The 48,480-nt window shown below is 72.3% G+C and carries 46 protein-coding genes and 3 pseudogenes; 20 read left to right on the top strand and 29 right to left on the bottom strand.

The window, feature by feature from the left end; genetic code table 11:
* The 3 genes from KUM39_RS23455 to KUM39_RS23445 form a co-directional block, all read left to right on the top strand.
* On the top strand, positions 1–644 hold a 644-nt coding region (locus KUM39_RS23455; RefSeq protein WP_217787743.1), incomplete at its 5' end, for an ABC transporter permease.
* Positions 641–1,312, top strand: coding sequence for an ABC transporter permease (locus tag KUM39_RS23450; protein WP_217787742.1), 672 nt, complete (start codon positions 641–643; stop codon positions 1,310–1,312). The genes KUM39_RS23455 and KUM39_RS23450, both read left to right, overlap by 4 nt.
* Positions 1,309–2,265 (top strand): ABC transporter substrate-binding protein, encoded by a 957-nt coding sequence (locus tag KUM39_RS23445; RefSeq protein WP_217787741.1) that lies wholly within the window; start codon positions 1,309–1,311, stop codon positions 2,263–2,265. The genes KUM39_RS23450 and KUM39_RS23445 overlap by 4 nt, the downstream gene beginning before the upstream one ends.
* Before the next feature lie 63 nt (positions 2,266–2,328).
* Here KUM39_RS23445 and KUM39_RS23440 read toward each other — a convergent pair whose 3' ends face one another.
* From KUM39_RS23440 to KUM39_RS23425, 4 genes are all read right to left on the bottom strand, one after another.
* Positions 2,329–3,483 (bottom strand): betaine/proline/choline family ABC transporter ATP-binding protein, encoded by a 1,155-nt coding sequence (locus KUM39_RS23440; RefSeq protein WP_217787740.1) that lies wholly within the window; start codon positions 3,481–3,483, stop codon positions 2,329–2,331.
* A gap of 73 nt (positions 3,484–3,556) precedes the next feature.
* Positions 3,557–4,207 (bottom strand): LutC/YkgG family protein, encoded by a 651-nt coding sequence (locus KUM39_RS23435; protein ID WP_217787749.1) that lies wholly within the window; start codon positions 4,205–4,207, stop codon positions 3,557–3,559.
* An 8-nt stretch (positions 4,208–4,215) separates the two neighbouring features.
* Positions 4,216–5,688, bottom strand: coding sequence for a LutB/LldF family L-lactate oxidation iron-sulfur protein (locus KUM39_RS23430; protein WP_217787748.1), 1,473 nt, complete (start codon positions 5,686–5,688; stop codon positions 4,216–4,218).
* Positions 5,689–5,729: 41 nt separating this feature from the next.
* Positions 5,730–6,482 (bottom strand): (Fe-S)-binding protein, encoded by a 753-nt coding sequence (locus KUM39_RS23425; RefSeq protein ID WP_217787739.1) that lies wholly within the window; start codon positions 6,480–6,482, stop codon positions 5,730–5,732.
* 324 nt (positions 6,483–6,806) lie between these two features.
* Between KUM39_RS23425 and KUM39_RS23420 the strand changes: the two genes are divergently transcribed.
* From KUM39_RS23420 to KUM39_RS23410, 3 genes are all read left to right on the top strand, one after another.
* Positions 6,807–8,108 (top strand): alpha/beta fold hydrolase, encoded by a 1,302-nt coding sequence (locus tag KUM39_RS23420; protein ID WP_217787738.1) that lies wholly within the window; start codon positions 6,807–6,809, stop codon positions 8,106–8,108.
* 890 nt (positions 8,109–8,998) lie between these two features.
* Positions 8,999–9,169, top strand: coding sequence for a hydrophobic protein (locus KUM39_RS23415; protein ID WP_217787737.1), 171 nt, complete (start codon positions 8,999–9,001; stop codon positions 9,167–9,169).
* A 335-nt stretch (positions 9,170–9,504) separates the two neighbouring features.
* Positions 9,505–9,858: a PRC-barrel domain-containing protein gene (locus KUM39_RS23410; RefSeq protein ID WP_217787736.1), complete on the top strand. Its 354-nt coding sequence runs from the start codon at positions 9,505–9,507 to the stop codon at positions 9,856–9,858.
* A gap of 1,067 nt (positions 9,859–10,925) precedes the next feature.
* Here the strand turns inward: KUM39_RS23410 and KUM39_RS23405 are convergent.
* The 3 genes and pseudogenes from KUM39_RS23405 to KUM39_RS23395 form a co-directional block, all read right to left on the bottom strand.
* Positions 10,926–11,165: pseudogene (locus KUM39_RS23405) on the bottom strand (hypothetical protein); the annotation flags it as partial.
* A pseudogene (locus tag KUM39_RS28350) lies at positions 11,166–11,417 on the bottom strand (IS481 family transposase); the annotation flags it as partial.
* A 241-nt stretch (positions 11,418–11,658) separates the two neighbouring features.
* Positions 11,659–13,185: a cytochrome P450 gene (locus KUM39_RS23395; protein WP_217787735.1), complete on the bottom strand. Its 1,527-nt coding sequence runs from the start codon at positions 13,183–13,185 to the stop codon at positions 11,659–11,661.
* A gap of 108 nt (positions 13,186–13,293) precedes the next feature.
* On the opposite strand from KUM39_RS23395, the gene KUM39_RS23390 reads away from it, so the two are divergent.
* Both KUM39_RS23390 and KUM39_RS23385 read left to right on the top strand, forming a co-directional pair.
* Entirely contained in the window at positions 13,294–13,899 is a 606-nt protein-coding gene (locus KUM39_RS23390; protein ID WP_217787734.1) for a TetR/AcrR family transcriptional regulator, read from the top strand.
* A gap of 341 nt (positions 13,900–14,240) precedes the next feature.
* Complete coding sequence (locus KUM39_RS23385) at positions 14,241–14,669, top strand: YunG family protein (protein WP_217787733.1); 429 nt, start codon at positions 14,241–14,243, stop codon at positions 14,667–14,669.
* Here KUM39_RS23385 and istB read toward each other — a convergent pair.
* Both istB and istA read right to left on the bottom strand, forming a co-directional pair.
* The gene (gene istB / locus KUM39_RS23380) at positions 14,657–15,451 is read right to left on the bottom strand and encodes an IS21-like element helper ATPase IstB (RefSeq protein ID WP_217787732.1); all 795 of its coding nucleotides are present in this window, start codon (positions 15,449–15,451) and stop codon (positions 14,657–14,659) included. The genes KUM39_RS23385 and istB overlap by 13 nt on opposite strands.
* On the bottom strand, positions 15,448–17,103 hold the full coding sequence (gene istA, locus KUM39_RS23375; protein ID WP_217787731.1) for an IS21 family transposase: 1,656 nt from the start codon (positions 17,101–17,103) through the stop codon (positions 15,448–15,450). The genes istB and istA overlap by 4 nt, the downstream gene beginning before the upstream one ends.
* 293 nt (positions 17,104–17,396) lie before the next feature.
* Between istA and KUM39_RS23370 the strand changes: the two genes are divergently transcribed.
* Positions 17,397–18,134 carry a DUF2470 domain-containing protein gene (locus tag KUM39_RS23370; protein WP_217787730.1) on the top strand — a complete coding sequence of 246 codons (738 nt, stop codon included), beginning with the start codon at positions 17,397–17,399 and terminating at the stop codon, positions 18,132–18,134.
* Here the strand turns inward: KUM39_RS23370 and KUM39_RS23365 are convergent.
* The 4 genes from KUM39_RS23365 to KUM39_RS23350 form a co-directional block, all read right to left on the bottom strand.
* Positions 18,102–19,253, bottom strand: coding sequence for a lactonase family protein (locus KUM39_RS23365; protein ID WP_217787747.1), 1,152 nt, complete (start codon positions 19,251–19,253; stop codon positions 18,102–18,104). The genes KUM39_RS23370 and KUM39_RS23365 overlap by 33 nt on opposite strands.
* Positions 19,254–19,568: 315 nt before the next feature.
* The gene (locus tag KUM39_RS23360; RefSeq protein WP_217787729.1) at positions 19,569–20,678 is read right to left on the bottom strand and encodes a hypothetical protein; all 1,110 of its coding nucleotides are present in this window, start codon (positions 20,676–20,678) and stop codon (positions 19,569–19,571) included.
* A gap of 52 nt (positions 20,679–20,730) precedes the next feature.
* Positions 20,731–21,981 (bottom strand): aromatic acid exporter family protein, encoded by a 1,251-nt coding sequence (locus KUM39_RS23355; protein WP_217787728.1) that lies wholly within the window; start codon positions 21,979–21,981, stop codon positions 20,731–20,733.
* Between the two features lie 151 nt (positions 21,982–22,132).
* Complete coding sequence (locus KUM39_RS23350) at positions 22,133–22,627, bottom strand: FBP domain-containing protein (protein WP_217787727.1); 495 nt, start codon at positions 22,625–22,627, stop codon at positions 22,133–22,135.
* 100 nt (positions 22,628–22,727) lie between these two features.
* On the opposite strand from KUM39_RS23350, the gene KUM39_RS23345 reads away from it, so the two are divergent.
* Entirely contained in the window at positions 22,728–23,609 is an 882-nt protein-coding gene (locus tag KUM39_RS23345; RefSeq protein WP_217787726.1) for a DUF3626 domain-containing protein, read from the top strand.
* Between the two features lie 7 nt (positions 23,610–23,616).
* On the opposite strand, the gene KUM39_RS23340 is transcribed toward KUM39_RS23345, so the two are convergent.
* Complete coding sequence (locus KUM39_RS23340) at positions 23,617–24,255, bottom strand: PAS domain S-box protein (protein WP_217787725.1); 639 nt, start codon at positions 24,253–24,255, stop codon at positions 23,617–23,619.
* A gap of 237 nt (positions 24,256–24,492) precedes the next feature.
* Between KUM39_RS23340 and KUM39_RS23335 the strand changes: the two genes are divergently transcribed.
* Positions 24,493–27,714, top strand: coding sequence for a bifunctional cytochrome P450/NADPH--P450 reductase (locus KUM39_RS23335; protein WP_217787724.1), 3,222 nt, complete (start codon positions 24,493–24,495; stop codon positions 27,712–27,714).
* 258 nt (positions 27,715–27,972) lie between these two features.
* Positions 27,973–29,262 carry an ROK family protein gene (locus KUM39_RS23330; protein WP_217787723.1) on the top strand — a complete coding sequence of 430 codons (1,290 nt, stop codon included), beginning with the start codon at positions 27,973–27,975 and terminating at the stop codon, positions 29,260–29,262.
* Positions 29,263–29,308: 46 nt separating this feature from the next.
* Here KUM39_RS23330 and KUM39_RS23325 read toward each other — a convergent pair whose 3' ends face one another.
* The 3 genes from KUM39_RS23325 to KUM39_RS23315 all read right to left on the bottom strand — a co-directional run bounded on the left by KUM39_RS23325 (position 29,309) and on the right by KUM39_RS23315 (position 32,079).
* Positions 29,309–29,578 carry a hypothetical protein gene (locus tag KUM39_RS23325; protein ID WP_217787722.1) on the bottom strand — a complete coding sequence of 90 codons (270 nt, stop codon included), beginning with the start codon at positions 29,576–29,578 and terminating at the stop codon, positions 29,309–29,311.
* A gap of 60 nt (positions 29,579–29,638) precedes the next feature.
* Positions 29,639–30,670, bottom strand: a complete 1,032-nt coding sequence (locus KUM39_RS23320; RefSeq protein ID WP_217787721.1) for an NAD-dependent epimerase/dehydratase family protein — start codon at positions 30,668–30,670, stop codon at positions 29,639–29,641.
* Between the two features lie 368 nt (positions 30,671–31,038).
* On the bottom strand, positions 31,039–32,079 hold the full coding sequence (locus KUM39_RS23315) for a PHP domain-containing protein (protein ID WP_217787720.1): 1,041 nt from the start codon (positions 32,077–32,079) through the stop codon (positions 31,039–31,041).
* Between the two features lie 172 nt (positions 32,080–32,251).
* Between KUM39_RS23315 and KUM39_RS23310 the strand changes: the two genes are divergently transcribed.
* The gene (locus KUM39_RS23310) at positions 32,252–32,497 is read left to right on the top strand and encodes a hypothetical protein (protein WP_217787719.1); all 246 of its coding nucleotides are present in this window, start codon (positions 32,252–32,254) and stop codon (positions 32,495–32,497) included.
* Positions 32,498–32,555: 58 nt separating this feature from the next.
* Here KUM39_RS23310 and KUM39_RS23305 read toward each other — a convergent pair.
* The 3 genes and pseudogenes from KUM39_RS23305 to KUM39_RS23295 all read right to left on the bottom strand — a co-directional run.
* A pseudogene (locus KUM39_RS23305) lies at positions 32,556–33,419 on the bottom strand (glycoside hydrolase family 16 protein); the annotation flags it as partial.
* Between the two features lie 125 nt (positions 33,420–33,544).
* A complete protein-coding gene (locus tag KUM39_RS23300; RefSeq protein ID WP_217787717.1) occupies positions 33,545–34,264 on the bottom strand; it encodes a VanZ family protein in 720 nt (239 codons plus the stop codon).
* 74 nt (positions 34,265–34,338) lie between these two features.
* Positions 34,339–35,001, bottom strand: a complete 663-nt coding sequence (locus tag KUM39_RS23295) for a DUF4230 domain-containing protein (protein WP_217787716.1) — start codon at positions 34,999–35,001, stop codon at positions 34,339–34,341.
* Positions 35,002–35,123: 122 nt separating this feature from the next.
* On the opposite strand from KUM39_RS23295, the gene KUM39_RS23290 reads away from it, so the two are divergent.
* Entirely contained in the window at positions 35,124–36,068 is a 945-nt protein-coding gene (locus tag KUM39_RS23290) for a ribose-phosphate diphosphokinase (RefSeq protein WP_217787715.1), read from the top strand.
* A 60-nt stretch (positions 36,069–36,128) separates the two neighbouring features.
* On the opposite strand, the gene KUM39_RS23285 is transcribed toward KUM39_RS23290, so the two are convergent.
* The 3 genes from KUM39_RS23285 to KUM39_RS23275 form a co-directional block, all read right to left on the bottom strand.
* The gene (locus tag KUM39_RS23285) at positions 36,129–36,503 is read right to left on the bottom strand and encodes an anti-sigma factor antagonist (RefSeq protein ID WP_217787714.1); all 375 of its coding nucleotides are present in this window, start codon (positions 36,501–36,503) and stop codon (positions 36,129–36,131) included.
* 190 nt (positions 36,504–36,693) lie between these two features.
* Positions 36,694–37,185 (bottom strand): TetR/AcrR family transcriptional regulator, encoded by a 492-nt coding sequence (locus tag KUM39_RS23280; RefSeq protein WP_217787746.1) that lies wholly within the window; start codon positions 37,183–37,185, stop codon positions 36,694–36,696.
* 68 nt (positions 37,186–37,253) lie between these two features.
* Entirely contained in the window at positions 37,254–37,616 is a 363-nt protein-coding gene (locus tag KUM39_RS23275) for a DUF1304 domain-containing protein (protein ID WP_217787713.1), read from the bottom strand.
* A gap of 149 nt (positions 37,617–37,765) precedes the next feature.
* On the opposite strand from KUM39_RS23275, the gene KUM39_RS23270 reads away from it, so the two are divergent.
* Positions 37,766–38,158, top strand: a complete 393-nt coding sequence (locus tag KUM39_RS23270) for a VOC family protein (protein WP_217787712.1) — start codon at positions 37,766–37,768, stop codon at positions 38,156–38,158.
* A gap of 54 nt (positions 38,159–38,212) precedes the next feature.
* Here KUM39_RS23270 and KUM39_RS23265 read toward each other — a convergent pair whose 3' ends face one another.
* The gene (locus KUM39_RS23265) at positions 38,213–38,518 is read right to left on the bottom strand and encodes a DUF4235 domain-containing protein (RefSeq protein ID WP_217787711.1); all 306 of its coding nucleotides are present in this window, start codon (positions 38,516–38,518) and stop codon (positions 38,213–38,215) included.
* A gap of 28 nt (positions 38,519–38,546) precedes the next feature.
* Positions 38,547–39,587, bottom strand: a complete 1,041-nt coding sequence (locus tag KUM39_RS23260; RefSeq protein WP_217787710.1) for a glutathione S-transferase family protein — start codon at positions 39,585–39,587, stop codon at positions 38,547–38,549.
* A 105-nt stretch (positions 39,588–39,692) separates the two neighbouring features.
* Between KUM39_RS23260 and KUM39_RS23255 the strand changes: the two genes are divergently transcribed.
* Positions 39,693–40,844 (top strand): cation diffusion facilitator family transporter, encoded by a 1,152-nt coding sequence (locus KUM39_RS23255; RefSeq protein WP_217787709.1) that lies wholly within the window; start codon positions 39,693–39,695, stop codon positions 40,842–40,844.
* Positions 40,845–40,936: 92 nt separating this feature from the next.
* Here KUM39_RS23255 and KUM39_RS23250 read toward each other — a convergent pair whose 3' ends face one another.
* Together KUM39_RS23250 and KUM39_RS23245 are read right to left on the bottom strand one after the other, a co-directional pair.
* Positions 40,937–41,383, bottom strand: a complete 447-nt coding sequence (locus KUM39_RS23250) for a nitroreductase family deazaflavin-dependent oxidoreductase (RefSeq protein ID WP_217787708.1) — start codon at positions 41,381–41,383, stop codon at positions 40,937–40,939.
* 90 nt (positions 41,384–41,473) lie between these two features.
* On the bottom strand, positions 41,474–42,103 hold the full coding sequence (locus tag KUM39_RS23245) for a LysE family transporter (RefSeq protein WP_308288215.1): 630 nt from the start codon (positions 42,101–42,103) through the stop codon (positions 41,474–41,476).
* A 295-nt stretch (positions 42,104–42,398) separates the two neighbouring features.
* On the opposite strand from KUM39_RS23245, the gene KUM39_RS23240 reads away from it, so the two are divergent.
* Complete coding sequence (locus KUM39_RS23240) at positions 42,399–43,649, top strand: cytochrome P450 (RefSeq protein WP_217787707.1); 1,251 nt, start codon at positions 42,399–42,401, stop codon at positions 43,647–43,649.
* Between the two features lie 12 nt (positions 43,650–43,661).
* On the top strand, positions 43,662–43,862 hold the full coding sequence (locus KUM39_RS23235) for a ferredoxin (RefSeq protein ID WP_217787706.1): 201 nt from the start codon (positions 43,662–43,664) through the stop codon (positions 43,860–43,862).
* A 106-nt stretch (positions 43,863–43,968) separates the two neighbouring features.
* Here the strand turns inward: KUM39_RS23235 and KUM39_RS23230 are convergent, their stop codons facing one another.
* A complete protein-coding gene (locus tag KUM39_RS23230) occupies positions 43,969–44,820 on the bottom strand; it encodes an endo alpha-1,4 polygalactosaminidase (RefSeq protein WP_217787705.1) in 852 nt (283 codons plus the stop codon).
* A 245-nt stretch (positions 44,821–45,065) separates the two neighbouring features.
* On the opposite strand from KUM39_RS23230, the gene KUM39_RS23225 reads away from it, so the two are divergent.
* On the top strand, positions 45,066–46,034 hold the full coding sequence (locus KUM39_RS23225; RefSeq protein ID WP_217787744.1) for an aldo/keto reductase: 969 nt from the start codon (positions 45,066–45,068) through the stop codon (positions 46,032–46,034).
* Positions 46,035–46,356: 322 nt separating this feature from the next.
* Entirely contained in the window at positions 46,357–47,901 is a 1,545-nt protein-coding gene (locus KUM39_RS23220) for an RICIN domain-containing protein (protein ID WP_217787704.1), read from the top strand.
* Positions 47,902–47,909: 8 nt separating this feature from the next.
* On the opposite strand, the gene KUM39_RS23215 is transcribed toward KUM39_RS23220, so the two are convergent.
* Positions 47,910–48,374: a universal stress protein gene (locus KUM39_RS23215; protein WP_246620614.1), complete on the bottom strand. Its 465-nt coding sequence runs from the start codon at positions 48,372–48,374 to the stop codon at positions 47,910–47,912.
* Between the last annotated feature and the right edge of the window lie 106 nt (positions 48,375–48,480).

Raw genomic sequence — 48,480 nt, 5'->3', positions numbered from 1 at the left:
AATGGATCTGCGGCGCCTACGTCTCCACCCGGAGCCAGATCCTCCTGGACGCCGTGGTGCAGCACCTCCAGCTCACCGTGGTGTCGGTCCTCATCGGCCTCGCCGTCGCCCTGCCGCTCGCGGTGCTGGCCCGCCGGTGGCGCTGGGCCGCGGGACCGGTGCTCGCGGTGACGACGATCCTGTACACGATCCCGTCGCTGGCGATGTTCTCGCTGCTCCTGCCGGTGTACGGCCTCTCGGCCACCCTGGTCGTCGCCGGGCTCGTCCTCTACTCGCTGACCCTGCTGGTGCGGAACATCCTGGCCGGGCTGCGGGCCGTACCCGAGGAGACCCGGCAGGCCGCGCGCGGTCTCGGCTACGGACCCGTACGCCTGCTGCTCGCCGTCGAGCTGCCGCTCGCGCTGCCCGCCGCGATGGCCGGGCTGCGCATCGCCACCGTCTCGGCGGTCTCCCTCGTCACCGTGGGAGCCATCGTCGGCTTCGGCGGCCTCGGGAACCTGATCTACGCGGGCATGAACACGTACTTCAAGGCACAGGTGCTCACCGCGTCCGTGCTGTGCGTGGTGATCGCCGTCGCCGCCGATCTGCTGCTGCTCGGCGTACAGCGGCTGCTGACGCCCTGGTCGCGGGCGGCCCGCCGATGAGCGTCCTCACCGCCACCTGGGACTGGCTGGCCGACCCCGCGCACTGGTCCGGCGACAACGGGGTCTGGCACCGGCTGCTCCAGCACTTCGTGCTCACCGTCGTCTGCCTGGTGATCAGCTGCCTGATCGCGCTGCCCGTGGCACTGGTCCTCGGACACCTCGGCCGGGGCGGCGCCCTCGCCGTGAACATCTCCAACGTCGGCCGGGCCGTGCCCACCTTCGCGGTGCTGGTCCTGCTCCTGCTCACCCCCGTGGGGAACTGGGGCGAGGGGCCCACCGTCGTCGCCCTGGTGCTGTTCGCCGTGCCGCCACTGCTCACCAACGCCTACGTCGGGATGCGCGAGGTGGACCGGGACGCCGTACGGGCCGCGCGCGGGATGGGCATGACCGGGCGGCAGATGCTGTTCCGGGTGGAGGTGCCGCTCGCGCTGCCGCTCATCCTCAACGGGGTGCGGATCGCCGCCGTGCAACTCGTCGCCACCGCGACCATCGCCGCGCTCGCGGGCGGCGGCGGGCTCGGCCGGATCATCACTGCGGGCTTCAACCTGGCCAGCACCCCGCAGGTCGTCGCGGGCGCGATCCTCGTCGCCGCCTTCGCGCTGCTCGTGGAAGCCGTGTTCGAGGCCGTGGAACGGTTCGCGCCCGCACGCGCCGGGAGCGCACGATGAGAGCACGTCCGACGCGCCCCGCCGCCACCGCGGCCGTACTCGCCGCCCTCCTCACCGCCTGCTCCACCGGCCCGTCCCTGGAGAACCGCGACGCCGTCACCGTCGCCCCCGGCGACAGCCACCACCTCACCATCGGCTCGGCCGGGTTCACCGAGAGCGACCTGCTCGCCCAGATGTACGCCCTGCTGCTGGACCAGGCCGGGTACCAGACCTCCCTCATCACCGTCGCCAACCGCGAACTGTACGAACCCGCCCTGGAATCGGGACAGATCGACGTCGTACCGGAGTACGCGGCCACCCTCGCCGACTGGCTCGAAGCCAAGGAGCACGGCGCCGACGCGAAGTCCGTCGGCTCGCCCGATCTCACCGTCACCCTGCGCGAACTGCGCGCGCTGGCCGCACCGCGCGGGCTCACCGTGCTGCCGCCCGGCCGTGCCGTGGACCAGAACGCCTTCGCCGTCAGCGCCTCCTATGCCCGGAAACACCACCTCAGGACCCTCAGCCAGCTCGGCGCGTCCAAGCTCCCGGTGCGGCTCGCGGCCGGCGACGAGTGCGTGCAGCGGCCGTACTGCGAGCCCGGTCTCAAGAAGGTCTACGGCATCGACATCACGGCCGTCGATCCCCTCGGCGTCGGTACCACGCAGGCCAAGCGGGCGGTCCAGGAGGGCAAGGACCAGATGGTGCTGACCACCACCACGGACGCCACCCTCGACCAGTTCGGCCTGGTCCTCCTCGCCGACGACAAGCACCTCCAGAACGCCGACTACATCGTGCCCGTCGTCAACCGCGCCCACGCGGGCGGGCCGAAGGTCGCCAAGGCGCTGGACAAGCTCAACGACGTGCTGACCACCGCCGACCTGACCGACCTCAACCGGCAGGTGGACAGCTGGCGTCGGCTCCCGGCCGACGTGGCGCGGACGTATCTGGAGGACAAGGGCCTGCTGAAGAAGTGACCCGGAAGTCCGGCGGGTATCCCGGGCGGTCCGGTCGCCAAATCCCCTTCCCCATAGGCCCGTTCAGGCGTCCGACACCGAGTCGAACGGCACTTGACCCCGAGCCACCCCGCGCGCCTCCGCGTCCACCGACCGGCGCAGCGCCTCGTGCAGCTTGGCCGGGGTCAGCACGCCCAGGAAGCGCGCCCCGTCCAGCACCGCGACCCATCCGGCGTCGTGCTGGAGCATCACGCCGAACGCCTGCTTCAGCGGGGCACCCACCGGCACCCAGGCGGTCATCCGGTGCGCCAGGTCGCGCAGGGCGCCGCCGCGCGTCAGCTCCTCGATGCCGACCCAGCCGTGCAGATCGCCGCCCTCGTCCAGCACCACCGCCCACCGGGCGCCCTCGGCACGCAGCCGTTCGGCCGCCGTCTCCGCCGCCTCACCGAGCCGGGCCACCGGCGGCTGCTCCAGGTCGTCCGGCTCGATCTCGGTCACCGACAGCCGCTTCAGCCCCCGGTCGGCGCCCACGAACCCGGCGACGTACGAGGTGGCGGGCGACCCGAGCACCGCGCCGGGGGTGTCGAACTGCTCGATGCGGCCCTGCCCGTAGACCGCGATCCGGTCCCCGAGCCGTACGGCCTCCTCGATGTCGTGCGTGACCAGCAGCACCGTCTTGCGCACCGCGGCCTGCATGCGCAGGAACTCGTCCTGCAACTGCTCGCGCACCACCGGGTCCACCGCGCCGAACGGCTCGTCCATCAGCAGCACCGGGGGATCGGCGGCCAGCGCCCGTGCCACGCCGACCCGCTGGCGCTGGCCGCCGGAGAGCTGCTCCGGGTAGCGGGCGCCGTACGTCTTCGGGTCCAGGCCGACCAGATCGAGGAGTTCGGCGGCGCGTTCACGTGCCTTCGCGCGCTTCCAGCCGAGCAGCGCGGGCACGGTCGCGGTGTTGTCGAGGACCGTGCGGTGCGGGAAGAGGCCGACCTGCTGGATGACGTAGCCGATACGACGGCGCAGCCGGACCGGGTCGGTGCGGGCGATGTCCTCGCCGTCCACCAGGATGCGGCCGGAGGTCGGCTCGATGAGCCGGTTCACCATCATCATGGTCGTCGTCTTGCCGCAGCCCGAGGGGCCGACCAGGGTGACCAGCTCGCCCTCGTCCACCTCGAACGACAGGTCGTCCACCGCCGTCGTACCGTCCGGATAGCGCTTGGTGACCTGCTCGAACCGGATCATTCCCCCACGCTAGCCGCGCGGTTCACGCGCTGCCCGGTGGCGGGGGCGGGCAGGTGACCCGGACGGTGCGCGGTCAGCCGAGCAGGACGACCTCCAGGGTGCGCGGGCCGTGCACGCCCTCCACCCGGTCCAGCTCGATGTCGCTGGTCGCGGACGGCCCCGAGATCCAGGTCAGCGGGCGGCCGGGGGAGAGCCGGTCGAGCGCCCGCGGCACCGAGGAGACGACCTGTTCCGGGACGCGTACGACGCAGATGTGGTGGTCGGGTACGAGTGTGATCCGGCGTCTGCCCTGGTCGGGGCCGCCGTCCAGCACCAGGGTGCCGGTCTCCGCGACGGCCACCGCGCAGCCGGTGAGGACGCTGTCCACCCGGTCCAGGTCGTACGGCGTGCTCTCCGCCCGGTCCTCTACGCGCTCCACGTCGGTCTCCGCCAGCCAGCCCGGCTCCAGCCCCGGCGGCACCAGCAGCGAGGCCGAGCCGTGCTCCCGCAGCAGCCGGGCCAGCAGGGACGGCAGGTCGTCCTCGGTGCAGCGGTGGACCCGGGCGCGGTAGTCCGCGAGGTTCGCGGCGAGGAGGTCCACGGTCTCGGCGGGGGTGCGGTCGCCGTGCTCGCGGAGGTAGGCGCGGGGGACGGCGTCGGCGTACGGCAGCTCGCCCCCGGGCTCCTCGCGCACGTCGGCCAGGGCGCGCCGTACCCGGCCGAGAATCCGGTCCCTGCTGTTCACCGGGCCGCTCATCGGGCGCCGTCCTTTCCGCCGTTCGTCCGCTGCCACCAGTCACGGAAGGGCTCCGGGGGCAGCGGGGGGAGATCCCGGGTCGCGGTCCACGCCCGGCCCGGTCCGGGGAGGGTGCGCGGGTGGAAACGCCGGGTGCGGGAGGCGAGGCGCTGTCCGGCGCGCAGCGCGCCGGGGTGGGTGAGGGCGAGCCGGGCCGCGCGCATCGCGGCACGCTCCGCCGCGTGTCCCTTCGCGGGCCGCAGGACCACCTTGCCGCCCGCCCGTACCGCCTCGCCGCCCTGCACCACCCGCTCCCGCAGGTGCACCAGCACCTCGGGGATGTCGATGGCGACCGGGCACACGTCGTAGCAGGCCCCGCAGAGACTCGACGCGTACGGCAGGGAGGCGTCGATCTCACTTGCCGTACCGCGGAGTTGGGGACTGAGGATGGCGCCGATCGGGCCGGGGTAGACCGAGCCGTAGGCATGGCCCCCGGCCCGCTCGTAGACCGGGCACACGTTCAGGCAGGCCGAGCAGCGGATGCAGCGCAGCGCCTGGCGGCCGACGCGGTCCGCGAGGGTGTCGGTGCGGCCGTTGTCCAGCAGCACCAGGTGGAAGACGCGCGGCCCGTCGCCGTCCGTGGTGCCGGTCCACATGCTGGTGTACGGGTTCATCCGCTCGGCCGTGGAGGAGCGGGGCAGGGTCTGGAGGAAGACTTCGAGGTCCCGCCAGGTGGGGACGATCTTCTCGATGCCGACGACCGAGATCAGTGTCTCCGGCAGGGTCAGACACATCCGCCCGTTGCCCTCGGACTCCACGACCACCAGCGTGCCGGTCTCCGCGACCATGAAGTTGGCGCCCGAGACGCCCACTTTGGCGCGCAGGAACTTCTCCCGCAGGTGCAGCCGCGCCGCCTCGGCCAGTTCGGCGGGGCGGTCGGTCAGGTCCTCCGGTGCGGGACGGCCCCAACTCGCCATCCGTGTACGGAAGATGTCACGGATCTCGCCCCGGTTGCGGTGGATGGCGGGGACCAGGATGTGCGAGGGACGGTCGTCGCCCAACTGAACGATCAGCTCGGCGAGATCGGTCTCGTAGGCGTGGATGCCCTCCGCCTCCAGGGCCTCGTTGAGCCCGATCTCCTGGGTGGCCATCGACTTGACCTTGACGACCTCGCTCTCACCGGTCGCCTTCACGAGGTCCGCGACGATCCGGTTGGCCTCGTCGGCGTCCGCCGCCCAGTGCACGATGCCCCCGGCGGCGGTGACCGACTCCTCCAACCGCACCAGATACGTGTCGAGATGGCGCAGCGTGTGGTCCTTGATGAGGCGGCCCGCCTCACGCAGTTCCGCCCAGTCCGCCAACTCAGCCACGGCGGCGGCCCGTTTGGCGCGGATGGTGTGTGTGGCGTGCCGCAGGTTGCCGCGCAGCACCGGGTCGGCCACCGCGGTCCGCGCCGCCTCGGGGAACGCGGGAGTCGGGACGGCGGGCATGCCGACGAACGTCGGACCCGCGTTCCCGCCCGTACCGATCGTCATGCCGTCTCCCTCTCCGTGCTCGCCAGGATCTCCGCGATGTGCACCGGGCGCACCCCGACGCGCAGCCGGCTCATGGTGCCCCCGATGTGCATCAGGCAGGAGTTGTCGGCCGCGCACAGCACCTCGGCACCCGTCGATACCGCGTTGCGGACCTTGTCCTCGCCCATCGCCGCCGACACGTCCGGGTTCTTCACCGAGAAGGTCCCGCCGAAGCCGCAGCACTCCTCCGCACCCGGCAACTCCAGCAGTTCCAGCCCACCGACCGCCTCCAGCAGGCGGCGCGGCCGGTCCCCGAGGCCCAGTGAGCGCAGCCCGTGACAGGTGGGGTGGTAGGTCACCCGGTGCGGATAGTGCGCGCCCACGTCCGTCACGCCCAGCACGTCCACGAGGAACTCCGTCAGCTCGTAGGTCTTCGGTACGACAGGGGCCAGCGCGGCGGCGAGCTCCCCGCCCCGCCCCTCGGCCCGGGCCCGCTCGCCCATGCGCGGATACAGCTCGCGCACCATCGCCCCGCACGAGCCGGACGGAGTGACGATCGCGTCGAACTCACCGAAAACATCGGAGAAATGACGTGCCAGGGGCTCTGCCTCATGACGGTAGCCGGTGTTGTAGTGCGCCTGCCCGCAGCACGTCTGCGCCGCCGGGAAATCGACCTCGACACCCAGCCTGGTCAGCAGTTTCAGTACCTGTTTCCCGGTGTCCGGATACAGCGTGTCGTTGACGCAGGTCAAGAACAGTGCGACACGCATCGCCGCTCCTGGAAGTCGGGGACATCGGATGAATGCAGAGTAGCGGGCCCACGAGCCCCACGGCAGTACATGATCTGGCGCCCGTTCGCGCGGACCCGTTCGCGCAGACTCGTTCGCGCGGACCGTAGGCGCGGCCCCGTCGCGTGGACCGCCGCGCGGCGCGGATCACGCGGTCACGGCGATCGGCCGTTCCCCGTCGGCCGGGGGCGGGGGCACCCGTCCCTCCGGACGCGTTGCCCGCGGTCCATGATCCCCGGCCCGCCCGGACGGCTCCGGGGTGTGCTGAACTGGGACCCGTCCGACCGTTCCGTTCCTGGAGACCCGTTGAGCCTCAGCTACCGTCAGCCCGGAGTCGTCCTCACCGACCGCTTCTTCACCGTGCCCCTGGACCACGGCGAACCGGAGGGCGAGACCATCGATCTGTACGCCCGGGAAGCCGTGGCGAGCGACAGAGCGGGTCAGGACCTGCCCTGGCTGCTGTTCCTCCAGGGAGGTCCGGGCTTCGGGGCGGACCGCTTCGTCGGGCGCCACGCCTGGCTCGACCGGGCGCTGCGCGAGTTCCGCGTCCTGCTGCTGGACCAGCGCGGCACGGGCCGCTCCACGCCCGCCACCCGGCAGACGCTCCCGCTGCGCGGCGGCCCCGCCGAACAGGCCGATCATCTGGCCCTGTTCCGCGCCGACTCCATCGTCCGCGACTGCGAGGCCGTCCGCCGCGAGGTCACCGGCGGCGCCCCCTGGACCGTGCTCGGACAGAGCTTCGGCGGCTTCTGCACGGTGGCCTACCTGTCGATGGCCCCCGAGGGGCTCAGCACCGCCCTGATCACCGGCGGCCTGCCCGCGCTGGACGCCCACGCCGACGACGTGTACCGCGCCGCCTACCCCCGTATCGAGCGCAAGGTCGCGGCACACTACGCGCGTTACCCGCAGGACGTGGACTGTGCCCGGCGCGTCGCCGACCACCTGCTGACCCACGACGTGGTCCTGCCGAACGGCTACCGGTTCACCGTCGAGGCGTTCCAGTCGCTCGGCATCATGCTCGGCGCGGGCGACGGCAGCCACCGTCTCCACCACCTTCTGGAGGCCCCCTTCGTCCGCACCTCCGCCGGGACCGAACTCTCCGACGCCTTCCAGGAACAGGCGCAGAACCTGCTCTCCTTCGCCGGGCACCCGCTGTACGCCCTCGTCCACGAGTCCATCTACGGCCAGGACGCGCGCCCCACCGACTGGTCCGCCGAGCGGGTCCGCGCCGAGTTCCCGCAGTTCGACGCGGCCAAGGCGGTCGCCGGTGACGCACCGGTCCTCTTCACCGGCGAAACGATTCACCCGTGGATGTTCGAGACCGACCCGGCCCTGCGCCCGCTGCGCGAGACCGCCGGCCTGCTCGCCGCCCGCACCGACTGGCAGCCCCTCTACGACCCCGCCCGTCTCGCCGCCAACGAGGTCCCGGTCGCCGCCGCCGTCTATCACGACGACATGTACGTGGACCCCGGCCACTCCCTTCGTACCGCCCGGGCTGTACGGGGACTGCGGACCTGGGTCACCGACGAGTTCGAGCACGACGGGCTGCGAGCGGGCGGCCCCCGCGTCCTGGACCGGCTGCTGGCCCTGGCACGCGGGGAGGCGTGAGGGACCGGGACTCCGGCGCGCGGGCGCCTCAGTAGCGGACGGCGCTCTTCAGGGGCGGCGGGTGCAGGGTGGATGACACGCCGTCCACTGTTGTTCCGGCGTACTTGAACATGGGCGCCGCCCGGGGGGTCGGGTCGTACGGGAAGTTCAGGACTGGGTGGGACACCTCGTCCAGGTGGGCGGGCGGACGGTCCGCTCTGCTCCGACGTGAGGGTGATGTCCGGGTGGTCGCGGCGGTGCGGGGCCGATCAGGGTGGAGCGGCGCCGGGCTGCGCCCGCGCCCGCACTCGCGTGAGCGCGACGGCCGCCGAGTCGCCCCGCTCTTCTCTGCGGCCTCTGTCAACGCCTCGATCACCCTCAACGGCTCCTCGCTCGGCTGCTCCAGCACCGCCGCACATAGCCCGCTGCCCGCTGCCCGCCGCACATCGCACGGCGCCTCCGCGCATGTCGGTTCCGGTCCGGCGGGCAGGCACTGGCGCGCGGGCTCCACGGCAGCACGGCCAGCCACGCGTTCAGCGCCAGCGGGATCAGCTCGCGGACCTGGAAATGCATCACCGCTGACGGGCCCGCTGTGAGGACCGCATCCGGGGTGCCCGCGCCACTGGTCTGCGCAATCTGCCCCTGCGTGACACGGCACGGCGCGGACCGGATCTGTCTGGAGACCCCCTCCGACGCGAGAGCCCGGACCCTCGGACTGCCCCAACCCCGAACGACCGCACCACGCAAACGCACAGTCCTCGTCAGCGAACTGACGGTGATTCATCAACGATCGAAGCTGGTGACCGCGAACGAGCCGCCCAAACCTGGGGTCTGCTCCGGAAGATTCAGCAGGGATCAGTAGGAATGGAGATCGTCGTGCTGGGCACTCGTGTGGTCGGAGGTTGATAATCATGGTTCCTATTCTTCTTGTTCTTCTGCTCGCCCTGATCCTTTTCGGTGCCGGTTTCGCACTGAAGGCGCTGTGGTGGATTGCCGTCATCGTGCTGATCGTGTGGGTTCTGGGCTTCGTTATCCGCCCCGCAGGGAGCGGCGGCAAGCGTGGTCGTTGGTACCGCTGGTAAGGCAGGCTGAAGAGCTTTTTCACACGGGTGGGACCCCATGCGATCGCATGGGGTCCCACCCGTTTCTCATGCCTGCACCCCATATCGGGAGAAGCGGATGATTCCCCAAATACGGGGTACTCGGGGATCACGGCCGGAGGTGGCCGTGACGCCAGGAACCAGGTCCTCCACACGGCACCTCCGGCCGTTTTCGGTCACATGGAAAAAGCGTGTGTGAGCCGACGCGACAGGGGCACTCGGCTTATCGAGGACGCGCCACACAGTTTTTAGCGCGAGGTGGCCGAACCAAGTTCTGCTGTGAAATCAGCAATGCATCTCGATGAGGGAGCCGTTTTATGAGTGACAGCATGTGGGGCTACCAGCCGACCACCGGCCACACCGCGGGCACCGACCTGACCGGATTCAAGGTCGAGGCCACTGACGGCAGCATCGGCAAGGTTGACAAGCACTCGGACGACGTTGACTCCTCCTACATCGTCGTTGACACCGGTGTATGGATCTTCGGCAAGCACGTACTGCTGCCGGCCGGAACCGTCAAGACGGTGGACCAGGCCGAGGAGAAGATCTACGTGAACCTCACCAAGGACCAGATCAAGAACTCCCCGGAGTTCGACAAGGACAAGCACGTCGGTGACACCGGCTACCACGAGCAGCTCGGGACCTACTACCAGTCCCACCGCAACATCTGACATCACAGCGCCAGCCGCGTGTGGGGTCGGACAGAGAATTCTCTGTCCGACCCCACACGTGTTTCTCGGCGCCCCCATTTTCTGGGGGACCGCCTTCGTTGCGGCCCACTCGGTGTCTTACTCCGGCCGTACTTCGGGGGCCACCCGCACCGCGCGACGGCGCAACTCAAGCGAGTGCGGGGCGTGAAGGGAACGCTTTGATTTTCTGATCAAATGAAATGCTTCTATCGGCGAGGTTGAGGTTTCCTGATGCTTCCCACGAACATATGTGCCGCACCGGCCATGCACACTGTCAGTGCGAGCAGAACCCAACCGCCGCTGTTTCCCATGACGATCAGAAGGATCGACAGAATAAGCCCTGCGACAGCGAACAGGTTGACGAGTATCATCCATCGCTTTACTGCGGCGCGCTGACCGATCGACCAACCGACCTTGGGCATTTCATCCCCAATCTCTCAGTGCGAGGGCTGAGCGCGTCACGCGCCCGGCCCCCAAGTGAAATGGCGTAGTAACCGACGGTCGCTCCGAAAAATCCGCCGAGGATAGGTGAGGAAAGCTGCGCCCGCCACGAATATTCGACCATCATGAATGGTGCCGAGCATTTTTGCCATTACGTCTCCGGGTAGGGAGAGTGAAACCGCCTCACGGTGGCCGCTCGGTCGTTCTGCGTCATGATCACTTACGCAGGGTGAAATAGGCCGCGATGATGACGATTAGTGCCACAATGAAAGCAAAGATGATCACGCCTGCTGGCGCATCCTGCGAAGGGACGATGAGGGCGGACTCCATCACGGATTTCCCCTCCCTTCTCCCATGCGTTCCTTCCCTCTCCTGGCCACCCGCATCGATGTAATGACCAGCGATTGGCGTAACTACCTCAGTTCCCGCGACAGCGGCTTCTGAAAGTTCCGCAGGATATGCGGTGCATCCAGTAATGCCCGTACCGATTGATGCGCCAAGACTGGGCGCGGCTCCTGCGGCAGCTGCGGAGCCGCCAGCTGCGTAGCGGTCGGGGTTCTGTTCCTGGCCGGAGGGTCGGGTTGGGGGAAGCAGTCGATGTGGTCGTCTTCGTCGGCGAGGCCAATGACCGAGCCGATGGTGTCGGTGAGGTAGAAGTAGGTTTCGCCCCCGGTCCTCATGGAGTTCAGGGTGCCCCCGGGCTCCCGGTTGATGCCCATGTCCACGCCCGCCGTCGTCTTCGCGGACAGGCCGAGGGGCCTGTTGTGGGGCACCGTGTCCCCGAGTCGAAGGCGCTCGCTCTGGTCCGTCGATCCGTAACTTCCCGTATACGTCTTGTTGTTGACTGTGGTGGGGGGTGTCAACCGCGGGAAGTGTGCGATTCGTGCCTGTCCCCGGCGGCGCAGGACGCGGACCTTGACTCGGTGCGGGTTGGGAGTCGGCGCGGGCGGCCATCCTGTCGTCGCCCGCCGTCCGGTATGGGTCGGCCCGGCGCTGGGCCGTGGTGGGTGACACCTGGAAGCGGCCCGTTGAAGCGGCCAGCCGTCCTCGACGACGCAGTGGGCCAGACGCAGACGTCCGTTCTCCGTCAGGGGGCGCATGACGGTTGGGCACGAGGGTGTTTCTGGTCGCCGGTGATGCGGACTTCGCAATCCACACCGGGCCCGCAGGCCCCTCACCCGTTTCAAGATCCCGTAGCCGAGACCCGCGTCACCATCCGCAACCTCCGAGGACAGATCAGCGGTCGAGGCCGACGTAGGCGTCGGGAGGCATGTTGGTGCTCCTCTGGAAGGGGCGTGGATGTGCCGTTCCTTCGAGGGGACCAGCTTGAGCCGCGGTTTCTCAGACCGATCGGGTCCGGGAGTCGCATGATCCTGCCGTGGGCCCGGCGCCGCCGACCCCGTCGCCGCGCGCCGTCCGCCGCTCCAGCCGGAGCCGCAGCCCCTCCGGCATCAGGGTCAGCCGCTCGGTGACCCTGAGCCGGTAGGCGGGGTCGGGGACGAGGTCGTAGCGGCGGAGCAGGAGGCCGAGGACGAGGGTGGCCTCGTGGAGGGCGAATTGGCGGCCGATGCAGGCGCGGGCGCCGGTGCCGAAGGGTTTGAAGGTGTGGGCGGGGCGGCTGCGGACCGCGCCGGGCTCGAAGCGGTCGGGGTCGAAGCGTTCGGCGTCCGGGCCCCAGACCTCGGGGTCCCGGTGGAGCAGGGGGAGGAGCACCAGTGCCCAGGCCCCGCGCCGCATCGGGTGCCCGCCGGCCAACTCGGTGTCCACCACGGCCTCGCGGGCGTAACCCGGCGCGGTCGGCCACAGGCGCAGCGCCTCGTCCAGCACCCGGCGGACATGACGCAGCCGGGCCACCTGCTCGTAACCGGGTTCGGGTGTGTCGCCCCAGACGCTGTCCACCTCGGCGCGGGCGCGGGCGGCGATGTCGGGGTGCCGGGAGAGGTAGTGGAGGGCGAAGGAGAGCGCCCCCGAAGTGGTCTCGTGACCGGCCACCAGGAAGGTGATGACCTGTTTGCGGACGTTCTCCGGTGACAGCCGCTCGCCGGTGACCGGGTGCGCGGTGGCCAGCATCCGGTCCAGCAGGTCGCCCCCGCCACCGTCACCTCCCCGGCCCCCGCCGTCGTCGAGGCGCGCGGCGACCAGGGCGTCCACCGTGCGGTTCAGATACGCGATGTCGGCCGCGTCGCGCCGGGACGGGCCGCGCAGCAGCAGCGGGGCGAGCGGCGCGGGCACGCTGTTGCGGCGCTGGGCGTGCGTGAGGGTGCCGACCATCGCCGTCACGAAGGGGTGCGGGCGCTCACGCTCGAACGAGCCGAAGTCGTGCCCGAAGCCGGTGCGGGCGATGGTCTCCAGGGTCAGCTTCGTCATGTCGCCGGGCACGTCCACCGGCCGCCCGGCGGCCAGTTCGCGGTCCCAGTGCCCGGTCAGACGGTCCGCCACGGAGAGCATCATGCCGTGGTAGCCCTCCATCGCCTCGCGGCTGAAGCCGGGCGCCAGCACGTCGTGCGCCAATTGCCAGTTGGGCTCGTGGTTGTACGCCGTGAAGAGGCCGTCGCCCGCGACCGGACGCAGGTTGGCGACACCCAGGCCCACGTGCTTGGCGAACCGGGACTCGTCCGCCAGGTCCGCGACCTGCCGGGCGCCCCACACGAACACGAACTCCTTGCCGAACGCCCGCCGCCGGAACACCGGGCCCAGCTCCCGCCCCATCCGGGTCGAGTCCTGCACGGGGTGGCGCCGGTCCACCCCCAGCACGTCCCCGAGCAGCGGCACTCGGCGCGGCGGGTGCGGGATGCGGCGCAGCTCCGGCCACCCCTGCTCGGCGCCCCGGAAACCCTTTGGCAGACCCGTCTCCGTCGTCTTCGCCATGACCCGATCTCCCTTGACCCAGCGACGGTGGACCACTGTTGTACGTCGATTCAACAAGTGGTCTCAGTCTGGTCCCCTTGTTGAATCGACGTCAAGTAAGCTGGCCGCATGCCCGCGAACCAGGGGGAGCGCGCCCGGCGCAGACTCAGTACCGGCGAACGCCGTGAGCAACTGCTGACGGTTGGCGCGCGCCTGTTCTCCGAGAGCCCGTATGAGGACGTGTGGATCGAGCAGGTCGCGGAGATCGCCGGGGTGTCGCGCGGCCTGCTGTACCACTACTTCCCGACCAAGCGGGACTTCTTCGCGGCCGTGGTCGAGCGGGAGAGCGAGCGGCTCCTGCGGCTCACGGCCGCCGTTCCCGGTGAGCCCGTGCGTGAGCAGCTTCCCGCCGGACTCGACACGTATCTCGTCTGCGTCGAGGAACATGCTCACGGTTTCCGTGCCTTCCACCGGGCCGACGCGGCCGGTGACCAGGCCGTGCGCCGCGTGTACCGGCAGGCGCTCGCCGCGCAGGAGCGGCAGATCCTGGACGCTCTCGCCGCCGATCCCGAGTTCGGACCCGAGATCGCCGGCACGCCGCGTGCGCGGATGGCGGTGCGGGGGTGGCTGGCCTTCACGACGGCGGTCTGTCTGGAGTGGCTTCGGGACGGGGAGTTGACGCGCGGAGAGGTGCGGGATCTCTGTGTGCGGGGGTTGCTCGGGGTGCTGGGCTGAGGGTGCGGCCCGGCCGTGGTGGTTGGGCCGTTACGGGTTGGCTGGGCCGGGCTGCCGGGGTTGGCCGTGGCGCTCGGGTCTCTGTGCCTCGGCTGGGCCACCTCGCCTGCGCTGCCGACTCCCGTCCGTGCCACCCGCGCCGCCGCACCGCACCTGTGTCGCCCCCGCCGCCCTGGCTTCGAACGAGTCAATTGGCCCCACGTGAACGAGTCTTCTGGCCCCAGGCAGCGATCTTCGAGGCTCGTCGTGAACGAGTTGATTGGCCCCAGTGGCTTTGATCGTGTAGGCCGACGAGGTTGTCGATCCGGCCGTTGTCAGTGCTGGCTGGGAGGATTGCCGGCATGACACCGTTGCTTCTCACCGACATCGAACGAGCCGTTCGCAGCAGCTGGAGTGCCGAGACATGCACGCCTGAGTTCCGATCGCGCTGGAGCCCGGACAACCCGGCTCGGGACCAGTGCGGTGTGACCGCCATGCTGCTCAATGATCTGCTGGGAGGCGAACTGATCCGGGGAGAAGTCCACGTCAACGGCGAGCGCGTGGACTACCACTGGTGGAACCGCCTGGGCATGGACCTCGAGATCGACCTCACCCGCGAGCAGTTCGGGCCGGAGGAGACTGTCACCGGAGGTGTTGTCATTCCCCGACCGCCCGTGACCGAATGGCGCAGACTGCGTGAGGAGTACGAGCTTCTCCGCGACCGTGTCATGGAGAAGCTCGACCGGCAGCAGACGAGGATCCCTGTCGATACGTCTTGTCAGCCGGCTTGAGCCTGTCCGGCTCGGGCCCGGGTGCTGGCGAGACGGTAGGAGTCGCTGCCGGTTTCGATGATGTTGCCGCTGAAGGTGAGGCGGTCCACGATGGCCGCGCAGAGCCTGGGGTCGGTGAACGTCTTGGTCCACGAGGAGAAGGACTCGTTGGAGGCGATCGCCATGCTGTTCTTCTCCTCGCGCTCGGTCAGCACCTGGAACAACAGCTCGGCGCCCCGCCGGTCCAGCTCCATGTATCCCAGCTCATCAATACAGAGCAGATCGCCCCGTCCGTAGCGGGCGATCGTCTTGGTCAGCAGCTTCTCGTCGGCGGCCTCGACGAGCTCGTTGACGAGCTTGGTCGCCAGGACGTACTTGACCCGGAAGCTGGCCATCGCGGCCTCGGTGCCCAGCGCGATCACCAGGTGAGACTTGCCGGTCCCCGAGTCGCCGATCAGACACAGCGGCAGCCCTTTGCGAATCCAGTCGCACGAGGCCAGGGTATGGATGGCCGCCGGATCGATGGCGGAGTTCGCCTCGAAGTCGAGCGTGCGAAGCGCCTTCTCGCAGGGAAAGCCGGCAGCTTTTATCCGACGCTCGGAGCGGCGGCGGTTGCGGTCGTCGCATTCGGCCATCAGCAGCTCGGCCAGGAACCCGCGGTAGGTCATCTGGTCGTGGGCCGCGGCGTCGGCGAGCTCGGAGAACTGGCCCCGCAGCGTGGGCAGGTGCAGGTTGCGGCAGGCCGCGTCGATGGCCGCGTCTGCGGCAGGCTCGGTCAGACCGCGGGGACGGGTGGCGTTCATGGCAGGGGACTCCCTTGGCTGGGGGGACGTCCGGCCGTCGGCCGGGTGTGGCGAAGGAGCTGGTCGTAGGCGGCCACCGAGGGCAGCGGCCTGGGGTCCGGGGGCAGCGCGGCCAGCCTGCGCGCGGTCAGCGACACCACCGGAGAGGTGATACGGCCCAGCGCCGTGTCCGGGCCCGCCTCGGCGGGAGTCTCGCGTTCGGCGGCCAGGCGGGCTTCCAGGGCCACCGCATCCGAGGTCAGGGCCCCGGCCCGCAGGGCGGCGGCGATCCCGGCGACGACGTGGTCGTGGCTCATGTGCCGGTGCAGCAGCAGAACCTCGATCAGCGAACGAGTGCCGGCCGCGTCACCGTGTGCCCGGCAAGCGGCCTCCCACAAGGTGTCATGCACCGGGGTGAACTTCCCCGCCGCGCGGGCCTGGTCCAGCGCGGTCGCCCCGGGCAGCGCGCCCGGCTTGCGCAGCAGCCCTTCCAGGTAGTGGTCCAGGTCCAGGCGGCTCCCGTCACGCGCGACGAGGCGCTCGTGGCGGGCGACCTCGGTGCGGCCCTCGTAGACCACCACCTCGGAGGCGTGCAGCAGGACGCGGACCTGGCGGCCGATCAGCCGCACCGGCACCGAGTAGTGGTTCTGCCGCACGGTGACCTGCGCGTAGCGGTCCACCCTCGGGGTCAGGAGCCGCCCGGTCTCGAAGTGATCCTCGGGCAGTGGTTGGAGCAAGGTTTTTTCGATGGCGAAGTACTCGCCGACGGTGCGCGGACGCTCTCCGATCCGGCGCTGGTCGTCCTGCCGGTCCCACTCATCGATCCGGGCGTTGAGCTCGGCCAGGGTGGTGACATCGGGGACGGGGACCAAATGGTTGCGGCGGAACCGGCCGACTTCGCCCTCAACGCCGCCCTTCTCATGGGCGCCGTCGATGCCCGGTTGGCAGTAGAAGGCGTCCAGACCCGCCCAGGAGCGGAACGCGGTCCAGCGGTCCGTCTCCACCCGGGCCCGGGTGAAGCCGAGTACCCGGGCCACCGCGGAGGTGAGGTTGTCGTAACGGACCTTGCCCCTGGGGATGCCGCCCAGCACCCGGAAGGCGTGGACATCGCCCTCGAAGAAGGCTTCCTGCCCCTCCGAGGCCGACACATGGTGCACGGCCTTCCCGGAGAACGAGAGCCGGAAAACGAACAGGTAGCACAGGGTGCGCACTCTATCGAGCGTGATGTAGACGTCCCCGAAATCGACCTCGGCCTCCTCTCCGGGACGGTGCGTCTGCGGGATGAACACACGGGGCGGTCCGCGGCCTTCCTCGACCCAGATCTCGGGCTTGCGGCGCCTGATGTAGTCCCGTACCCGGCCGTAGGAGACGCTGTCCATCCCGTGCTCTTCGACCAGCCGGTCGAAGGCCCGCTTGGCGGTGTGGCGCTGCTTGCGCGGGGCATCCAGATCAGCACGCAGAATCGCGTCGATCAGAGGCTTGTAGGGGTCAATCACCGAAGGCCGCGGAGGCATCGGCTTGCGGGGTGTCGGCCACGGGGACGTCAGAGCTTCGCGCACCAGGCGCCGGTGGACTCCGTAGCGGCGCGACAGTTCCTGGATCGACAGCTTCTCGGTACGGGAGTCGCGGCGGATCGCCGCGAAGAGCTCAACCTTGGATCTCGGGCCATCCATACGGGCCCCCTGACTGTCGGAAGCACATCAATGCTCCCACCGCAAGACTGCCCCTGGGGCCACTTCTGACGAACACTCAAACCGCGATCAAGCCCCTGGGGCCCAAAGGCTCGTTCCGCTGGGGCCAGAGAAGTTGTTCACAGCCACCGCCCGCTTGTCGCCGCCACGCCGCCCGCGCCAACTCGTCGCGCCGTCTCCGCAACCAATACGCACTCTTTCCGGTGACGCCTGGTTGGCGTGCGGCCCCTCCTCCGCTAAGTTAGGTGAGCCTTACCTAATGAGGAGGTCTCGGGATGGGTGATACGCAGGACTGGGCGGGCGGACCCGGTGCGGCGGAGCGGGCGCGGTCGGTGCTCGCCGCCGCGTGGTCGTGCGGGGTGACGGCCGAGGGCGCCCGGGAGGAGTTCGTCGGGGCGCACTCCGTGAGCGACGACGGGGAGGTCCTCGTCACGCTCCCCGAGGACAGCACGCTGCGGGCCGTCGCGCTGTGCGCGCCGCGCGGGGAGCCCAGCGCCGTGCTGGAGTTCGCGGACGTGGCACCCGTCCCGGTGCGCCGCCGTATCCGCTCGCGGCTCTGGCTCGCCGGGTGGTTCGCGCCTGTCGAGGGGGACGCGGAGGGTACGGGCATGGTGTTCCGGCCGACGCGGGTCGTGCTGCGGCAGGCGTCCGGTGCCGAACTGGTGGACCTCGGTGAGTTCGCCGCCGCCCGCCCCGACCCGCTGGTGGAGGCGGAAGCCTCGCTGCTCACTCACCTCGCCGACGCCCACCCGGACGCCGTCGAACGGCTCACCCGGCTGGTGCGGCCGGAGAACCTGCACGCCGCGACGCGTGTCGTACCGCTCGCCGTGGACCGGCACGGACTCACCCTGCGCATCGAGCGGGCCCGCGCCCACGGTGACGTACGACTCGCCTTCCACGCTCCCGCTGACGACGTCTCGCAGCTCACCGAGCGGATGCACGCGCTGCTCGCGCAGGCCGCCTCCTCCTGCCCACGCTCGCTACAGAGGCAGCGCGCAGACCGCGACCGGTGACGCGAACGGCTCGCCCGCACGCGTGAGTTGGCCGTCCGCCGCGTCCACGTGGAAGACGGTGACCGTGCCCGAGCGCTGGTTGGCCGCGAACAGCAGGCCGCCGTCCGGGGAGAGCGCGATCTGCCGGGGGAAGTCCCCGCCCACCGGCACCGTGCCCAGCAGCCGCAGCACCGCGCCGTCGTCCTCGACCGCGAACCGGGCGACGCTGTTGTGTCCCCGGTTGGCGAGGAAGGCGTACCGCCCGTCGCCGGTCACCACGAACTGTGCCGGGTAGTTGGTGCCACCGGACGACCCCGACGGCTGAGGGGCGCCGATGGTGAGCCGCCCGCTGTCCGGGTCCCAGGCGCAGACGGCCACCGTGTCGTCCACCTCGTTGGCCAGATAGGCGTACCGCCCGCCCGGATGGAACGTCAGATGGCGCGGACCCGCGCCCGGCCGGGTGTGTGCCTGTGCGACCTCCGTCAGCGTGCCCCGCTGCTCGTCCAGCCGGTACGTGTAGACGGTGTCCGTGCCCAGGTCCACCGCGAGCAGATGGCCGCCGTCCGGTGACGTGAGGAACTGGTGCGCGTGCGGCCCCTGTTGGCCGGGACCCGGCGGGGGAGTGGAGTGCGTCACCAGAGCGGTGCGCTCCCCGAGGGCGCCCGAGGCGTCGATCGGATGCACCGCGACGCTGCCCGAGCCGTAGTTCGCGCTCAGCAGCCAGCGCCCACCGGGATGCACGGACACATGGCACGGCCCCGACCCGCCCGTGCTCCGGCTGCCCAGCACCTTCCGGTCCGCGAGCCGTACGGCGGTCACCGCGCCGTCGTCCCGCTCGTCCACCGCGTACACCGTCCGCCCGTCCGGATGGCACACCAGATACGACGGGTCGGGCACCCCCGTGATCGTCCCCGCCCCGGTGACGGCACCGGTCGCGGAGTCGTACGAGGCCACGCCGATGCCGGTGCCGCCGCCCTCGGCGGAGGTGTAGGTGCCGAGGAGAAGCGGCCGGTCGGTGGCGGCGGCGCGGGACGGCACGGACGCGGCGGCCCGCCGGGCCTCTGACACGGCGTCCCCGGCCGATCCCTCCGGCGGACCGGCCGGAGCGGGCACGGCCACGACGGCGGCACCGCCCGCCATGATCCCCACGAACCGCCGCCTGCTCCAGCCACTCAACGGCGTGTCAGCACCGGCCCGGGCCGCAGCCCGCCTGCTCGCGCCGCTTCGCTCGGCCGGGTTGCCGCCAGTGCCGATCTGCGCGCCGCCGACCCCCGAGTCCTCGCTCCCCGCGCCGCCGATCCCCGCTCCCGAGTCCCCGCCCGTCCCGGCTCCCGCTGCCGCGTCGTCCATCTCGCACCTCCGGTCGTCGGTCGCCCCGTTCACGGCAGCCACCTTGACGCGGTTTCAGGGGGGAGGGCAAGCAGGGGTTCGGTTAAGCCGGTCGCACGGGTCGGGTCACCACTCCCCGTCCGTCACCGGCTTGCCCGGGCCGTCCTTGAGGGGGTGGATCTGGCCTGGTTTGGGCTGGTGCCAGGGGTCCAGGTCGTCGCCGAGCCAGTCGCCGACCGGCTGGACGCCTTCCAGGGGCTCGGCCGGGGCCAGGTCGTCGGCGTCCTCGTCGTAGTAGTCGAACCAGGGCAGGCCCGCGTTGGTGTACGCGGCGCGGTCCACCGGGGAGGGCGGCGGGGCCTCGCCGGTGATGCGGCGCCACTCGGGGGCCGTCACCAGATGCACGTAGACGCGCCCGGCGGGTGTCTCCGCCCAGTCGGTGAGTGGGCGTTCGTCCTGGAAGACCTCCTGGTGCATCGAGCCGCCGACGCCCAGGCCCATCGCCGCCGCGCGCGGCCTCGGCGCACCGCCGGGCCGGGCTCCCGCCGACGCGCCCGGCGCGGGAACGGGCGGCGGGGGGCCGCCCGGTGCGGAGGCCATCGGAGCGGCACCGGGAGCCGCGAAACCACCGGCCTGCGGCGGACCGCCGTAACCGGCGGTCTTGGCCGACTTCACCGAGCGGACCTCGCGGTCCCGCTCCCGGCGCCGCCACTCGGCGAGCAGTTCCTCCCGGAGCGGGAACGACTGGAGCTGCACCCCGCCCCAGATCTCCTCGCCCGTGACCTGTCCTTCCACGGTCGCGCCCATCCCGAGGGGCACCGCCACGAACTGCCGGACCGTGCCCCGGCCGGAGTTGATGCCGTCCAGCCAGGGCTGGCGGGGCAGGACCACGTAGTTCTGCGGGCCGCGCGAGAGGGCGGCCTGCCAGGGCTTGCCGGAGACCGCGCACACCTTGCCCACGCCGACCTGGAGCGCGGCGGGTTCCCGCGTGCCCGCGAAGTTCAGCCACATGGCCTCGCGCAGATACACCGGCAGCATCACACCGCCGCGCTCCGCCATCTCCTCGGGCACCCGGTCCGCGAAGTCCGCAACCGGCCGCACCGGGAACTCCCCGAGCCCCGGCGGCAGCGGATGCGTACCGGTCTCCGGCAGCCGCAGTGTCCGCATGAACCGCACCTCGACCCCGCCCCGCAGCCGCAGTGTGTTCCCGTCGATCCGCACTCCCGTCCCGGTCATCGGACCACCCCTCCGCTCACGCACCGGCCCCGTCCCGGCGCTTCTGCCATCCTCAACGTCCGCCGACCCCCGTACGGTTCCGCCACAGGTCCTCCTGTACGCCGAGCCGCTCGCGCAGCCGGGCCGTCCTCGGGCGCCGGGCCCGCTGCTCCCGGGCCACCCGGTCCAGTTCCTCCAGCAGCCTGCGGGTGCGGTGCTCGGTGTCCAGTTCGTCGATCATCCGGTTCACCTCCGTGAGTACCGCGCCGAGCAGTTGCCACACCGCCGGGTCGTCGCGGGCCTCCTCGCGCAGCAGCTCGGCGAGCCGGTCGCGGGTGGCCGCCGCCGTGTGCAGTTCGGCGGCGAGCCGGGACTCGGCCGCGTCCGCGTCCGTGCTGAGGTGCGTCGTCACGAGTACGGCGAAGCTGACCACCGCGTCCCCGATCTCGGCCAGCAACCGCTGCACGGTCGCGCCCGTGCGCGGCGGGAACAGCTCCGCCGGGCCGCGCGCCTTGGCCAGGTCGGTGAACGAACGGGCCAGCACCCGCAGCACCACCGTGCAGATCTCCAGGGTGTCCAGGCCGGTGCGCAGCACCACCCGGTACAGCAGGCCCTCACGGACACGGGGGTTGAGCCGCAGACTGTCCTCCGCCTGCCGTAGCGCCGCGTCCACCCGCACGATGTCGTGGTCCAGCCGACGCGCCTCGTGCAGCCGCTCCGCCGCCCGCTCCCAGGGGGTGCGCTCCGCGGCCTCGTCGCCCATCCGCAGCATGAGCTGACGCACCCGCCGGGCCAGATCCTCGATGGACCGACCTGCCTCGCCCACCCAGACGGGCGGCGGCAGCAGCAGATTGCACGCCATGCCGACCAGCGCGCCGATCAGGGTCTCCACGATCCGCGCCCACGCGGTGAAGCCGACCGTCGTCACCCCGAGCACCAGCATCGCGCTGATCGCCACCTCGGCGACGTACTCGTCCACCCGCACCAGATGGCCCACGGCCAGCGCCGCCACGATCAGCAGCGCCAGACTCCACCACGTCAGCCCCACCAGCAGACTGAACGCGATCGCCACCAGCACGCCCGCCACCACCGCGTTCACCCGGCGGATGCCGTTGGTGAGGGTGGCGTAGAACGTCACCTGGACGACCAGCAGGGCGGTCAGGGGCGCGGTCAGCGGTGCCGGTTCCGGGCTCAGCCGCAGCGCGACGACGTACGCCACCGTGGCCGCCGCCGCCGAGCGCAGGGTCTGCAGGACCAGCGGCTCCCGGCGCCGCCGCGCCAGGCGCCGCACCTCGTCCGTCCATTTCCGTAGTACGTCGCGCATTCTTTGGCCTGTTCCCGCTCATGCTGTGCGGTGAACGTCCTTGATCGCGGACAGTTCCGGTCCGCGACCGGGGTCCGGCGGACGTGCCTCGGGCGCACCGGAGGGGCGGGAGCGGCCGGGGGAGGGGCGGCCGGACGTACGGGCGGTCCCCTCAGACGTACAGGCGGTCCACGAAGGCGGCCAGGTTTCCCCTGGTCCGCTCGATCTGCTGGGCCACCGTGAGGCTCTCCTCGAAGCGGCTGCCGGACGGGAGGGGCTTCTTGCCGCGCACATAGAGGGAACAAGCCAGATCCGCGCACATGTAGACGCCGACCGAGTTGCCCTCGCGCCCGGCCGGGCCCGCCTTGCGTGCCGTCATCAGGGACACCCCGCCGCCGGGGTGCGTGGTCAGGCAGACCGAGCACATGCTGCGGTGCAGGAAGCCGCGCCGCGCGGTCGGGAAGCGCAGGCAGACGCCCGCCGGGGCGCCGTCCCGCTCCAGGACCACATAGCTGCGGTCCGGGGCGCCCGGATCGGTCCAGCCGAGGAAGTCCAGGTCGTCCCAGGGGCGTTCGTCCAGGTCGCGCGGGACCGCGAGACGCTTCGCCTCGCCTCGGGAGCAGTTCACAAAGGAGTTGCGGATCTCCTGCTCGGTGAGCGATTTCATGGAACGCGGCCTTTCGGGACGGACACATGAGCCCCCAAGGGCTGTGCCTAAAGCTGTTAGGTTTCCGGCTAGCGTAACTACGAAAGGGGGAGCCGGTCGAATGGATATCCGTACGACGGTCCCGCCGCGCGTCCTGAAGGCGATCGACCATGTGGCGGCGCGCTCCACCGGGCAGCCGTTCGACCCCGCGCTGCGCGTGACGCTCAACTTCCACCCCGACCGGCTCGCCGCCGGCACTCCCTTGCTGGAGGCCCTGGCGCGGGACGGCGCCTACGTCTCCCAGTTCGTCACCGGCACCAGCAACGGCGGCCTCACCGCCCACCCCGGCGGCGACCGCTGGAACTGGGAGAGCCGCATCTTCGGCACCGCCTACGACGACGCCGCCCCAGCCGAGCGCCCCGTGTACGGCGGCCTGAACTTCCGCCACCAATCCGTCGGCGCTGCCCCCCGCTTCGGCTCCTCCCACTTCCGGCTGACCGGGGCCGTCCTCGGCCGGGCCACCCACTGCTACCCCGACAGCGCCGCCGAGCCGGACCACTTCGGCGTCAGCGCCGCCATGTCCCTGACCGCGCTCGCGGCCGCCGACGACCGTGACGCCCTCGACGACTACATCGAGAGCCATGTGCACGGCGGTGTGGTCCTGGCCCGCGACGTGGAGGCGCTGGTGCTCGACGCGAGCTACCGGGGCACCCCCGTCGAAGCGGCGGCCCGCCGCCTCCCCGTCCCCCTGGCCTGGCACCCCGGATACCGGATCACCGTCGCGGAACTCCGCCGCCGCTCCGACTTCCGCGGCCCCCGGTACGCCGAACTCGGCGCCCGTATCGCCGACCGCGGCCTCGTCACCCCCCGCGTCATCGGCGACGCGGCCCGCACCGGCCGCTACGGGCTCCAGGACCTGAAGATGGTCTGGCACACCCTGGCCCGCTTCGGGGCGCCGGAGGGCGCGGGAACGGCCCTTGAGGCGGTGCGCGGGACGCCGTGAGAACGGCTCACCCCGGTTCCGTCGCCTCCGGTGGCCACACCCCCGGGCGGAGGATGCCTTCCGCGTAGGCGCGGGCGACGAGTTCGGTGCGGTTGGCGGCGTTCCAGCGGGTGGAGAGGCGGCGGAGGTGGTAGGTGACGCCGTCGCGGGTGAGGGCGAGTTCGCGGGCGGCGCGGTCGGTGGTCGCGCCGCCCGCGAGCAGGGCAAGGACTCGTGCCTCCACCTTCGTGACCTGCGGGGTCTCATGCTCCGGCGGGGGAGTGCGGGTGCCGTCCACGCGGAGCATGACCAACAGGGCCGGGGTGTCGTGGACGCCGTCGCTCACCGGGTCGGCCGTCAGCTCGCCGTGGCGTTCGGTGCCGTCGGGGGCGGACCAGCGCACCGAGATCTGGTAGCGGGAGCGGTGCCGCAGGCGCAGTGCCTGGGCGATCCGGTCCACCTGGGTGCTCTCCTCGGGCCGGAACAGCTCCAGTACGTCCCGGCCGCGCAGCCGCCCCGGTGTCGTACCGCACTCGGCGGACATCGCTGGATTGGCCAGCACCACCCTGCCGTACACGTCGCACACCGCGACCGGCACCGTGACCCGGTCGAACAGGTTAAGGGCGCGGTTGCGCCACACCACGGCGTCGGCCTGCCCCGCGTCCACCCCGTCACCTCCCGGCGCCCTCTTCGGGCGCGTCCTCCCGACATCCCGTCCATCCAAGACGGACCGGCAGGTCAGCGGCAACTTCGGGCGGCGCGGAGGGGGCGGGACGGGCGCCGCGCAAGGCCCCTTGCCGAGTTTTGACTGCACGATCGTGTAGTGCGACGGCGCCGGGCGTACCCCCGGTTCGACCACCCTGGAAGGGAGCACTCCCGTACCGCGAAAGGCGGTTGCCGCGCCATGCCCCCCACCGCACCGCACCCCGCTCCCACCGACGCCGTACCCGGCGCCCCCGCGCCCGCGCCCGTGTTCGCCGTGCCGCCCGGTGTCCCCGTCGTGGACATCACCGCCACCGGTCCCGGCCGCACCCCCATCCAGCAGGTCATGGAGCTGATGCGGACGCACGGACCGGTGCTGGTGCGTCGGCTGCACGGCCGGGACACGCTGTTCGTGTCGGACGCCGACCTCGTCGCGGACCTCGCGGACGAGGAGCGGTTCGCCAAGCACATCGGACCCGCGCTGGAGAACGTGCGCGCCTTCGCCGCCGACGGACTGTTCACCGCGTACAACGACGAGCCCAACTGGGCCAAGGCGCACGACATCCTGATGCCCGCCTTCGCGCTCGGCTCGATGCGCACCTACCACCCCGTCATGCTGAAGGTCACCCGCCGCCTGGTCGCCGCCTGGGACGGTGCCGTCCGCGCGGGACGGCCGGTGGACGTGCCGGGCGACATGACCCGGATGACGCTCGACACCATCGGACTCGCCGGGTTCGACTACGACTTCGGGTCCTTCGAGCGGTCCGACCCGCACCCCTTCGTCGAGGCGATGGTCCGCTGCCTGGAATGGAGCATGACCCGTCTGTCCCGCACCCCCGGCGGCGACTACTCGGCCGCCGACACCGCGTTCCGTGCCGACGCCGATCACCTTGCCTCGGTCGTGGACGAGGTCATCGCCGCCCGCACCGGCACCGACCAGAGCGGCGCGGACGACCTGCTCGGACTGATGCTCTCCGCCGCGCACCCGGCGGACGGCACCACCCTGGACACCGCCAACATCCGCAACCAGGTCATCACCTTCCTGATCGCCGGGCACGAGACCACCTCCGGCGCGATGTCCTTCGCCCTGTACTACCTGGCGAAGAACCCCGGCGCGCTGCGGCTCGTCCAGCGGGAGGTCGATGCGCTGTGGGGCGACACCGCCGACCCCGAGCCGTCGTACGACGACGTCGGCCGCCTCACCTACACCCGCCAGGTGCTCAACGAGGCGCTCCGGCTCTGGCCGACCGCCGCCGCGTTCCAGCGGCAGGCCCGCGAGGACACCCTGCTCGGCGGGCGGCTGCCGCTCGCCGCCGGACAGTCCGTCACCGTACTCGCGCCGATGCTGCACCGGCAGCCCGTCTGGGGCGACAACCCCGAGCGGTTCGACCCCGAGCGGTTCACCGCCGAGGCCGAGGCGGCCCGCCCGGTGCACGCCTTCAAGCCGTTCGGCACCGGTGAACGCGCCTGCATCGGGCGGCAGTTCGCGCTGCACGAGGCGACCATGCTGCTCGCCGTGCTGGTCCACCGCTACCGCCTCCAGGACCACGCCGACTACACGCTGGAGGTCAAGGAGACCCTCACCCTCAAGCCCGAGGGCTTCACCCTCACCCTCGCCCCGCGCACCCCCGCCGACCGCGCGCACGCCCCGCTGCCCGGCGCCGCGCCGGTCCGCGCCGCCGCCGACCTCACCCCCGAGACGCTGCCCGCCCGCGTCCGCCCCGGCACCGGCGCGCTGTTCCTGCACGGCAGCAACTACGGCACCTGCCGCGAGTTCGCCGCCCAACTGGCCGATGAGGCAGCCGGGTTGGGCTGTGCCACCGAGGTCGCCGCGCTGAACGACCGTGCCGGGGGGCTGCCCACCGACCGGCCCGTCGTCATCGCCGCCGCCTCCTACAACGGCCGCCCCACCGACGACGCCACCGCCTTCACCGCCTGGCTCGACACCGACCCCGACCTCACCGGCGTCACCTACGCCGTACTGGGCGTCGGCGACCGCAACTGGGCCGCCACCTACCAGCAGGTCCCCACCCGCATCGACGCCCGCCTCGCCGCACTCGGCGCCACCCGCCTCACCGACCGCGCCGCCGCCGACGCCTCCGGCGATCTCACCGGCGCCGTACGGGAGTTCACCACCCGGCTGCGCACCGCACTGCTCACCGCGTACGGCGACCCGGACGCCGCTCCCGCCGGAGCGGCGGACGAACCCGGCACCGGCTACGCGGTCCGCACTCTCACCGGCGGCCCGCTGCACGCCCTCGCGGAGCGGTACGACCTCGCCCCGATGACCGTCACCGAGGCCCGCGACCTCACCGCGCCCGGCCACCCCCGCGTCAAGCGGTTCCTGCGGCTCGCCCTGCCCGACGGCGTCACCTACCGCACCGCCGACCACCTCACCGTGCTCCCCGCCAACGCCCCCGGGACCGTGGACCGGGCCGTCGCCGCCCTCGGGGTCGATCCGCACGACGTGCTCGACATCCGGCCGAACCGCCCCCGCCGCGACGGCCTCGCCGTGGACCGGCCGCTCAGCGTGCGCCAACTCCTCACCCAGCACGTTGAGTTGCAGGAAAGCCCGACCGCGCGGCAGCGCGAACTGCTCGCCGCCGCCAACCCCTGCCCGCCCGAACGCGCCGCCCTGGAACGCCTCGACGCCGACGACCCGCGCTCCCTGCTGGAACTCATCGAGGACCACCCGGCTCTGCGCGGCGCCCTGGACTGGTCCACCCTGCTCGACGTGCTGACACCGCTGCGCACCCGGCACTACTCCATCTCCTCGTCCCCGGCGGCCGATCCGCGCCACGCCGACCTGATGGTCTCCGTGCTGGACGCCCCCGCCCGCTCCGGCCGTGACCGGTACCGGGGCACCGGATCGGGGTATCTGGCCTCCCTCAAGCCGGGTGACACCGTGTACGCCCGCGTCCAGCCCTGCCGGGACGCCTTCCGTACCGACCCCGGCGCACCCGTCGTGCTGATCGGCGCCGGAACCGGCCTCGCCCCCTTCCGCGGTGCCGTCGCCGACCGGACGGCCGCACTCGCCTCGGGGGCCGAACTCGCCCCGGCGCTGCTGTACTTCGGCTGTGACGCGCCCGGTGCCGACTTCCTGCACGCGGACGAACTCCGGGCCGCCGAGCGGGCCGGGGCCGTGCGGCTGCGCCCGGCCTTCAGCGCCGAGCCCGAGGACGGCGCTCGCTACGTCCAGCACCGGATCGCCGCCGAGGGCGCCGAGGTGTGGGACCTGCTGGAGCGCGGGGCCCGCGTCCATGTCTGCGGCGACGGCTCCCGCATGGCGCCCGGTGTCCGCGCCGCGTTCCGTGCCCTGTACCGCGACCGCACTCCGGGCGCCGACGGGACGGCGGCCGAACGGTGGCTCGACTCCCTTGTGGCGGACGGCCGTTACGTCGAGGACGTGTACACGGGCGGGTGAACCCGCGCCCCCGTCCCGCTCCCGCTCCGCCCGCGTCCCGCCCCCGTCCCGCTCCCGCTCCGCCCGCGTCCCGCCCCCGTTCCGCGCCCGCCCGCCCGGCCCGCTGTCCGGGCGGGCGGTGGCGTGAACCGGACCCGACCTGGGAGCCTGCTGTGAACGCGCTTTACTCATCACATGAAATAAGGGTTGTGAGAAAGTCGCGTCCGGCCCGTCACCCGGAGTATGTTGCAGGTCGGGACACGGTTCGGGAGGAGCCACATGGCGGCGCGGAACGGGCGCACGGTACGCGACCTACGGAGGGGCAACCGGACGGCCGTGCTCCAGCGGCTCTACTTCGACGGCCCGCTCAGCCGCTTCGAACTCGGCCCCGCCACCGGGCTCAGCTCCGGTTCGGTGAGCAACGTGGTCGCGGACCTCGTCGCGGACCGGCTGGTCGAGGAGGCCGGGAGCGTGGACTCCGACGGCGGCCGTCCCCGCACCCTGCTCCGGGTCTCCCCGGACTGCGGACAGATGATCGGCGTGGATGTGGGCGAGACCCGCGTCCGCGTCGAGCTGTTCGACCTGGGCCTGACCGAACTCGCCCGCACCGAGCACCCGTTGGCCCGGCAGGGCTACGACGTCGATGTGATCGTCGGTCACATCCGGGACGGCATCGCAGAGGTGCTCCAGGCCCCGCAGGCGGCGCCCGACCGGCTGCTCGGCGTGGGCGTCGGCGTCCCCGGCATAGTGGAGCACACCCCGGACCGGGGAGCCGTCGTACACGGTCAGACCATCGGCTGGAACGCGGTCCCGCTGGAGCAGTTGCTCCGCTCCACCTCTCAACTCCCGCACGATGTGCCGTACTTCATCGACAACGGCGCCAAGACGCTCGGCCAGGCCGAGATGTGGTTCGGTGCCGGGCGCGGTGCGCGCAACGCCGTCGTCGTCCTGTTCGGCTCCGGTGTCGGCGCCTGCCTGGTCACCCCCGAGGTGGAGCACGGGCGCGCGGTGGAGTGGGGGCATCTGACGGTGCGGGTGCGCGGGCGGCGGTGCCGTTGCGGGGCGCCGGGCTGCCTGGAGGCGTACGCGGGCGCCGAGTCGCTGTTGGCCCGCTGGCGCGAGGAGGGCGGACGCCCGCCCGAGGACGCCGACGAGGAGACGGCGCTCACCGCGATGCTCGCCGCCGCCTTCCCGGCCGACGACCGCGCGCCCGATCCCGTGGCGCTCTCCGTGCTGGAGGAGACCGCCGAGTATCTGGGCGCCGGGCTGTCCGACCTGATCAACCTCTTCCAGCCCGAGCGCATCCTCATCGGCGGCTGGGCCGGACTCCAGCTCGGCACCCGCTTCTTGCCCGCCGTACGACGGCACGCGGCGACGTACGCCCTGCACCACCCGGCGGACAAGGTGATCATCGACCTCGGACGGCTCGGTCCCGACGCGGTGACCGTCGGCGCGGCGATCCTGCCGCTCGCGGACTTCTTCAACCGGGGCGGCCGACGTGCCGAACCCACCACCGAGGACCGGCTGCCCGCGTGGCGGACTGCGCTGGAGGAGCGGGCGCCGCGCTGAGCCCCGTAGCGGCGCCGCGCCTCTCGTGATCCGCTCGGGCGGTCGCTCAGCCGGTCGGTTCCTGCGGGGCGGGGGACTCGGGCGTGGTGTCCGCGGCCCGGCCGGTGCCCGCCTCGTCGGTGTCCGGGACGTCCTGCGCGCCGGAGACCGTGTCGGCCCGGGCGTCTTCGTCCCGCCGGTCCTCGGCGTGTTCCGGCGGGGGCGCCTCGGCGGCCGGGCGGCCCGGCAGGACGTCCCAGGGGTCGTCCGTGCGGCGGGCCTGCTGGTCGGGCATGTCGCGGGGGACGGGGGCGGGGCGGCGGGAGTCGCTGCTCATGGGGGGCCTTCCTGGTGGTGGGTGTGCGGGTGCGGGGTGCCGGGGCGCGCGTCCGCCGGTTCATCCGACCTTCCGGCCGCGCAGGGGGACGGTGTCCATGCCGTCGCCCTCCCGCATTCCCTCCAGGAACTCGCGCAGCACCTCGTCCGCCGAGCGCCGGGGGTGCCAGCCCAGTTCGCGGTGGGCACGGGCGCAGTCCATCAGTGGCAGCCGCAGCACCGCGTCGAACAGGTGCGGGGAGGCGGGCAGCAGACGCAGTCCCCAGGCCGCCGCGATGGCGGACCGGGCGGCGGCGGGCGGCATCCGCACCGCGCGCAGCCCCAGCAGCTCACCGAGGAATCCGGCGTCCACCGGGGGATCGGCGGCGAGGTTGTAGGCGCCCCGCGCGGCCGGGGCGTGCAGGGCGAGCCGGTACGCCTCCGCCGCGTCGTCGGTGTGCAGTACCTGCGCGCGCAGACCGGGCACGTCCGGGAGGAAGCGCAGCAGTTCGGGCCGGGCCAGCGGGCCGGGCAGGAACCGCCCGCCGAAGATCCGGCGCTGCTCGCTCGCGGACTCCCGTTTGAAGAGGAAACCGGGGCGCATCCGCACCACCCGCACCTCGGGGTGGTCCCGTTCGAACACGTCCAGGGCGCGTTCCAGATACGCCTTCTCCCGGCAGTAGGCCGCGTCCGGCCAGCCGTGCGTGGGCCAGGACTCGTCCACCGTGCGGTCCTTCGGGCCCGGTGAGTACGCGCCCACGGAGGAGGCGTGCAGCAGGACGGGCACACGGGCGGCGGCGACCGCCTCGAAGACCTTCAGGCTGCCCAGCACGTTGGTCCGCCAGGTGGCGACCGGGTCGTGCGTGGGCCGGAACGCCCAGGCCAGATGGATCACCGCGTCGGCGCCCTCGAACTTCTCCGCCGGGTTCGCGTCGTCCGACGCGAGATCCAGCCCGGCCCACTCGGTCTTCGGTGGCGCCCAGGCGGGCGTGCGGCGCGCGAGTCCGCGTACGGACTTGATCCCGGGGTCGTGCGCGAGCAGGCGGACCACGCTGGTCCCGACGTTGCCGGTGGCGCCCGTGACCACGACCCTGCTGCCGACTGCGCTGCTCACCTTCGGCTCCTCACGGTCGGATGCGTTCCGGTGGAGCGGCCGAGTACCCGGCACCCGCGCGGACGACACCGGCCGGGCACGGGAAAGCCCCGGCCGTGACGGGGGAATCACGACCGGGGCGGTCTGAGGGCGGGCGCGGACGGCGGTCGCCTCTCGGCGAGGGGCTCCACAGGGCTTCAGCCGAACGATCGTCCCTGTGGGCTGGATATGAGGCCCGGGGGATCTGTCCCGTCCGCACCCACGGCTGGTACAACGGGCACCCGGGCCCCGGTGTTCCGACGCCACCGGGTGACCTGCGTCACGATGCGTGACGCTCGGGCCAAGAGGCGGACCGTGGCCCCACTGCTCCGGCACTCCGAGCCGTCCCGCTACGGTCCCGGCACTCCGGCCGGGACCCGTCCCTCGCGGGTCCAGCTCAGCAGTTCGTCCGCCGACCAGGTCGTCACCACCCGTCCGGCGGGCACACCGCACTCCTCGGCGCGGGCGCAGCCGAGGAGCTGCCAGTCGAGCTGGCCGGGGGCGTGGGCGTCGGTGTCGAGGGCGAAGAGGGTTCCGGCGGACACCGCCCGGCGCAGGAGGCGGAGGGGCGGGTCCAGGCGTTCCGGGCGGCTGTTGATCTCCACCGCCGTGCCCGCCTCCGCGCAGGCCGCGAACACCGCGTCCGCGTCGAACGCCGACTCCGGGCGGGTACGGCCGGTCAGCAGGCGGCCGGTGCAGTGGCCGAGGACGTTCGCGTGCGGGTCGCGGACCGCCCGTACCATCCGGCGGGTCATCGCCGCCGCGTCCATCCGCAGCTTGGAGTGGACGGAGACCACGACGACGTCCAGCCGGGCCAGCAGCTCCGGGTCCTGGTCCAGCGAGCCGTCGTCGAGGATGTCGCACTCGATCCCGGTGAGCAGCCGGAACGGCGCCCAGCGGGCGTTCAGCTCCGCGACCCTGTCGAGCTGGTCCCGCAGGCGTTCCGCCGACAGGCCGCGTGCCACGGTCAGGCGGGGGGAGTGGTCGGTCAGCGCGGTCCAGGCGTGCCCGAGGGCCGCCGCCGCGCGGCCCATCTCCTCGATCGTGCTGCCGCCGTCCGACCAGTCCGAGTGGGTGTGGCAGTCGCCCCGGATCAGCGCCCGCAGCTCCGTGCCGCCGGTCACCTCGGGGCGGGCCGCCGCCTCGTCCTCCAGGTTCCGGAGATAGCCGGGTGTGTCACCGGCCAGCGCCTCCCGCACGACCTGGGCCGTCTTCGGGCCCACGCCCTTCAGCCGCTCCAGCGTTCCGGCCGCCGTCCGCCCGGCCACCTCGTCGGCGGGCAGCGCGGACAGCACCCGTGCGGCGGTACGGAACGCCTTCACCCGGTAGGCCGGCGCGAGCGAGCGTTCCAGCAGGAAGGCGATGCGCTCCAGAGCCGCGACGGGGTCCATGCGTCACCTCCCGAGTGACCGGGCTTCGGAACATCCGGGGTTCCCCGAAGGCCGAGGGGCGAACCGGACGAGTGCGACGGGAACGGGAGATCCGGGACTTCGTACGCACGCCCGCCGCGCGGTCCGCCCGCTGGCAGGCAGGACTTCGGGGGTGCGATCTAGGCTCTATGGCATGACCGAGCAGACAGTTCCGCACATGCCACAGCCTCGCATCCTGGTGCTCGGTGTGTGTCCCGGGAGGCCGGGGCAGACGCCGTTCCGGATCATGGAGATCGACGGTGAGGTCATCGGGGAGGCGCGCACACTGACGGATGTCCTTCAGGCCGCCGCCGCTCACGGCATCGTCGTCCACGATCTGGACGACCCGGACGTGGTCCGATGGGTCGGCGGCGACAAGTACACGTGGAAACCGCGCTGAGGCAGGACGGTGGGCCGTCCTCCCCCAGCGCGGGTGACCGTGTCTAGCGGGTCACCGGGGCCACGTTGTTCGTGGTCACCGAGACGGAGTCCACGACCAGTTGGGCCGGGAACGTCGTGTTGCCGTCCGGGTCGCCCGGCCAGTAGCCGCCGACCGCGAGGTTGAGGATCAGGAAGAACGGCTTGTTGTTGAACACCCAGTTGTTGCCGTTCAGGTCGGCCGGGGTGCGCCGCTCGTAGACGTTGCCGTCCACGGTCCAGGTGATCGAGTCCGGCGCCCAGTCCACGGCGAACGTGTGGAAGTCGTCGGCGAACGCCTGCCCGCCCGGCAGCGAGTAGCCCGCGCCGATGCCGCCCGCGCCGGAGTAGCCGGGGCCGTGGATGGTGCCGTGCACGGTGGACGGCTCGAAACCGACGTTCTCCATCACGTCGATCTCGCCCGAGTCCGGCCAGTTGACCGGCGCGCCCAGCATCCAGAACGCCGGCCACATGCCCTGGCCGCGCGGGATCTTCATGCGGGCCTCGACATGGCCGTACGTCGCCTCGAACTTGCCCGAGGTGTTCAGCCGCGCCGAGGTGTACTCACAACTCCCGTACCAGCACTGGTAACCGGCCGGGTTCTCCTTGCGGGCCGTGATGACGAGGTGGCCCTGGCCGTCCAGCGCCGCGTTGTTCGTGCCGGACGTGTAGTACTGGCGCTCGTGGTTGTTGACGTTGTCGCCGGTCTCCAGATTCCACTTGGAGCCGTCCACACCGGCACCGGCCGGACCGTCGAAGGTGTCGGAGAAGGCGGTGGCCTGCGCGGCGGCCGGGGCGTCGGACGCGAGGGGGCGCGCCTGGGCCGGGACCACGGCGGCCGAGCCGACCAGGGCGGCCGACACGGCCGTGAGCAGACATCTGCGGAGCGTGCGGGGGGATGCCATGACTCTCCGTTCGGGAAGGGGAGATCCAGTGGGGGAATCTCCTGTGGGGGGAAACGGATTCCTCACGATTCAAGAAGCGCGCCGCGCAGGCCGTCAACCCCTTGGTACAGACCTTCACCGCACGATCACTCGGTTACGGGACGCGGCTTGCGCGCATGCACCGCCCGCCCGAGCCGACGGCCCAGAATCAGCCAACCGATCAGCGCCCCGGTCGTGTTGAGGATGACGTCGTCCACGTCGAAGGCCCGCCCGGTCACCAGCGCGCCCTGCACCAGTTCCACCATCAGCATCACCAACGCGGTCAGCGCGACCACCCGCACCATCCCGCGCGCACGTGGCGCCAGCACCGGCACCAGGATGCCGAACGGCACCCCGAGCAGCACGTTCCCGCCGATCTGCTTGATCGTGTCCATCGGCTGCCCGTACGCCAGATAGGCCTGCACGGAGGAGCCTGGACGCAGATTGCTGTGCGTGAGCGGCACGGAGGCGGGGGAGGGCACGAGGGTCACCTTCGCCAGCGCGACGGCGAACACCACCATGCCCACGAACGCCAGCAGCATCACCGGCACCCGGATCACGAGCGGCAGCGGACGCGGCTCGGCGGCCCGCTTGCGCTCGGCGGCCAGCGCCCGCCGCTCAGCGCGCCGTTCGGCCCACCCGCCGCCGAGAACACCACGCCTCGGTGCGGCGGACTCCCTCTTCGGGACGGTGGACTCATCGGCGCCCCTCGCGGCCCTGGAACCCCGCCACCCGAACCGCGCGCGCTCGGGCACCGCGTCCTCCCGCTTCGTCCGCGCCCACGGCGCTCGCAGGATTCCCGGCAACTGCGGGGCGGTTCTGGCCATCGAGTCCTCCAGTCGTCAACGTCCGCCGTACGCAACGCTGTTACCCTCTGCGCGGTCCCCGATGCCGGGCCGTTTCAGGCCGCGTAGGAGACGTGGACCTCCGTGAAGCCCAGGGAGCGGAGCAGCCCCTGGAGCATCGACGTGGTGTTGGTCTCGGCGCGCTTCGTCAGCTCGCTCCGCTTCGCCGCGTCCCCGATGTGCTTCACGGCGAGTTTCTGCACCGCCTGCTCGCCGTTGGGGTTGTCGGAGAACAGGTCCCCGAGCCGGTCCAGCAGCCCGCGCTGCTTGGACACCGCGTAGGAATGGTCGGGGTCCAGCGCGGGCCTGCCCAGCTGGGCGTGCGGCAGCTTGAGCGTGGCGGAGGTGCGGTCGGCGTTCACGGCCACGTCCTTCTCGCCGAGGCGCCCGAGGTCCACGTACGCGTCCACGGTGCCCGCGCCGACGTACAGCGTGCGGGTGCCCCGGATCGCGTCGGGCAGGAACTTCGCGTCCTTCTCCAGGTCCACGACCACCTGGAAGTTGCCGGACGCGGCGTCGTAACGGCTCATGTCCTGAATGGACTTGAGCAGCGTGGGCCCGGAACGGTCGTGCGACTCGGTGCCGAACAGGTCCTTGATGCCGGGCAGTACGGCCAGCCTGATCCCCGCGAACAGCACCACGAGCACCAGGACCAGCGCGGCCAGTGCCTTCGCCCATCCGGGCATGCGTCTCACCTGCCGGGTGACGGGGGTCGTCATGGCGGTGGTCCTCCCTCCTGCCGATTCCTGCTCCCCTCATTCCCTTCAATTCCCGTGCCAGACAGGGGGTTCACTACAGTGAGGACACGGAATGCCCCTGCTGATCACGCGAGGAGCGGATCGTGCGAGACATCGCCGTCTTCACCGGAAGTGCCCACCCCGAACTGGCCCGGGAGGTCTGCGCGCACCTCGGAGTGCCGCTCAGCCCGACCCGGGTCAGCCGGTTCGCCAACGACTGCCTGGAGGTGCAGCTCCAGGCCAACTGCCGGGAACGGGACGTCTTCCTGATCCAGCCGCTGGTCCGCCCGGTGCAGGAGCACCTGGTCGAACTGCTGATGATGTGCGACGCGGCGCGCGGGGCCTCCGCCGCCCGGATCACCGTCGTCATGCCGCACTACTCCTACGCCCGCTCCGACAAGAAGGACGCCCCGCGCATCTCGCTGGGCGGCCGACTGGTCGCGGACCTGCTCACGGCGGCCGGAGCGAGCCGGGTCCTCGCCATGACCCTGCACGCCCCGCAGGTGCACGGTTTCTTCTCGGTCCCGGTGGACCACCTGCACGCCCTGCGCGAACTCGCCGCGCACTTCCGGCAGTACGACCTGACCCGCACCACCGTCGTCTCCCCGGACCTCGGCAACGCCAAGGAGGCCGCCGCGTTCGCCCGGCTGATCGGCGCCCAGGTCGCCGCCGGGGCCAAACAGCGCTTCGCGGACGACCGGGTGAGCATCAGCTCGGTCATCGGCGAGGTCACCGGGCGCGATGTGATCGTGCTGGACGACGAGATCGCCAAGGGCAGCACGGTCATCGAACTGCTCGACAAGCTACGGGAGTTGGGCCCGCGCTCCATCCGGGTCGCCTGTACGCACGGTCTGTTCGCCTCCGGCGCCCTCAAGCGGCTCAGCGACCAGCCCGACGTGCTGGAGATCGTGTGCACCAACACGGTGCCGGTACCGCGGGAGGAGCACACCGACAAGCTGCGGGTGCTGTCCATCGCCCCCGCGCTCGCGGAGGCCGTCCGCCGCATCCACAACGGCGAGTCGGTGAGCGCGCTGTTCGAAGAGAGCTGAGAACGGGCCTGCCCCGAACTCCCTTTCAGGAAAGACGAGTTCGGGGCAGATACCCGAAGATCAGCCGGATGCCGCGCCCGCGTGCGCCAGGGCCGCGTCCAGCGTCGGATGCGGGGGCAGCAGCCGGGCCAGACCCGTGATGCGCAGCACGCGCAGGGTCAGCGGGTGGGCGCACACCAGATGCAGCCGCCCGCCCCGGTCCACCACCCGGCCGCGCGCCCGGTGCAGCAGACGCAGCCCGGAGCAGTCGAAGAACTCCACGCCGGTCAGGTCGATCACCACGCTCACGCCCGCCGGATCGGTGACCCGGTCCAGCTCGGCGGCGAGCAGCGAGGCCGCCGCGATGTCGATCTCGCCGCGCAGTTCCAGCACCGTGTGCCCGCGTTCCTCATGAACGCGCAAGTGCCGGGAGAGGGGTATCGGCTCCCGCTGCACGGCACCACCTCCCCCAGCCGCCCGTACACCCGTTCACCGGTTGTCAAGTTACCCTGAACGAACGGGATTTGAGCACCGCGCGACAGGGGGTTGCGGCGAACGGTGAGAAATTTCCGGCGCGGTGCGTCTCCCGTGCCGACAGCGGCCGGTCCGCCGGCTGTGACGGCCGGGGGTCACCGCACGCGCCGCCTCACCGGCTGCGGTGCAGCGCGATCAGCAACTGCCACACCTCCAGGGCCACATCGTCCGGCGACCCGGTCAGCAGCCCGTGCAGCCAGTCCGCGAGGACGCCCGTGAACGTCGCCGCCACCGCCGAGGCGACCAGCGGTGCGTCCGGCGCACCCGCCAGGTGCCGTTCCAGCAGGCTGCGGGCGCGCAGGTCCCGGTGCAGCAGATGCCCCAGCGGCCCGCCGCCGCCCGGTGTCAGCAGGGAGCGGTAGAGGCCCGCGTGCGCGGGGAGCGCGGCGAAGAACTCGCGCAGCGCGGGCGGGGCCACCGCCGGATCGGGTCGGCCGCGCCAGGCGTGCAGCGCCTCCACCGCCCGGTCCACCACATCCGCGCAGGCATCGACGGCCAGCGCCTCCAGCCCGTCGTAGTGGGTGTAGAAAGTGGCCCGGCCCACTCCCGCCCGGCGCACCAGCGCGGCCACGCCCACCTCCGCGAGCGGGTGCTCCGCGCACATGTCGAGCAGCGCCGCGCGCAGCCGGGCCCGGGTGCGCGCGGCGCGTGGATCGGCGTCGGCCGGGCGGTTCAACGGGCGATCAGTACCGCGGCCAGCGCGACGGCACCGGGCACCCCCTGCGCGTACAGGATGCGCGGGTTCGCGGTCACCGCGCCGTACACCCCCGCCACCACGACGCACGAGAGGAAGAACACCTGCGCGGCGAAGCCGGTCGGGTCGGACGCGATCAGGCCCCACACCAGTCCGGCCGCCAGAAAGCCGTTGTAGAGGCCCTGGTTGGCGGCGAGCGGCGCGGTCGTCGCGGCCAGTTCGGTGTCGAACCCGTGGAACCGGCGCCCCGGAGCGCGCTGCCACAGGAACATCTCCAGCACCAGGATGTACGCGTGCAGCGCGGCCACCAGGCCGACCAGTACGTTCGCCACGATCTCCATGACCCCAGGGCCTCACTTTCTTGGACGGGTGTCCAGCATAACCGGACGACTGTCCAGGAAAGTGTGCGGGGCCGCCGCGCGCAGATGAACCCCGCTCGCCGGGATATCCGCAAGGGGATAAGGAGATTCACCGGGAGCCGGGAGGAAACGTGACACTGGTCAAGACGGGCATGGTGGTGCTGGACTGTGCCGAGCCCGAGAAACTCGCCCCGTTCTACGAGGAGTTGCTGGACGGCGAACAGACCGCCGCGTCCGCCAACCTGGTCGAGATCCAGGGCGCCGACGGCATGCGGCTCGCGTTCCGCCGGGACGTCAACGCCACGCCCCCGAGCTGGCCCCGGCCGGAGAACTCCCTCCAGGCCCACCTGGAGTTCCGCGTCGAGGACCTGGACGAGGCCGAGCGCCGGATCGTCGCGCTCGGCGGCCGTCCCGTGGAGACCCGCGATCCGGCGGGCCCGTACGAGGAACGCGGCTACGCCGACCCGGCCGGGCACTCGTTCGTCCTCCGCCTCCTCCCGCAGACCGCCCCCAAGCAGGGCTGAGACCGCAGGCACGCGTAAGGGCCGGTGGCCACCGGCCCCTGCGCACGTGCTGTTCTAGTCCCGGCCGCCCTTGTCGGCCACCGGCCACACCCCGGTGGAGCGCTCGATGGCCTTGGCCCCCGTGCGGTCCACGGCGCTGCGGACCACCGCGAAGATCGCGCCCTGCACGGCCGCCGCGAGCAGGATCTCGCCCCACCCGCGGTCCCGGTCCAGCGCGTCCGGCGCGTCCTCCTCGTGCCGGACGGCCATCCACGCCTTGCGGAACGCCATACCGGCGAGCGCGCCGCCCGCCCAGCTGAGCACGAAGCCGACCGGCTTGTAGGCAAGCGGGAGCTTCTTCTTGGTCTTGTTCTTCGCCATGAGACTCTCCTTCCTCGTCCTGCCGACCTCATGCGACCCGGCCGCGCGCCCCCACCCGTTCGCCCTCCGGCACCGGTCCGGGCGGGGTCCCGTCCCCGAACGGGCGCCCGCCCAGCTCCTCCCGCCGGTGCGGGCTCAGCCAGCCGGACAGATCCGGGCCGAGCGGCACGATCCCGGTCGGGTTGATGCCGGTGTGCACCTGGTAGTAGTGCCGCTTGATGTGGTCGAAGTCCACCGTGTCCCCGAACCCCGGCGTCTGGAAGAGGTCCCGGGCGTACGCCCACAGCACCGGGTTCTCGGTGAGCTTCCACCGGTTGCACTTGAAGTGGCCGTGGTAGACGGCGTCGAAGCGGACCAGTGTGGTGAACAGCCGGATGTCCGCCTCGGTGAGGGTGTCCCCGACCAGATAGCGCCGGTCCGCCAGCCTCCGGGCGAGCAGTTCCAGCCGCCGGAACACCCCGGCGCACGCCTCCTCGTAGCGGGCCTGGTCGTGGGCGAACCCGGCCCGGTACACCCCGTTGTTCACCTCCTCGTAGACGTCCGCCATCACCGCGTCGATCTCGTCGCGCAGCCGCTCCGGGTACAGATCGGGGGCGCCCGCGCGGTGGAGCGCGGTCCACTCGGTGGCCAGGTCCAGGGTGAGCCGCTGGTAGTCGTTGGTGACCAGCACTCCACTGGGCACGTCCACCACGGCGGGCACGCTCACCCCGCCGGGCGCGTCGGGCTCCCGCTTCGCGTACGCCTCCGCCAGGAACCGGATGCCGAGCACCGGGTCACGGCCGCCGGGGTCCAGGGTGAAGCGCCAGCTCCGGTCGTCCTGGACGGGGTCGGTGACGGCCATCGGCAGCGCCTCCTCCAGACCGAGGAGCCGCCGCGAGATCACCGCCCGGCTCGCCCAGGGGCAGGCCCGTGACACCACCAGCCGGTAGCGCCCGGCCTCCACCGGCCAGCCGTCCCGGCCGTCGGCGGTGATCCGGTCCGTGAAATGGCTCCGGGACCGGCTGAACGCCTTGCGGCCGTACGTCCCGTTGCCGCCGCCCGCCGTGCCGTCGCCGTCGTCGCCGCCCATACGCGCCTCCTGGTCCACGGGACCGTCCCGGTCCCGGATGACACGTTCCCCTTTTCGCCCGGTCGGCACGGTGTGATCGGCCGGGGCCGGGGCAGTCGGCCAAGGATGAGCGGGACATTCTCGGAACGCGAGCGCGCCGCACGCACGGGCGCCGACACCACTGGCACCACGGACCCGGCCGGCACCACCGAAGGCGACGGGCACCCACCCGCCCCCGACGGCGGCCACGACACCTCCGGAACCCAGGACACCTCCGGAACCCAGGACACCCCCGGAACCCACCGGCCGGGCGAGCCGGGCAAGGACGACTCCGGGAGCGGCGACGACCAGCGGACCAAGGTCACCGTCCTCGTCGCCCTCGCCGCCAACCTCGTCATCGCGGCGGCCAAGGCGGTGGGCGGCATCTTCGCGGGCTCGCCCGCGCTGCTCTCGGAGGCCGCGCACTCGGTGGCGGACAGCCTCAACGAGGTCTTCCTGCTGGCCGCGCTGCGCCGCAGCCGCCGCCCCGCGGACCGCCGCCACCCCTTCGGCTACGGCAAGGAACGCTTCTTCTGGTCGCTGCTCGCGGCCGTCGGCATCTTCGTCATGGGCGGCTGCTTCTCGTTCTTCCAGGGCTTCGAGGCGCTGCGCGAGGGCGCCCAGGAGTCGTTCAGCGGCTATGTCGTGGGCCTGATCGTGCTCGGCGTGGCGCTGCTCGCCGAGGGCGCCTCGCTGCTGCGGGCGCTCCATCAGGTCCGCAGCCAGGGCGGCAGCATGCGCGACCCGGCGCTGCGCACGGTCGTCGCCGAGGACGGCACGGCGGTCCTCGGCGTCACCCTCGCCATCGTCGGCATGGCACTGCACATGATCACCGGCCAGGTGGCCTGGGAGGCGTCCGCGTCGCTCGCCATCGGCGTGCTGCTGGTCTACGTCGCCTACCGGCTCGGCCGGGACGCCCGCGACCAGCTCATCGGGGAGGCCGCCGACCCGGAGCTGAGCGCCCGGATCAGGTCGCTGCTGGACGCGCAGCCGGAGATCGACAGCGTGGAGGCGCTGTTCACCATGCAGATGGGGCTCGACTCCACGCTGGTGGCCGCACGGGTGGATCTGGTGCCGGGCCTGGACAGCGAGCGGGTGGAGGAGGTCGCGGACCGGATCAAGGGGTCCATCTCGCACGTCTTCCCGGACGCCGGTCAGATCTTCCTCGACGTCACCGACCGTACGGCCGGACGGAAACACGGGGACCCCGCCACGACGGGGGGACGTGGCGGGGCCTGACGGCCGGGTGCCCGGCCGGGAGCGGGTCATGCGCCCGCACCCCGGCCGGTGTGCCGCTCCGGCCCTTCCCGGTACGGCACGGCCGGTGGCGCTCAGTCCTGGACCGGCTCCAGGACGAACACCGGGATCTCCCGCTCGGTCTTCTTCTGGTACTCCGCGTACGGCGGGAACGCGGCGACCGCCCGCTCCCACCACTCGGCCTTCTCCGCGCCGGTCACCTCACGGGCCCGCATGTCCTGCCTGGCCGGGCCGTCCTGCAGCTCGACGCGCGGTTCCGCCTGGACGTTGAAGTACCAGACCGGGTGCTTGGGCGCCCCGCCGACGGAGGCGACGGCCGCGTACTTCCCGTCGTGCTCCACCCGCATCAGCGGGGTCTTGCGGATCTTGCCGCTCTTCGCGCCGAGCGTGGTCAGCACGATCACCGGCAGCCCGGTGTCCCGCAGCGTGGTGCCGCGCGTCCCGCCCGAGCCCTCGTACAGCTCGACCTGATCGCGCACCCACTGCTCGGGACTCGGCTCGTACTCGCCCTCAAGTGGCATGGACTCTTCTCTCCTCGGTCGGTCGGAAGGGACTACGGCGGCTGCAACAGCACCGGGCGCCGGAATCATCCGGGGCGCACCGCCCGCCGGTCATCCCGGTGCCAGTGCCGTGCGCACCGCCAGCACCATGATCACCCCGCTGGAGGCCAGCGCGGTGACCAGACGCCCGCGCGGCCCGGTCAGCGCCCGCCCGAGCAGCGCGCCGCCCCCGGCCAGCAGCAGCTGCCAGCTCGCCGACGCGGCGAACGCGGCGGCGACGAACACCGCCCGCCCGGCGGGCCGTACGGCGTCGGCACCGCCGGTGCCGAGGACCAGCGCGGCGAAGTAGAGCACCGTCACCGGGTTCAGCAGCGTGACCCCGAGCAGGCCCAGGAACGCCCGTACCGGACCCGGCGGCGGGAAACCGGTGCGCTCCGCCGACCGGCCCGCGCGGTGGCGGCGCCAGGCGGCGTACGCCCCGTGGACGGCCAGTACGGCGAGCACCAGCACCGACACCCGGCGCAGTGGGTCCAGAACCGGCCGCAGCGGGGCGGCCAGTGCGGTGCCGCCGAGGACCGCGAGCAGTGCGTACAGGCCATCGGCGGTGGCGACCCCGAGCGCCGCGCCGACGCCCGTACGGAAGGGGGCGCGGGCGCTCAGCGAGACCAGATACGTCCCCACCGCGCCCACCGGGACCGCGATGCCGTACCCGGCGAGCAGCCCCGCCGTCAGCGCGTTCACCGGCGTGCCGGGCCGGGCCTCCCACGGGTGCCGGGCCGCTGTCGGCGTCCCACCGCCAGGACGGTGGGACGGGCCGGCGGCACAATGGAGGAAGTCATCGGCATGGCCGGATGCTGCGGCTCCGGGGCCCGCCGGGTCAACCGAATTCCCCGGCCCCGCCCGCCCCGGCGCCGTACGGAACCGGCCGTACGCCTTCGGTCGCCGATCTGGCCGAGTCCCGTGTCGCCACATAGGTGCCTCGGGCATCTAATGGGGCGTGGTACGACGCACCTCCTTTCGTCTGCGAGGTCTTCCCATGACGGACACGACGGACACGACGGAACTGACGGACACCACCGGCCACACGGCCCCGGCCGGCCCCGTCGCCTTCCCCCAGGACCGCACCTGCCCCTACCACCCGCCCACCGGGTACGCCCCGATGCGCGGCGCACCCGGCCTGTCCCGCGTCACGCTCTACGACGGCCGTGAGGTCTGGGCCGTCACCGACCAGGACACCGCCCGCACCCTGCTGGCCGACCCCCGGCTCTCCACCGACCGCACCCGGCCCGGCTTCCCGGTGCCCACCGAGCGGTTCGCCCGCGCGGCACGGGAGCGGCGGGTCGCGCTGCTCGGCCTGGACGACCCCGAACACCGCACCCAGCGGCGGATGCTGATCCCGTCGTTCACCCTGCGCCGCGCCGCGGACCTCCGGCCGTCCATCCAGCGGACCGTGGACGGGCTGCTGGACACCATGCTCGAACAGGGGGCACCCGCCGACCTCGTCTCCGCGTTCGCGCTGCCCGTGCCCTCGATGGTGATCTGCGGGCTGCTCGGGGTCCCGTACGCCGACCACGAGTTCTTCGAGGAGCAGTCCCGGCGGCTGCTGCGCGGCCCGGCGCCCGAGGACACCCTCGCCGCCCGCGACGCGCTGGAGGGCTATCTCGGCGGCCTGGTGGACGCCAAGGCCCGGGGGACCGAGCCCGGCGACGGCGTGCTCGACACCCTCGTACGCGAGCAGTACGGCGAGGGAGCGCTCGACCGCCGGGACCTGATCGCGCTCGCCGTGATCCTGCTGGTCGCCGGGCACGAGACGACCGCCAACATGATCTCGCTGGGCACCTTCACCCTGCTGCGGCACCCCGACCGGCTGGCCGAGCTGCGCGCCGACCCCGCGCTGCTCCCGGCGGCCGTCGAGGAGCTGATGCGGATGCTGTCCATCGCGGACGGCCTGCTGCGGATGGCCCTCACCGACATCGAGGTCGCCGGGACCACCGTCCGGGCCGGGGACGGCGTCCTGTTCCCCACCTCCGTCATCAACCGCGACCCCCGGCAGTACGCCGACCCCGACACGCTCGACTTCCACCGGGCGAGCCGCCAGCACGTGGCGTTCGGGTTCGGCGTCCACCAGTGCCTCGGGCAGAACCTGGCGCGGGCCGAGCTGGAGATCGCGCTCGGCACCCTGATCCGGCGGCTGCCGGGGCTCCGGCTGGCCGCGCCCGCCGACGAGATCCCGTTCAAACCGGGCGACACGATCCAGGGGATGCTGGAACTCCCCGTGAGCTGGTAAGAGGGTCGGGCCATGCACATCGACATCGACAAGGATCTCTGCATCGGCGCCGGGCAGTGTGCCCTGGCCGCCCCGGACGTGTTCACCCAGGACGACGACGGCTACAGCACGCTGCTCCCCGGCCGCGAGGACGCCGCCGGGGCCCCGATGGTCCGCGAGGCCGCCCGCGCCTGCCCGGTGGGCGCCATCAGCGTGAAGGAGACGACCGGCTGACCGCCCGTCACCCCCGGAGGCCCGCGCCCCCTCGCGCGGGCCTCCGCCCGTCCCGCCCACGGACCCCGTACCGCACCCGGACACGGCGGTGGCGGCGCCCGCTCCCTCAGCCCGTCTCGCGGACGTACGCGTCCTCGTCCGGCGTGGAGACGTCCAGGTCCCGGCGGACGACGGCGATCCGGCCGCCCCAGCGGGCCACCGCCCTGCGCAGCCCCTCGGCGGTGTACTCCACGTCCACCACGCGGTCGGCGTACGCCTTGGCGTACACCTCGCACTCGTCGTACTGCCCGCACTCCTCCGCGACCGCGAAGTCCAGGCCCGCCTCCCGGCGGCGGCCGGTCAGTTCGGCGGTGTTCTTCTGCCCGACGGCCAGGTGCCGGAGGTGCGCGTGCCGGGTGAGCAGCCGCATGAGGGCCACCGCGTCGTCGGCGGTCAGCAGCCCGTGCGAGCGGGTGTAGCTGTCGTAGTTGTCCAACTCGACCGCGGCGAAGCCCTTCTTCGCGCAGCCGTCCGTCCAGCCGTTGACCCGCTCGGCCACCCGCTCCCGCTTGGCCGGGGTGCGCAGGTCGAGCAGTGCCTCGTTCCAGTCGGTGTCCACGACCACCGTGCCGCGCGCGTCCCGCAGCAGCAGGTCGGCGGGCCAGGAGGCGCGCTCCTCGGGCTGGGCCTGGAACCCGTTGACGTAGCAGATGTTGTACAGGCCGGGCGCCGGGGAGTCCGAGCGGTCCCGGCTGACGATGCCGACGCCCTCCGGCGGGGGATAGGCGCCGCCGATCTGGTAGTCGAAGCCGGTGTGGCGCGGCAGCGGCCGGAAGGCCGGGGAGTCCGGGGACGCGGCCCCGTCGTCGTGGCCGCCCGCCGAACAGCCGGTCAGTACGCTCGCCGCCGTCACGAGGGCGAGCAGTGCCGCGCGGCGGGCCCCCCGGCCCGCGACGCGGAAGGAACCCTTGGTGGGCACGTCCGCTCCATCGGTTCGCGGGTGCGGCCCCGCCGGGCCGCGCACCTGGGCCGCCCGGTCGCCTGGGTCCGGTACCCGGCCGTGGTCGGCGGCCCGGCGCCGGTGGTGGGCGCACCTCTGGGTGCCCCGCCTCCGGCACGGCACCCGCCGATCCAACCGCCGTCCCCCCGCCGGGGTCAAACCCGCACAGGGAGCGGTCGTACCCTCAGCGTGACGAAAGCCCTCCGCACGCAAGGGATATGACGATGGAGTACGTGAAGCTCGGCTCGACGGGCCTGGACGTGTCGCGGATCTGCCTGGGCTGCATGACCTACGGAATCCCCGACCGGGGCAACCACGAGTGGACCCTGGACGAGGAGGCGTCCCGGCCGCTGATCCGGCAGGCGCTGGAGGCGGGCGTCAACTTCTTCGACACCGCCAACGTCTACTCGGACGGCACCAGCGAGGAGATCGTCGGCCGCGCGCTGCGCGACTTCGCCGAGCGCGACGACATCGTCCTCGCCACCAAGGTGCACGGCCGGATGCGGCCCGGCGCCAACGGCGCGGGACTCTCCCGCAAGGCGATCATGTCCGAGATCGACCACAGCCTGCGCCGCCTCGGCACCGACTACGTCGATCTGTACCAGATCCACCGCTTCGACCACGAGACGCCCGTCGAGGAGACGATGGAGGCGCTGCACGACGTGGTCAAGGCGGGCAAGGCCCGCTACATCGGCGCCAGTTCGATGTACGCGTGGGAGTTCGCCAAGGCCCAGCACACCGCCGAGCGGAACGGCTGGACCCGGTTCGTCTCCATGCAGAACCACTACAACCTGCTCTACCGCGAGGAGGAGCGGGAGATGCTGCCGCTCTGCGCCGACCAGGGCGTGGGCGTGCTCCCGTGGAGCCCGCTGGCGCGCGGGCGGCTGACCCGCGACTGGGGCACCGTCACCGGTCGCAGCAGCACCGACGCGTTCGGCGGGAGCCTCTACCTGGAGGGCGACCACGCCATCGTGGACGCCGTCACCCGCATCGCCGGTGAGCGGGGCGTGCCGCGCGCGCAGGTCGCCCTCGCCTGGCTGCTGCACCAGGACACCGTCGCCGCCCCGATCGTCGGCGCGTCCCGGCCCGGCCACATCGAGGACGCGATCGCCGCCGTGGACCTGCGGCTGTCGGAGAAGGAGATCGGGAAACTGGAGCAGCCCTACACGCCGCGCGCCGTCAGCGGCCACTGAGGTGCGGCGCGCGGTTCCGGACGGGTACCCCCGTACGCCGTCCGGACCCGCGCGTATTTCCTTTGACCGAACGTCAATAAAGGGTATTCCCTCCGCGCAATGACAAAGGCCACCCGACCGCTTGTTGTCCTGCGCGGGGCTGTGCAAAAGTAGCCGGGCCGGTGTGCGGGGAAAATGAGTTCCCGGAAAAGCGCGCCGAGCGCCACCGTACGCCCCACCCACTCCAAAAGAGCTGCTCCGGGCGGACGTTGACGGTACGGAATCCCGTGCCGTACCGCTTGGTACGCACTATTCGTCGTGTCGCGTCCGGAGGAATACAGCCGTGAATGACCGAGGCCCGTCGGAATCCATTCCGCCCGCTCCCCGGTTCGACGCGTCCGACGAGCAGCTCGGCGCCGAGCTGAAGAACTGGACGGGAACGGCCGCCTCCCCGCACCCGGTCGGCGAACTCCTGGACCGGCACTGGGAGGCCGCGTTCACCTACGCCCGGCTCTGCGCCGCCGGGCCGCGCGCCGCCGGGCTGCTCACCACCGCCGCCTTCACCCGGCTGTTCGGCGACTCCTTCCGCATGTCCGGCCCCTCCGCCGCCTGGCGCCCCGAACTCCTCGTCACCGTCCGCCGGATCGCCGCCGAATGGGACGCCGACGACCGCCGCGAGCAGCTCCACCCCACCCTGCGGCCCCTCACCGGCGCCGGTCAGCGCGCCGCCGCGCTGCTGCTCCCCTCCGCGCGCCGCCGACTGCTCTCCCGCGCCTTCCAGCGGCTCCCGCAGTCCGCCCGCGCCGTGCTCTGGCACACCGAGGTCGAGGGCGAACCCCTCGCCGTCCCCGCCGCCCTGCTCGGCCGGGACGAGGAGGGCACCCTTACCGAACTGCGCCGCGCCCGCGAGAGGCTGCGCGAGGAATGCCTCCAGGCGCACCGCGAACTCGCCCCCGACAGCGAGTGCCGCGGCTACCTGCGCATCCTCGACGTCACCTTCCGGCGCACTGGCACCCCCGTCGATCCCGACCTCGGCGCCCACCTCGAACGCTGCGCGCACTGCCGCCGCACCGCCGAACAGCTCCAGCGGTTCGGGGACGGACTCGGGCTCGCGCTCGCCGAGGCGGTCCTCGGCTGGGGCGCCGACGCCTATCTGCGGGCCCGCCGCGCCGCCCCGCCGCCCTCCGCCCCCGTACCCGCGCCCACCCCCGCACCGGCCCGCCCGCGCCGCTCCGTACGGCGCGCCGCCGCCCGCCGCGCCCGCCGACGCACCCTCGCGGCGGCCGTCGCCACCGCCGCCGGGCTAATCAGCGTCCCGCTGGTCCTCTGGACGGTGTACGGCGGCGGCGACACCCCGCCCCCCGCCGCCACCCGCACCCCCGCGCCGGGCACCGCCACCGCGGCCCCCTCCTGGGCGGCCCGCGGCAGCACGCCGACGGACGGCGTACTGCGCGGACGGCTCCGCGACCAGGCGTCCGGTCTCTGCGTCGGCGTCGTCGGCACCCGGGCCGTCGAGGGCGCGGAGACCGTCCTCGTCGCCTGCTCCTCGGTGGCGAGCCAGCAGTGGACGTACGAGACCGACGGCCTGCTGCGCAACACCTCCGCGCCCGGCCTCTGCCTGGACTCCCGGCTCGCCTTCTCCGTCCGCCTCGCCCCCTGCACGGCCACCGGCCGCACCATCCGCTACGACTACACGCTCCCGGGCGCCCTCGTACCCCGCTCCGACCAGGACCTCGCCCTCACCCCGGCGGCCACCGACGGGTCCGGCGCGCTCGTCCTGAAGAACCGGTCCGCGACCGCCGCCCAGCGCTGGACCGTGGACGCGGGCGCCTCCCACCCGCGCATGAAGGTCGTCAACTGGAGCGGCGGCGAACGGCCGATGGCCTAGTGCTGCGCTCAGTGCGGGGGTGGTGGGATCGTGCCCAGGGGCGGGGCGGGCTCCGGCCAGACCAGGAGGACCGGGCAGGGTGCGTGGTCCACGGCGAACCGCGCGGCCGGGCCCAGGCTGTGCGGGCCGAGCCGGGTACGGTCCCCGTCGCGGGCCAGCACCAGCAGGTCGGCGCCCTCGGCGGCGGTCACCACCTCGCGCTCCACCCGCCCCGCGCGCTCCTCCACCGCGCAGTCCCGGCCCAGCCGGTCCGCCGCCGCGTCCAGCAGACCCGCGGCCGAGGTCCCGCCCAGCCGCTCCAGCAGTCCGCCCGGATCACGCTCGGGCCGCCCCCGCCCCAGCAGCCCCGCGAACGCGCCGTGCGCCACTCCGGGCACGTCGGGCCCGCTCACGTGCAGCAGCACGACCTCGCTGTCCGGCGGGGCGTGGGTGCGCACCGCGTCCACACAGGCGGGCCAGGTGCCCTCCACCAGTCAGGCGATCACACGCATCCGGTCGGCCTCCCTCGGTCCACGCGTCCGGCGAACGCGTCCCCGACCTGATAACCCGTCCGCGCCCGCCGGAACCCGCCCTCACCCC

It is taken from the genome of Streptomyces corallincola (assembly GCF_019104725.1).
Lineage (GTDB): Bacteria > Actinomycetota > Actinomycetes > Streptomycetales > Streptomycetaceae > Streptomyces > Streptomyces corallincola.
Note: the sequence above shows the minus strand (reverse complement) of the source record. Positions and strands in the feature narration are given on the sequence as shown.

Coding starts and splice junctions, on each gene's coding strand:
- KUM39_RS23450 (WP_217787742.1), top strand. CDS start 641: ATGAGCGTCCTCACCGCCACCTGGGACTGGCTGGCCGACCCCGCGCAC.
- KUM39_RS23445 (WP_217787741.1), top strand. CDS start 1,309: ATGAGAGCACGTCCGACGCGCCCCGCCGCCACCGCGGCCGTACTCGCC.
- KUM39_RS23440 (WP_217787740.1), bottom strand. CDS start 3,483: ATGATCCGGTTCGAGCAGGTCACCAAGCGCTATCCGGACGGTACGACG.
- KUM39_RS23430 (WP_217787748.1), bottom strand. CDS start 5,688: ATGCCCGCCGTCCCGACTCCCGCGTTCCCCGAGGCGGCGCGGACCGCG.
- KUM39_RS23425 (WP_217787739.1), bottom strand. CDS start 6,482: ATGCGTGTCGCACTGTTCTTGACCTGCGTCAACGACACGCTGTATCCG.
- KUM39_RS23415 (WP_217787737.1), top strand. CDS start 8,999: ATGGTTCCTATTCTTCTTGTTCTTCTGCTCGCCCTGATCCTTTTCGGT.
- KUM39_RS23410 (WP_217787736.1), top strand. CDS start 9,505: ATGAGTGACAGCATGTGGGGCTACCAGCCGACCACCGGCCACACCGCG.
- KUM39_RS23395 (WP_217787735.1), bottom strand. CDS start 13,185: ATGGCGAAGACGACGGAGACGGGTCTGCCAAAGGGTTTCCGGGGCGCC.
- KUM39_RS23390 (WP_217787734.1), top strand. CDS start 13,294: ATGCCCGCGAACCAGGGGGAGCGCGCCCGGCGCAGACTCAGTACCGGC.
- KUM39_RS23385 (WP_217787733.1), top strand. CDS start 14,241: ATGACACCGTTGCTTCTCACCGACATCGAACGAGCCGTTCGCAGCAGC.
- istB (WP_217787732.1), bottom strand. CDS start 15,451: ATGAACGCCACCCGTCCCCGCGGTCTGACCGAGCCTGCCGCAGACGCG.
- istA (WP_217787731.1), bottom strand. CDS start 17,103: ATGGATGGCCCGAGATCCAAGGTTGAGCTCTTCGCGGCGATCCGCCGC.
- KUM39_RS23370 (WP_217787730.1), top strand. CDS start 17,397: ATGGGTGATACGCAGGACTGGGCGGGCGGACCCGGTGCGGCGGAGCGG.
- KUM39_RS23365 (WP_217787747.1), bottom strand. CDS start 19,253: ATGGCGGGCGGTGCCGCCGTCGTGGCCGTGCCCGCTCCGGCCGGTCCG.
- KUM39_RS23360 (WP_217787729.1), bottom strand. CDS start 20,678: ATGACCGGGACGGGAGTGCGGATCGACGGGAACACACTGCGGCTGCGG.
- KUM39_RS23355 (WP_217787728.1), bottom strand. CDS start 21,981: ATGCGCGACGTACTACGGAAATGGACGGACGAGGTGCGGCGCCTGGCG.
- KUM39_RS23350 (WP_217787727.1), bottom strand. CDS start 22,627: ATGAAATCGCTCACCGAGCAGGAGATCCGCAACTCCTTTGTGAACTGC.
- KUM39_RS23345 (WP_217787726.1), top strand. CDS start 22,728: ATGGATATCCGTACGACGGTCCCGCCGCGCGTCCTGAAGGCGATCGAC.
- KUM39_RS23335 (WP_217787724.1), top strand. CDS start 24,493: ATGCCCCCCACCGCACCGCACCCCGCTCCCACCGACGCCGTACCCGGC.
- KUM39_RS23330 (WP_217787723.1), top strand. CDS start 27,973: ATGGCGGCGCGGAACGGGCGCACGGTACGCGACCTACGGAGGGGCAAC.
- KUM39_RS23325 (WP_217787722.1), bottom strand. CDS start 29,578: ATGAGCAGCGACTCCCGCCGCCCCGCCCCCGTCCCCCGCGACATGCCC.
- KUM39_RS23315 (WP_217787720.1), bottom strand. CDS start 32,079: ATGGACCCCGTCGCGGCTCTGGAGCGCATCGCCTTCCTGCTGGAACGC.
- KUM39_RS23310 (WP_217787719.1), top strand. CDS start 32,252: ATGACCGAGCAGACAGTTCCGCACATGCCACAGCCTCGCATCCTGGTG.
- KUM39_RS23300 (WP_217787717.1), bottom strand. CDS start 34,264: ATGGCCAGAACCGCCCCGCAGTTGCCGGGAATCCTGCGAGCGCCGTGG.
- KUM39_RS23295 (WP_217787716.1), bottom strand. CDS start 35,001: ATGACGACCCCCGTCACCCGGCAGGTGAGACGCATGCCCGGATGGGCG.
- KUM39_RS23280 (WP_217787746.1), bottom strand. CDS start 37,185: ATGTGCGCGGAGCACCCGCTCGCGGAGGTGGGCGTGGCCGCGCTGGTG.
- KUM39_RS23275 (WP_217787713.1), bottom strand. CDS start 37,616: ATGGAGATCGTGGCGAACGTACTGGTCGGCCTGGTGGCCGCGCTGCAC.
- KUM39_RS23265 (WP_217787711.1), bottom strand. CDS start 38,518: ATGGCGAAGAACAAGACCAAGAAGAAGCTCCCGCTTGCCTACAAGCCG.
- KUM39_RS23260 (WP_217787710.1), bottom strand. CDS start 39,587: ATGGGCGGCGACGACGGCGACGGCACGGCGGGCGGCGGCAACGGGACG.
- KUM39_RS23255 (WP_217787709.1), top strand. CDS start 39,693: ATGAGCGGGACATTCTCGGAACGCGAGCGCGCCGCACGCACGGGCGCC.
- KUM39_RS23250 (WP_217787708.1), bottom strand. CDS start 41,383: ATGCCACTTGAGGGCGAGTACGAGCCGAGTCCCGAGCAGTGGGTGCGC.
- KUM39_RS23240 (WP_217787707.1), top strand. CDS start 42,399: ATGACGGACACGACGGACACGACGGAACTGACGGACACCACCGGCCAC.
- KUM39_RS23235 (WP_217787706.1), top strand. CDS start 43,662: ATGCACATCGACATCGACAAGGATCTCTGCATCGGCGCCGGGCAGTGT.
- KUM39_RS23225 (WP_217787744.1), top strand. CDS start 45,066: ATGGAGTACGTGAAGCTCGGCTCGACGGGCCTGGACGTGTCGCGGATC.